Source organism: Halorhodospira sp. 9621, assembly GCF_022228055.1.
GTDB classification, from domain to species: Bacteria; Pseudomonadota; Gammaproteobacteria; order Nitrococcales; family Halorhodospiraceae; genus Halorhodospira; species Halorhodospira halophila_A.
Genome location: NZ_JAJNRD010000015.1, coordinates 1 through 56,325, shown reverse-complemented (window position 1 = coordinate 56,325; position 56,325 = coordinate 1). Strand labels below are relative to the sequence as shown.

53 protein-coding genes, 1 tRNA gene and 1 pseudogene (1 of these 55 only partly in view) are annotated in these 56,325 nt (G+C 68.6%); 11 read left to right on the top strand and 44 right to left on the bottom strand.

The window, feature by feature from the left end; genetic code table 11:
• The 25 genes from fliG to LRF89_RS08385 form a co-directional block, all read right to left on the bottom strand.
• Window positions 1–919, bottom strand: partial view of a flagellar motor switch protein FliG gene (gene fliG, locus LRF89_RS08505; protein ID WP_201168699.1) — the 5' portion only. Its footprint begins 71 nt before the window's first position; only the first 919 of its 990 coding nucleotides appear in the window; the start codon lies at window positions 917–919; its stop codon lies off the left edge, out of view.
• Between the two features lie 5 nt (window positions 920–924).
• On the bottom strand, window positions 925–2,712 hold the full coding sequence (fliF, locus tag LRF89_RS08500) for a flagellar basal-body MS-ring/collar protein FliF (protein WP_201168518.1): 1,788 nt from the start codon (window positions 2,710–2,712) through the stop codon (window positions 925–927).
• A 16-nt stretch (window positions 2,713–2,728) separates the two neighbouring features.
• Complete coding sequence (fliE, locus tag LRF89_RS08495; protein ID WP_238633541.1) at window positions 2,729–3,040, bottom strand: flagellar hook-basal body complex protein FliE; 312 nt, start codon at window positions 3,038–3,040, stop codon at window positions 2,729–2,731.
• A gap of 9 nt (window positions 3,041–3,049) precedes the next feature.
• The gene (locus tag LRF89_RS08490) at window positions 3,050–4,492 is read right to left on the bottom strand and encodes a sigma-54 dependent transcriptional regulator (protein ID WP_201168524.1); all 1,443 of its coding nucleotides are present in this window, start codon (window positions 4,490–4,492) and stop codon (window positions 3,050–3,052) included.
• Between the two features lie 240 nt (window positions 4,493–4,732).
• Complete coding sequence (locus LRF89_RS08485; RefSeq protein ID WP_201243144.1) at window positions 4,733–6,133, bottom strand: sigma-54 dependent transcriptional regulator; 1,401 nt, start codon at window positions 6,131–6,133, stop codon at window positions 4,733–4,735.
• Window positions 6,134–6,234: 101 nt separating this feature from the next.
• A complete protein-coding gene (locus tag LRF89_RS08480; protein ID WP_238636905.1) occupies window positions 6,235–6,579 on the bottom strand; it encodes a flagellar protein FliT in 345 nt (114 codons plus the stop codon).
• Between the two features lie 8 nt (window positions 6,580–6,587).
• The gene (gene fliS, locus LRF89_RS08475; RefSeq protein ID WP_201168702.1) at window positions 6,588–7,010 is read right to left on the bottom strand and encodes a flagellar export chaperone FliS; all 423 of its coding nucleotides are present in this window, start codon (window positions 7,008–7,010) and stop codon (window positions 6,588–6,590) included.
• A 112-nt stretch (window positions 7,011–7,122) separates the two neighbouring features.
• On the bottom strand, window positions 7,123–8,553 hold the full coding sequence (gene fliD / locus LRF89_RS08470; RefSeq protein WP_238636904.1) for a flagellar filament capping protein FliD: 1,431 nt from the start codon (window positions 8,551–8,553) through the stop codon (window positions 7,123–7,125).
• A gap of 77 nt (window positions 8,554–8,630) precedes the next feature.
• Window positions 8,631–9,044, bottom strand: coding sequence for a flagellar protein FlaG (locus LRF89_RS08465; protein WP_201168534.1), 414 nt, complete (start codon window positions 9,042–9,044; stop codon window positions 8,631–8,633).
• A gap of 75 nt (window positions 9,045–9,119) precedes the next feature.
• Window positions 9,120–10,598, bottom strand: a complete 1,479-nt coding sequence (locus tag LRF89_RS08460) for a flagellin N-terminal helical domain-containing protein (RefSeq protein WP_201168537.1) — start codon at window positions 10,596–10,598, stop codon at window positions 9,120–9,122.
• A 328-nt stretch (window positions 10,599–10,926) separates the two neighbouring features.
• A complete protein-coding gene (locus tag LRF89_RS08455; RefSeq protein ID WP_238636903.1) occupies window positions 10,927–12,333 on the bottom strand; it encodes a flagellin N-terminal helical domain-containing protein in 1,407 nt (468 codons plus the stop codon).
• Between the two features lie 452 nt (window positions 12,334–12,785).
• Window positions 12,786–15,080 carry a TonB-dependent receptor family protein gene (locus LRF89_RS08450; RefSeq protein ID WP_238636902.1) on the bottom strand — a complete coding sequence of 765 codons (2,295 nt, stop codon included), beginning with the start codon at window positions 15,078–15,080 and terminating at the stop codon, window positions 12,786–12,788.
• 229 nt (window positions 15,081–15,309) lie between these two features.
• Complete coding sequence (flgL, locus tag LRF89_RS08445) at window positions 15,310–16,578, bottom strand: flagellar hook-associated protein FlgL (RefSeq protein WP_201168545.1); 1,269 nt, start codon at window positions 16,576–16,578, stop codon at window positions 15,310–15,312.
• 11 nt (window positions 16,579–16,589) lie between these two features.
• Window positions 16,590–18,647, bottom strand: coding sequence for a flagellar hook-associated protein FlgK (flgK, locus tag LRF89_RS08440; RefSeq protein WP_201168547.1), 2,058 nt, complete (start codon window positions 18,645–18,647; stop codon window positions 16,590–16,592).
• Window positions 18,648–18,689: 42 nt separating this feature from the next.
• Entirely contained in the window at window positions 18,690–19,676 is a 987-nt protein-coding gene (gene flgJ, locus LRF89_RS08435) for a flagellar assembly peptidoglycan hydrolase FlgJ (protein WP_201168549.1), read from the bottom strand.
• Between the two features lie 10 nt (window positions 19,677–19,686).
• On the bottom strand, window positions 19,687–20,793 hold the full coding sequence (locus tag LRF89_RS08430; protein WP_201168705.1) for a flagellar basal body P-ring protein FlgI: 1,107 nt from the start codon (window positions 20,791–20,793) through the stop codon (window positions 19,687–19,689).
• Window positions 20,794–20,848: 55 nt separating this feature from the next.
• Entirely contained in the window at window positions 20,849–21,535 is a 687-nt protein-coding gene (locus tag LRF89_RS08425) for a flagellar basal body L-ring protein FlgH (RefSeq protein ID WP_201168551.1), read from the bottom strand.
• 11 nt (window positions 21,536–21,546) lie between these two features.
• On the bottom strand, window positions 21,547–22,332 hold the full coding sequence (flgG, locus tag LRF89_RS08420) for a flagellar basal-body rod protein FlgG (RefSeq protein WP_201168553.1): 786 nt from the start codon (window positions 22,330–22,332) through the stop codon (window positions 21,547–21,549).
• Between the two features lie 53 nt (window positions 22,333–22,385).
• On the bottom strand, window positions 22,386–23,126 hold the full coding sequence (flgF, locus tag LRF89_RS08415; RefSeq protein ID WP_201168555.1) for a flagellar basal-body rod protein FlgF: 741 nt from the start codon (window positions 23,124–23,126) through the stop codon (window positions 22,386–22,388).
• A gap of 46 nt (window positions 23,127–23,172) precedes the next feature.
• The gene (flgE, locus tag LRF89_RS08410; RefSeq protein ID WP_201168558.1) at window positions 23,173–24,432 is read right to left on the bottom strand and encodes a flagellar hook protein FlgE; all 1,260 of its coding nucleotides are present in this window, start codon (window positions 24,430–24,432) and stop codon (window positions 23,173–23,175) included.
• A gap of 36 nt (window positions 24,433–24,468) precedes the next feature.
• Entirely contained in the window at window positions 24,469–25,353 is an 885-nt protein-coding gene (locus LRF89_RS08405) for a flagellar hook assembly protein FlgD (RefSeq protein ID WP_238634963.1), read from the bottom strand.
• A gap of 17 nt (window positions 25,354–25,370) precedes the next feature.
• Window positions 25,371–25,940, bottom strand: coding sequence for a flagellar basal body rod protein FlgC (gene flgC / locus LRF89_RS08400; RefSeq protein WP_201168563.1), 570 nt, complete (start codon window positions 25,938–25,940; stop codon window positions 25,371–25,373).
• Between the two features lie 6 nt (window positions 25,941–25,946).
• Entirely contained in the window at window positions 25,947–26,354 is a 408-nt protein-coding gene (gene flgB / locus LRF89_RS08395; RefSeq protein WP_201242459.1) for a flagellar basal body rod protein FlgB, read from the bottom strand.
• 141 nt (window positions 26,355–26,495) lie between these two features.
• Window positions 26,496–27,323: a CheR family methyltransferase gene (locus tag LRF89_RS08390; RefSeq protein WP_238633555.1), complete on the bottom strand. Its 828-nt coding sequence runs from the start codon at window positions 27,321–27,323 to the stop codon at window positions 26,496–26,498.
• An 18-nt stretch (window positions 27,324–27,341) separates the two neighbouring features.
• Window positions 27,342–28,277: a chemotaxis protein CheV gene (locus LRF89_RS08385; RefSeq protein WP_201168568.1), complete on the bottom strand. Its 936-nt coding sequence runs from the start codon at window positions 28,275–28,277 to the stop codon at window positions 27,342–27,344.
• 163 nt (window positions 28,278–28,440) lie between these two features.
• Between LRF89_RS08385 and flgA the strand changes: the two genes are divergently transcribed.
• The 4 genes from flgA to LRF89_RS08365 all read left to right on the top strand — a co-directional run bounded on the left by flgA (window position 28,441) and on the right by LRF89_RS08365 (window position 30,673).
• On the top strand, window positions 28,441–29,202 hold the full coding sequence (flgA, locus tag LRF89_RS08380; protein ID WP_201168570.1) for a flagellar basal body P-ring formation chaperone FlgA: 762 nt from the start codon (window positions 28,441–28,443) through the stop codon (window positions 29,200–29,202).
• A 164-nt stretch (window positions 29,203–29,366) separates the two neighbouring features.
• Window positions 29,367–29,675 carry a flagellar biosynthesis anti-sigma factor FlgM gene (gene flgM / locus LRF89_RS08375; protein ID WP_201168572.1) on the top strand — a complete coding sequence of 103 codons (309 nt, stop codon included), beginning with the start codon at window positions 29,367–29,369 and terminating at the stop codon, window positions 29,673–29,675.
• Complete coding sequence (locus LRF89_RS08370) at window positions 29,675–30,202, top strand: flagella synthesis protein FlgN (protein WP_238634965.1); 528 nt, start codon at window positions 29,675–29,677, stop codon at window positions 30,200–30,202. Before flgM ends, LRF89_RS08370 begins: the two co-directional genes overlap by 1 nt.
• A gap of 78 nt (window positions 30,203–30,280) precedes the next feature.
• Complete coding sequence (locus LRF89_RS08365) at window positions 30,281–30,673, top strand: hypothetical protein (RefSeq protein ID WP_238633559.1); 393 nt, start codon at window positions 30,281–30,283, stop codon at window positions 30,671–30,673.
• Here LRF89_RS08365 and rplS read toward each other — a convergent pair.
• From rplS to LRF89_RS08330, 7 genes are all read right to left on the bottom strand, one after another.
• Entirely contained in the window at window positions 30,666–31,019 is a 354-nt protein-coding gene (rplS, locus tag LRF89_RS08360; RefSeq protein WP_201168579.1) for a 50S ribosomal protein L19, read from the bottom strand. The two genes, LRF89_RS08365 and rplS, sit on opposite strands and share 8 nt — an antisense overlap.
• A 17-nt stretch (window positions 31,020–31,036) precedes the next feature.
• A complete protein-coding gene (gene trmD / locus LRF89_RS08355) occupies window positions 31,037–31,831 on the bottom strand; it encodes a tRNA (guanosine(37)-N1)-methyltransferase TrmD (RefSeq protein ID WP_238633560.1) in 795 nt (264 codons plus the stop codon).
• Window positions 31,809–32,321, bottom strand: a complete 513-nt coding sequence (gene rimM / locus LRF89_RS08350) for a ribosome maturation factor RimM (RefSeq protein WP_238636901.1) — start codon at window positions 32,319–32,321, stop codon at window positions 31,809–31,811. The genes trmD and rimM overlap by 23 nt, the downstream gene beginning before the upstream one ends.
• A 15-nt stretch (window positions 32,322–32,336) precedes the next feature.
• Window positions 32,337–32,597, bottom strand: coding sequence for a 30S ribosomal protein S16 (gene rpsP / locus LRF89_RS08345; RefSeq protein ID WP_201168587.1), 261 nt, complete (start codon window positions 32,595–32,597; stop codon window positions 32,337–32,339).
• Between the two features lie 134 nt (window positions 32,598–32,731).
• On the bottom strand, window positions 32,732–33,145 hold the full coding sequence (locus tag LRF89_RS08340) for a DnaJ family domain-containing protein (RefSeq protein ID WP_201168590.1): 414 nt from the start codon (window positions 33,143–33,145) through the stop codon (window positions 32,732–32,734).
• Complete coding sequence (locus tag LRF89_RS08335) at window positions 33,142–35,091, bottom strand: ATP-dependent DNA helicase (RefSeq protein ID WP_238634966.1); 1,950 nt, start codon at window positions 35,089–35,091, stop codon at window positions 33,142–33,144. The genes LRF89_RS08340 and LRF89_RS08335 overlap by 4 nt, the downstream gene beginning before the upstream one ends.
• Window positions 35,078–35,698, bottom strand: a complete 621-nt coding sequence (locus LRF89_RS08330; RefSeq protein ID WP_201168593.1) for a tetratricopeptide repeat protein — start codon at window positions 35,696–35,698, stop codon at window positions 35,078–35,080. Before LRF89_RS08330 ends, LRF89_RS08335 begins: the two co-directional genes overlap by 14 nt.
• A gap of 176 nt (window positions 35,699–35,874) precedes the next feature.
• On the opposite strand from LRF89_RS08330, the gene LRF89_RS08325 reads away from it, so the two are divergent.
• Window positions 35,875–37,194, top strand: a complete 1,320-nt coding sequence (locus tag LRF89_RS08325; RefSeq protein WP_238636900.1) for a methyl-accepting chemotaxis protein — start codon at window positions 35,875–35,877, stop codon at window positions 37,192–37,194.
• Between the two features lie 23 nt (window positions 37,195–37,217).
• The gene (locus LRF89_RS08320) at window positions 37,218–38,684 is read left to right on the top strand and encodes a methyl-accepting chemotaxis protein (RefSeq protein ID WP_238636899.1); all 1,467 of its coding nucleotides are present in this window, start codon (window positions 37,218–37,220) and stop codon (window positions 38,682–38,684) included.
• A 45-nt stretch (window positions 38,685–38,729) separates the two neighbouring features.
• Here LRF89_RS08320 and LRF89_RS08315 read toward each other — a convergent pair whose 3' ends face one another.
• From LRF89_RS08315 to LRF89_RS08295, 5 genes are read right to left on the bottom strand one after another with little or no spacing between them, the layout of a single operon-like run.
• Window positions 38,730–39,980, bottom strand: a complete 1,251-nt coding sequence (locus LRF89_RS08315; RefSeq protein WP_201168602.1) for an aminotransferase class V-fold PLP-dependent enzyme — start codon at window positions 39,978–39,980, stop codon at window positions 38,730–38,732.
• The gene (gene sufD, locus LRF89_RS08310) at window positions 39,977–41,314 is read right to left on the bottom strand and encodes a Fe-S cluster assembly protein SufD (protein WP_201168605.1); all 1,338 of its coding nucleotides are present in this window, start codon (window positions 41,312–41,314) and stop codon (window positions 39,977–39,979) included. The genes LRF89_RS08315 and sufD overlap by 4 nt, the downstream gene beginning before the upstream one ends.
• Window position 41,315: 1 nt before the next feature.
• Window positions 41,316–42,068, bottom strand: coding sequence for a Fe-S cluster assembly ATPase SufC (gene sufC, locus LRF89_RS08305; RefSeq protein ID WP_201168608.1), 753 nt, complete (start codon window positions 42,066–42,068; stop codon window positions 41,316–41,318).
• A 25-nt stretch (window positions 42,069–42,093) separates the two neighbouring features.
• Window positions 42,094–43,578 carry a Fe-S cluster assembly protein SufB gene (gene sufB, locus LRF89_RS08300; RefSeq protein ID WP_201168609.1) on the bottom strand — a complete coding sequence of 495 codons (1,485 nt, stop codon included), beginning with the start codon at window positions 43,576–43,578 and terminating at the stop codon, window positions 42,094–42,096.
• Window positions 43,579–43,599: 21 nt separating this feature from the next.
• Window positions 43,600–44,052 (bottom strand): SUF system Fe-S cluster assembly regulator, encoded by a 453-nt coding sequence (locus LRF89_RS08295; protein ID WP_201242433.1) that lies wholly within the window; start codon window positions 44,050–44,052, stop codon window positions 43,600–43,602.
• Window positions 44,053–44,219: 167 nt separating this feature from the next.
• On the opposite strand from LRF89_RS08295, the gene LRF89_RS08290 reads away from it, so the two are divergent.
• The gene (locus LRF89_RS08290) at window positions 44,220–44,486 is read left to right on the top strand and encodes a hypothetical protein (protein WP_201168611.1); all 267 of its coding nucleotides are present in this window, start codon (window positions 44,220–44,222) and stop codon (window positions 44,484–44,486) included.
• Window positions 44,487–44,499: 13 nt separating this feature from the next.
• On the opposite strand, the gene uvrB is transcribed toward LRF89_RS08290, so the two are convergent.
• Complete coding sequence (uvrB, locus tag LRF89_RS08285; protein WP_201168612.1) at window positions 44,500–46,530, bottom strand: excinuclease ABC subunit UvrB; 2,031 nt, start codon at window positions 46,528–46,530, stop codon at window positions 44,500–44,502.
• 205 nt (window positions 46,531–46,735) lie between these two features.
• Here uvrB and LRF89_RS08280 point away from each other — a divergent pair, with 205 nt between their 5' ends.
• Both LRF89_RS08280 and LRF89_RS08275 read left to right on the top strand, forming a co-directional pair.
• Window positions 46,736–47,920, top strand: a complete 1,185-nt coding sequence (locus tag LRF89_RS08280; RefSeq protein ID WP_201168613.1) for a pyridoxal phosphate-dependent aminotransferase — start codon at window positions 46,736–46,738, stop codon at window positions 47,918–47,920.
• A gap of 140 nt (window positions 47,921–48,060) precedes the next feature.
• Window positions 48,061–48,135, top strand: a tRNA-Asn gene (locus LRF89_RS08275).
• A 119-nt stretch (window positions 48,136–48,254) separates the two neighbouring features.
• Here the strand turns inward: LRF89_RS08275 and cowN are convergent.
• The 5 genes and pseudogenes from cowN to katG form a co-directional block, all read right to left on the bottom strand.
• The gene (cowN, locus tag LRF89_RS08270) at window positions 48,255–48,518 is read right to left on the bottom strand and encodes a N(2)-fixation sustaining protein CowN (protein WP_201168614.1); all 264 of its coding nucleotides are present in this window, start codon (window positions 48,516–48,518) and stop codon (window positions 48,255–48,257) included.
• A complete protein-coding gene (locus LRF89_RS13595) occupies window positions 48,511–48,681 on the bottom strand; it encodes a hypothetical protein (RefSeq protein WP_338018482.1) in 171 nt (56 codons plus the stop codon). Before LRF89_RS13595 ends, cowN begins: the two co-directional genes overlap by 8 nt.
• Before the next feature lie 27 nt (window positions 48,682–48,708).
• Window positions 48,709–48,867 (bottom strand): annotated as a pseudogene (locus LRF89_RS13590) (2Fe-2S iron-sulfur cluster-binding protein); the annotation flags it as partial.
• A 121-nt stretch (window positions 48,868–48,988) separates the two neighbouring features.
• Window positions 48,989–49,195 carry a dodecin gene (locus tag LRF89_RS08260; RefSeq protein ID WP_201168617.1) on the bottom strand — a complete coding sequence of 69 codons (207 nt, stop codon included), beginning with the start codon at window positions 49,193–49,195 and terminating at the stop codon, window positions 48,989–48,991.
• A gap of 109 nt (window positions 49,196–49,304) precedes the next feature.
• On the bottom strand, window positions 49,305–51,479 hold the full coding sequence (gene katG, locus LRF89_RS08255; RefSeq protein WP_201168620.1) for a catalase/peroxidase HPI: 2,175 nt from the start codon (window positions 51,477–51,479) through the stop codon (window positions 49,305–49,307).
• A gap of 209 nt (window positions 51,480–51,688) precedes the next feature.
• Here katG and nhaC point away from each other — a divergent pair, with 209 nt between their 5' ends.
• Window positions 51,689–53,221, top strand: a complete 1,533-nt coding sequence (nhaC, locus tag LRF89_RS08250; protein WP_238636898.1) for a Na+/H+ antiporter NhaC — start codon at window positions 51,689–51,691, stop codon at window positions 53,219–53,221.
• A gap of 187 nt (window positions 53,222–53,408) precedes the next feature.
• Window positions 53,409–55,331 carry a methyl-accepting chemotaxis protein gene (locus LRF89_RS08245; protein WP_238634968.1) on the top strand — a complete coding sequence of 641 codons (1,923 nt, stop codon included), beginning with the start codon at window positions 53,409–53,411 and terminating at the stop codon, window positions 55,329–55,331.
• 15 nt (window positions 55,332–55,346) lie between these two features.
• Here the strand turns inward: LRF89_RS08245 and LRF89_RS08240 are convergent, their stop codons facing one another.
• On the bottom strand, window positions 55,347–56,201 hold the full coding sequence (locus LRF89_RS08240; protein ID WP_238633572.1) for an SDR family NAD(P)-dependent oxidoreductase: 855 nt from the start codon (window positions 56,199–56,201) through the stop codon (window positions 55,347–55,349).
• Window positions 56,202–56,325: the final 124 nt, after the last annotated feature.

Genomic DNA, 56,325 nt, shown 5'->3' with positions numbered 1-56,325 from the left:
GGACCTCCTTCTGTGCGGCCTCGACGTCGGACAGACGCGCCGGCCCCATGGCCTCCAGGTCCTCCTGGAGCATCTCGCCGGCACGGCGCGAGAGGTTGTTCATGAACTTGGCCTGCAGGTCCTCGCTGGCGCCCTTCAGGGCCAGGGTCAGCGAGCCGGTGTCGATCTCGCGCAGGACCTGTTGCATGGAGCGGTCGTCCATCTGCTTGAGGTCCTCGAAGACGAACATCAGCTCCTGGATGCGGTCGGCGAGCTCCTCGTCGAGCTCCTTGACGTTGTCCAGAATGGCGGTCTCGGTCTGGCCGTCCATGTTGTTGAGGATGTTGGCCGCCGACTGCAGGCCGCCGATGGTCGAGGACTTCAGGCGCTGCTGACCGGAGAACTGCTTCTCCATGATCTCGTCGAGCTCCTGCAGTGCGCGGGGCTGGATGCCCTCGAGGGTGGCCACGCGCATGACGATGTCGTGGCGAACGCGCTCGGGCATCTCGGCGAGCACCAACCCCGCCTGATCCGCCTCCAGGTAGGAGAGCACGATGGCGATGATCTGCGGGTGCTCGAGGCGGATCATCTCGGCGATGGTCCGCGGATCCAGCCACTTGAGCTGATCCAGCCCGCGGGTGGTGCCGCCCATGACGATGCGGTCGATGATCGAGCCGGCCTTCTCCTCGCCCAGGGCCTTGACCAGGGTGCTGCGGATGAAGTCCGTGGAGCCGATCCCCAGCGAGGTCTGCTCGGCGGCGGTCTGGATGAACTCGTCGAGGACCTCGTCGACCTGCTCGCGGCTGACGTTGCCGATCTGCGTCATGCCCAGGCCGAGCTTCTGTACCTCGCGCGGGCCGAGGTAGCGCATGATCTCGGCGGCAGCGTCCTCGCCGAGGGTGAGCATGAGGACCGCGGCGCGGTCGGTACCCTTCATCATCGCCATCAGCCCTTGCGCTTGTCGTCTTCATCGAGCCAGGCCTTGACGGCGTTGGCCGCCAGCTCCGGTTCGTTCTCGACGAGCTCGAGCACGGCCTGGAGCTTGGCCTCGTAGGGGCGCTCGCGCATGTCGCTGAGCTGCTCGCCGCTAATCCCCGCCAGGCGCATGGCGGCTTCGCTCTCCTGCCCTCCGCCGGGACTCTCCAGGCTCTCGCCGGCCGGGCGCTCCAGCCCCTCGGTCTCGGCCCCGCCGCGCTCCTCGTCCATTTCGTCCTCGCCCCCGAGCATGCGGTTGACGATCGGGCGGATGGCGACGATGTAGATCAACAATCCGATGGCAGCAAAGACCGCCAGCCGGATCAAGTCGCGCACCCACTCCTGCTCCCAGACCTCCTCGGGCGGATCCGGCGGCTCGACGATCTCGGCGAAGGGCACGGTGGCCACGCTCACGGCATCGCCGCGATCGGCGTCGAAGCCCACCGCGTCCTGGACGAGATTCTCCAGGGTCTGGATCTCGTCGTCGGAGAGGGCCTCGCGAACCACCTCGCCGTCCTCGTTCTCGACGTAGCGGTGATCGACCAGAACCCCGACGGTCAGCCGATCGATCACGCCAATGGCCGGCTGCACCTCGCTCAGCGTCCGGCCCACCTCCCAGTTGCGGGTCTCGTCGGAGCTGAACGGCGTGCCGCCCCCGCCCTCGGGCTCCTCCCCGTCGAGGGTCCCCGGGCCGGGCGGCTGATTGGTCAGCGCACCGGGGATGCCGATGGGCCACTGCCCGCCCCCGCCGCTGCGCTCACTCATCTGCTCGCTGCGGATGGCGCTGCGCTCCGGGTCGAAGAGCTCTTCGATCTGGCGGCGCTCGTCGAAGTTGAGCCGGGCGCTGACCTGGGCGCGGACGCGGTCCGGGCCGATGATCGGCTCGACCATGTCCTCGACGCGGCGCTGGATGCGTTCCTCGAGCCGGCGGGTAAGCTCGAACTGCTGCGCCGAACGGGTCGCCTCGGTGGGCTCATCCTCGGCGGTGAGCAGACGGCCGCGGTGGTCGACCACGCTGACATTGCCGTGCTCGAGATCGGAGACGGCGCTGGCCACCAGGTGGATGATCCCCTCCACCTGGCGGTCGGGCAGCTGCCTGTCTTGGTCCAGCTCGAGGACCACCGACGCCTTGGCATCGCGGCGGTCGCGTACGAAGACCGACTCCTCGGGGTCGTCCAGGTGGACGCGGGCGCTGACCACGCCGCGCAGGGTCTCGATGGAGCGCGCCAGCTCCGTCTCCAGCGCGCGGTCGAAGCGGGCGTGCTCCATGAACTCGCTGACGCCGAACCCGGGGTCTTCCTCGAGCATCTCGTAGCCGAACCCGGTCCCGCGCGGCAGCCCCTCGGAGGCGAGGAAGATGCGCGCCCGGTGGACGGCGCCTTCCGCAACCTTGATATCCCCGGTGCGCTCGTCGAACTCGACGCGCACGCCCTGCTCCTCGAGGGCGTTGATGACCTCGGCGGCGTCGTCCGAGGAGAGATCGGCGTAGAGCGTACGCAGCTCGGCGGGCTCCTGCGCCCAGAAGAAGATCGCCACGCCCAGCCCGGCCACCGCCAGCAGCCCGGCGCCGAGACCGAGCTTGCGCAGCGGGTTGTCGCCGAGGACACGGGTCAGCTGCTCACGCCAGTCCTCAGGCACGAACCGGCCCACGCCGGCAAAGCCACCCGCCTCGGCTCCGGCACCGCCCTGGCCGCCGCTGTCCAGCGGCGACGGCGGCGAGGAGCCGCTCGATTCGGTCATGGCCTGGCTATCCGCCATGGCGACCCCTCACGCGTTACACCTGCATGTTGGCGATTTCCTGGTAGGCCTCCAGGAGCTGGTTGCGGACCTCCTTCATGGCCTCGAAGGAGACATCGGCCTTCTGCACAGACATCATGACGTCGGTGAGCTGAACGTCCTCGCCATTCATGAACGCGTCGGTCATCCCCTTGGCGTCCACCTGCTGGTCATTGACCTGCTCCACCGCCTGGCGCAGGAGGTCCGAGAACTCCTCCACCGGCGGCGCGTCCTGCTCCGGCTGCTGCACCGGCTGCCCGCCGATGGCGCGCATCTCCGCGAGGGCCTGCTCGATACGAAAATCCGACATGGCGCGACCTCAGTTGCCGTAGGCGTAGAGCATCCCGGAGCGCTCCGGGATCTCGACACCCTCCTGGCGCATGCGCGCCAGCTTGTACCGCAGGGTGCGGCTGCTGATCCCCAGCCGCGCCGCGGCCTCCTTGCGGTTGCCGCCGACCCGATCGAGCGTCTCGAGGATACGGCGGTACTCGCGGCTCTTGAGATCCTCCTCGAGGGTCGCTGCGGCGTCCTGGCCGGCAGCGGCCTCCGGCCGCACCGCCGGACCGGGGGTGCCCTCCGCCGCGGCGACCCCGGCGACCGGAGCGCTCGCGCCCGCCGACTCCCCGGTGCTCGGAGCGTCGGCGCCAGCGCTGACGGTGACGGGCTCGAAACGGATCGCCTCGGCATCGATGGCGCTGCCCTCGGCGAGGATCAGCGCGCGCTGGACGACGTTCTCGAGCTCGCGGACATTGCCCGGCCACGGGTGCTGGATGAGCAGCCGTTCCGCCTCGGGGGTAAAGTCTGCGCCGCAGCCGCCGCCAAGCTGGGCGTACTTCTGGGCGAAGGAGCGAGCGAGCGGGATGATGTCGGCGGCGCGCTCGCGCAGGGGCGGCAGATGGATCGGGAAGACGTGCAGACGATAGAAGAGGTCCTCGCGGAAGCGCCCGTTGCGCACCGCCTCGCGCAGATCGCGGTTGCTGCTGGCGAGCACGCGGACGTCGAGCGGGATCGGCGTCTGCCCGCAGAGGCGCTCGATCTCCTTCTCCTGCAGGGCCCGGAGCAGCTTGGCCTGGAGCCCCGGCTCGATCTCCGAGACCTCGTCGAGCAGCAGCGTGCCGCCCTGCGCCTGCTCGAACTTGCCGGCGTGGGCCCGGTTGGCCCCGGTGAAAGCGCCCTTCTCGAAGCCGAAGAGCAGGGCCTCGAGCATGTTCTCGGGGATCGCCGCGCAGTTGACGGCGATGAAGGGGCCATCGGCACGGGGCGAGCGCTCGTGGATGTAGCGGGCGAAGATCTCCTTGCCGGTCCCGGACTCGCCGGTCAGCAGGACGGTGACGTCCTTGCCGGCGACCCGCTGGGCAAGCGCCATCAGCTGACGGCTGCTGCGATCCTCGGCCACCAGCTCGGGACCGGCGTCGGTGACCCGGGCCACGGCGGCAGCCAGCTCGCCGGCCGGGGCCTCCTCGGCGACGTAGTCCGCCGCCCCGTCGCGCATGGCGGCGACGGCGCCGCTGACCTCGGCGCGGGCGGAGATGACGATCACCGGCGGAGCCATGGGGTGCCGGGTAAGCACCCGCCAGTTGTCCCCGTCACCGGCGTCCTCGAAGCAGACGACGGCAGCGATCCCGCCCTGCTCCAGGAGTTCGTGGGCGGAGCCGGTGTCTTCCGCCTCGGCGGTCACGAACCCGGCGTCGTCCAGGCGGCGCCGCTGCTCGCTGCGGCGGCCCGGCTCGCGGGCCACCACGAGCACGCGTTGCTGACCCATATGGATTGTCCCCCTCAGCGCAAATCCGCGCCGCGGTGGTACCCCGCGGCGGCCCCTTTTGAAGCAAGGGGCGTGCCAGGGGTGGGGTGGTGCGCTAAACGCCGGATTCCACGCGGCCGGCGAGGCGCTGCCACCGCCGCGGGCGGAACCGGCAGTCAAAGTTCTGTCGACCGGCAAGACCGGCAACCGCTTGCCGCTTGACGGTCGGTACTTGCCGACCGGCGGCCCAAGCGTGCCGGCTCAGGCGGGGCGCTCGACGTCGAGCCGGCGCAGCTTCTCGACCAGCGTGGTACGGCGCAACCCGAGCAGCCGGGCAGCCCGACCGACGACCCCATTCGTGGCCTCCAGGGCCTGGCGGATCAGCTCCTGCTCCACCTCGGTCAGGTGGCCCTTGAGATCGATGCCCTCGGACCAGTCCACCGCCGGCAGCGGCACCCCGGCCTGTCCGTTGACGGGCTCCGGCGCGCCCGCCGGCGCGCCGCCATCCTCCAGCTCCTCGCGGGCCGCCTCCCGGATCTTCCGGGGCAGGTCTTCGACCCCCACCTCGCCGTAGGGGCAAAGGATGGCCAGACGCTCGACCACGTTGGCCAGCTCACGCACGTTGCCCGGCCAGTGGTAGGCCGACAGGCAGGACATGGCCGCCGGGCTGACCCGCACCGAACCCCGCCCCTCGTCCTCGATACGCCGGATGATCTCCTCGACGAGCACCGGGATATCCCCGGGGCGCTCGCGCAGGGCCGGGATCTCGATGGGGAAGACGTTGAGCCGGTAGAACAGATCCTCGCGGAAGCTGCCGTCCCGGATCCCCGTGTCGAGGTTGCGGTGGGTGGCGGCGATGACCCGAACGTCGGCGTGGATGGGCTTGTTGGAGCCGACCCGCTCGAACGTCCGCTCCTGGAGCACGCGCAGCAGCTTGACCTGCATGTGCATGCTCATGTCCCCGATCTCGTCGAGGAAGACCGTGCCGCCCTGGGCCATCTCGAAACGGCCCTGCCGGGCGCTGATGGCGCCGGTAAACGCACCCTTCTCGTGCCCGAAGAGCTCGCTCTCGAGCAGGTCGGCGGGGATGGCCCCGCAGTTGATCGGCACAAAGGGTCTGGCCCGACGGGAGGAGCGCGCGTGGATGTTGCGCGCCACCACCTCCTTGCCGGTGCCCGACTCACCGAGGATCAGCACGCTGGCGTCGGTGTCGGCCACCTGCTCGATGAGGCTGGTAACCCGCTGCACACCGCGGCTCTCGCCGGCCAGCCGCGGCGCCCGCCCGGCGGCACCGTGCTCGCGGTGGCGGACGTTGTGGCTCAGGGCCTGACGCAGGGCGGCGGTGAGCTGGCCCTGACGCAGCGGCAGATCGAGCACCCCGAGGACACCGTGCTGCGGATCACCGCCACGGCGCCGCGCATCGGCATCCGGCGCAATGAGAAAGACGGGCAGCTCGGGCCGGCTATCGACGAGCCGCTGCAGGCAGGCGCGCTCCTGTCCGTCGATGCCCACCAGCGCCGCGGCCAGCCCAGGGTGGCGGGTAGCGGCGCCGCCGGCATCGCCGGCCTCGGCGGGGATGGGTTCGTGTTCAAGGAATTGCAGCACCGTCTCGACACCCGACCGGCGCTCCGCGTCGCTGTCGACCACCAGGACCTGAACCAACGCTCCCCTCCGATGACGGATCGCCTGTCTGCGAGGGGGCGAGTTTACGCCGGGTTAACTAGGCCGTCAAAAAAACGACACAGCCGCCGGCAAGGTGTTTCCTAGCCGGAACAGCGCGAGTAGGCGTCGTGGACCTCGCGGTGGTGCTGCTCGTCGCGCGAGGCGGCGCCGAGGCGATCGCGCTCGGCCTCCATCAGCGCCCGGACCGCGCGGTCGCACTCGAGCGATTGGGCCAGCGCGCGGCGAGCCAGGTCAGCGCCGGGGTGGTCCGGGTCTTCGGGCAACCCGCGGGCATGCGCCTCGCGCAGTCCATTGCGCTCCATGACCCCGTCCCAGTCCCCGGCCTCTGCGCAACGGCGCATCTGCCGGGACAGCTCCAGCAGGCGTCGGGCCGAGGCGGCCACCGCCGCCCGCCCGTCGCCGCCCTTGGCGCTGCCGCCGCCCACGCGCCCCCCTACTGGCCGCGGGCGGCGGCCGCCTCGGCAGCGTCGCGGGTACGCACCTCCGGCGGGATAGCGTCCCAGGCGCTCTTGATCTCGCGCATCAACGAGGCGACCTCATCAAGGTGCTGGACCTCGTTCTGGGCGTTCGCCTCCACCAGGCGGCGCTGCATGTAGGTGTAGAGCTCCTCGAGGTTGCCGGCGATCTCGGCACCGCGCTCGTGGTCGAGCCCGGAACGCAGGCCGTCCAGGATGGAGATGGACTTGCTGATCAGCTCGCCCTTGAGGGCGATCTCCTGGCGCTCCATGGCGCCGCGGGCCTGGGCGACTCGGTCGAGGAACCCGTCCATGAGCAACTGCACCAACCGGTAAGGGTCGGCGTAGGCCGTGCTGGAGTAGGTCCCGACTTGTTGGTATTGGTTTATGCCGCGATGCATGCTCATATCCCGTTCCTACTCTTGGGGGTAGTTGGTTCGCGCTCTATCCTTTTAGCGGCTGCTACCCATGATCCTTGAGGGCGGAACCTCCGTTCCGGAAGCTTCTGACCGCTTAATCCCGACTGTTCATGGCCGCCAGGCGCTGCTCGAGGAACTCCGAGGTCTGATTGAGTTCAGCGACCCGCGAGTCCATCCGCGAGAACTGGCTGCGCAGCTGCTCCTCGCGCCGCTCCATGCGCCGGTCGAGGCGCTCGCGATCGTCGGCGATACCGTCGAGGCGGCGCTCGACCCCCTCGGTGCGCATGTCGATCACGCTGTCGCGGCCGAGGGCGTTGTCGAGCACCCCCTCCAACCGCGACATCACCCCGCTTTCCGGGTCAGTCATCATGCGCGTGACCAGCTCCGAGTGCTTGCCAACCATCTGTTGCAGGCGCTCGCCATCGAGTTCCAGGGTGCCGTCCCGGTTGGTGCGCACACCGAGATCCCCCAACGATGAAATCGGCGCCCCGTCCAGGGCCTCCACTGGCTCGTTGAGGGACCGGCTCAGCTGCGAGAGGAGGTTGCGCAGGGTATGGTCCCCCTGCAGCGGGCCGGCCTTCTCGGTCTCGGGGTCGTAGTCCGAGAGCTGGTTGAGCTGCGCCCGGACCTGATTGAACGAGTCGACCAGACGCTGGATATTCTCTTCGGCCAGCCCGGTCTGCTGTTCGATGGAGATGCGGCTGCGCCCCTCGTCCTGGAGGCTGATGGTGGCGCCCTCGATGGCCCCCTCGATGCGGTTCTCAGGGCGGGTGACGCGCATGCCGTCGATGGTGACTACGGCGTCGCTGGCCGGGCGGATCTCCTGAAAGGCGCCGGCGGGCTCGCCGGTCTGGGGATCGGCGACGTTGTACTGCAGGGCGGAGAGATCGCCCTCGTCCGCTTCCGGATCCTGCTCGGCGCGGATCTGGGTAATGGCATTGGTCTGACCGGTCTGCTCGGTAGCCAGGGCCAGCCGCGGCCCGGCGCCATCATCGACCACCGAGGCGCGCACGCCCTCGGCCTGGGCATTGATGGCGTCGCGGATGCCGAGCAGGGTGGCCGACTCCTCGTCGATGGTGACCGCCTGCTCGTTGCCCTGGCCGTCGGTGATCATCAGCCGGCCGGTGCCGACCGGATCGGCGCTGTCCTCGAACACGCCGCTGGCCGTGGCGATGCGCTGGGTCCGCGCCAGCTGCTCCACCTCCACGTCGTACTGGCCCGGGCGCGCCTCCTCGCTGGCCGAGACCCCGGCCACACTGGTGTTGCTCGATTCCGCATCGATGCCGGAGTAAGCGCCGGGATCGCCCAGCCCCTGGACGGCCTCCTGGAGTTCGCCGATGACCCCTCGCATCTGCCCCAGGGCCTCGAGCTTCTCCTGCAGTTCTTCCTCGCGCCGGCCCAGGCGCTGCTCCGTGGGTGCCCGCTCGGCCTGGACCAGGTCTTGGACCATCTTGTTAGTGTCGATGCCGGAGCCGACGTCCATCTGGCTCGGCATGTTCGGCATCTGATCCAGCGGTGAGACCATATCGGGTCACCTCTCGAGGTATCGCTAGCGGGCCTGCCCGGTGGACCCTTCCGGCGGCGGATGCGTTCCGGCCACGCTCAGGCCTCCCCGTTGAAGAGCAGCCCCTGAACCTCGCGCATGCGCGCAGCGATGGCCAGCATCTCTTCCGGGGGGATCTGACGGACCACGTCGTCGGTGCCGCGGACGTAGACAGTGACCACCGTCTTGCCGGTGTTGTCGTCGACCCGGAACTCCAGGTCCCGGCCGACGCGCTGCATGAATTGCTCCATGCGCTCCACCGCCCGGGCAAGCGCCTGGGGATCCTCCGCCTTGAAGTGATCCAGCGGCTCGAGCTCGGACAACGGCACGCGGGAGCGCTCTTCCGTCTCGGCGGCGGGGACCGGTGCTGCCGTGTCCTGCTCGGGGGCAAGGCGCCCCCCGTCCCCCTGCTCGGTTGGCCGCGACCAGTTGATGCTGCTGGTCACGGAACTCACCTTGTGCATTTCACTCATACAGCCTCCCGACCGGCCCTGCTACCAGGCCCCTGGGCCGGGTTCCGGAAGGCTCCCCGGAGGTCCCGGCCGTCGTTACTGCTGCAACAGCTGTGCCACTTGCTGCGGGATCTCGTTGGCCTGACCCAGCACCGAGGTCCCCGCCTGTTGCAGGATCTGCGTCCTTGTCATCTCGGCCGTCTCCTCGGCGAAGTCGGCATCCAGGATCCGCGAGCGGGATGCGCTCAGGTTCTCCGAGGAGATGTTCAGGTTGTTGATGGTGGCGTCAAAACGGCTCTGGATCGCGCCCAGATCGGCCCGGGTGTTGTTGATCTGCTGCAGGGCGAAGTCCACCGCCACGATGGTATCGGAAGCGGTCTCGCGGGTGCGCACATCAACCGGGTCGACCCCGCCGATGGTGTACGCCTCCGCCTGCAGGTCCTCGTAGTCATCGCCGGGCTGCCAGTTCTTCAGGCCGATCTGCCCCAGGTCTGCATCGTCGTCGCCATCCACCGGTTCGACCCGCAGCTCGCCGCCGATCTCGGTGGAGAGGGTGATGCCGCGCTCGACGATGAGCCCGGTGCTCTCCTCGTCGGCGCGATCCAGCCCCTGGCCGATCTCGGTCCCACCAACACCGATGGCATCTTCGGCGTCGTCCGAGAAGTACTCGAGCTCGAAGTCGCTGTTGGAGACGAAGGACCAGCCGTTTTCCCCGTTCTCCAGGCGCACCCCGGTCTCCGAGGCCCGGTCGTTAACCCGGGCGGCCAGTTCGCCGATGTCCGTGACGCTCTCGTCAAGCTCGATGGCGTGGTCGTTGATACGCAGCTGACCGCGCTCGCCCTCACCCAAGCCGTCAAACTCTACCGCCTGGGTCTCGGCCCGGTCGGCGCGCATGGCGGACACGCCGGTTTCGGCCTGGCGCTCGTTGATCTCGCGCGCCACGTCGTTGAGCCCGCGCGCATCGCCCAGGTCGATCTCGTGACCGTTGACCTGCAGCCCGCCCGGGAGCTCCACACCGGGACCACCGGCGGCCTGATGCACCGCCCGCCCCTCGGCCACATTGGCGCCCAGGTTCTCGGCGCGGACGTCCACGCCGCCGGCGTTAATGGTCTGGCCGCGGTTCGGCCCGACCTGGAAGACCAGCTCGCGCAGGGTGCCGTTGAGCACGTTCTGCTGGTTGAACTGGGTTGTCTCGGCGATCCGGCCGATCTCCTGCACGGCGGCCTGCACCTCGCGGTCGAGCGCGGCGCGATCCGACGGCGAGTTGGTGTCGTTCGCCGCCTGCACCGCCAGCTCGCGGACCCGCTGGAGCAGGTTGCTCATCTCTTCCATGGCGCCTTCCGCGGTCTGGGCGAACGAGATGCCGTCGTTCGCATTGCGGGCGGCCTGATCCATGCCGTTGATCTGGCCGGTGAAGCGCTCGCTGATCGCCAGCCCAGCCGCATCGTCCCGGGCGCTGTTGATGCGCAGCCCCGAGGAGAGCCGCTCCAGGGCCACCTCCTGATCGCCCCGGGAAGAATTCAAGTGCCGTTGCGCGTTCAGCGATGCAACGTTGGTGTTGATCACCTGTGCCATGACCCGTCTCCTCACGTCTGACGCCGTTACGGCGCCGTTTCGCTGACCCCAGCACGAGCGAACCTGTTCGCTTGGGCTCGCGTCTCGCGCTCTTGCCCAAACGTATCGGCGCTCCCTGGCAAAGCTTTAACGGTTCCGTTGTCCACCAACGGTCACCGCCGGGGTCGGCCCGCGTGGGTTCAGGTCATGGCCCGGGGTCTCACCTCCTTCTCTTTATCCGCGTCCGTTCACGGAAGAATCCCGAATCTGCTGCGGGTCATGGCACCGGTCTCGGGGTCAGCGAGCCGGTGGCGGAGCCCGGGGGGTCAGCCGGGCTCCGCCTCGGGTCTTACTGCAGCAGGGTCAGGACGTTCTGCGGGGCCTCGTTGGCCTGGGCCAGGACCGAGGTACCGGCCTGCTGCAGCACCTGGGCGCGGGTCATGGCGGCGGTCTCGGCCGCGAAGTCCGCATCCAGGATCCGGGAACGGGAAGCTTCCATGTTCTCGGAGACGTTCTGCAGATTGCTGGTGGTGGCCTCGAAGCGGTTCTGCACCGCACCCAGGTCGGCCCGGGCGTCGTTGATCTGCCCCAGGGCGAAGTCCACCGTACGGATGGCGTCATCGGCGTCGGTCCGGGTGGCCACGCTCAGCGCATCCGGCCCGCTGACCCGGTGACGGCTCATCTCCATTTGCTCGTCGGACATCCCGAGCGCCCCGAGGGTGTCGGCGTCACCATTGACGTCGATCCGCTGGCCCAGGTCGGTGGAGAGTTGGATGCCGCGCTCGAAGCGCATCCCACTCTCCTCGCCTTCGAGCCCGAGATCGCCGATGGGGCTGTCGTCACCCGGCTCGATGCGGAAATCGGACTCGGAGACGAAGCGCACTTGGTCGCCGTCCATCTCGGCACGGACGCCGGTGTCGCCGGAGGCGGCGTTCACCTCGTCGACGAACTCGCCGACGCCGGCATCCTCACCGATGCTGATGGTGGTGCCGTTGATCTCCAGGCTGGCGCCACCGTCATTGTTGAAGTCGAACGACTCGGTGGTGGCCCGGTCAGCGCGGAACGCCGTCACACCGGTGGCACGGGACTGGGCGTTGATGGCGTCCATGGCGTCGGAGACGTTGCGCGAGCCACTGACGTCAATATCCAGCCCGTTGATGTTGATCGAGCCATCCAGGTCCAGATCGCCGTAGTTGCCTTCCTCATCGAGAACGCGCTGCACCGCCTGCCCCTCGCCGATCTCGGCGCCGAGGTTGTGGCCACGCACATCGACACCGCTGGTGTTGATGCTCTGGGCCCGGTTGGCACCCACCTGGAAGACCAGCTCGTCGAGCGACCCGTCCAGGATGTTCTGGTTGTTGAACTGGGTGCTGGAGGCGATCCGGTCGATCTCCTGCACCGCCTGCTGCACCTCGGCCTCCAGGGCCTGGCGGTCCTCGGCGGTGTTGGTGTCGTTGGCCGACTGCACCGCCAGCTCACGAACCCGCTGCAGGAGGTTGCCCATCTCCTCCATGGCGCCCTCGGCGGTCTGGGCGTAGGAGATGCCGTCGTTGGCGTTGCGCTCCGCCTGGTTCATGCCACCGATCTGCGAGGTGAAGCGCTCGCTGATCGCCAGGCCGGCGGCGTCGTCGGCCGCGGAGTTGATCCGCTTGCCCGAGGAGAGCCGCTCCAGGGCCTGCTGCTGCTCGCCCTGACTGGCGCTCAGATGCCGCTGACCGGTGAGGGACGCAATGTTGGTGTTGATGACCTGTGCCATTGCCTTTGCTCCTTGTGCTCCGCTGTTTGGAAGGCCCCGGCGGCGAGCTCTTGCCGCCTGCCGGTACCCAGTCTTTCGCCTTCACTTACCGTATCGGCGATCGGCGGCAAGGCTTTACCCCTTTGGCGGCAAAAATTTTCCATACGCGGCAATCCGGTGGCACAGAGCGGCAAGCAGGGGCCACATCCTCGTATCTGACTGTTTGGGCAGGGTATTCAGGGGCAGCATGTTGCCACGACAGGCAACCGAGAGCACCACGGAGGGTGACCCGACGGCGGCGGGCGGCAAGCGCAGCGGCAAGAGCGGGTCGCGCCGCGACCCGTGAGGCGGGCAAAAAAGTGCCGGGGAGGATGCCCTCCCCGGCAATCAGGCGCCGATCGTTCGGCTGGAGGAAGCCGCCAAGGCGGCAGGCATGAGCACCCCCTAAGCTACGGGTGACCCGTGACGTGGGATCAGAAGTCGACGCGCATCCCCGCCCAGTAGGTCCGCGGCGCGCCGGGCCGTGCCCCCGCCGGGCGGTGGTGGGCGACGTAGGTCTCGTCGGTGAGGTTCTCGATGCTCCCGAGCAACCGCACATTGTCCATCAGCTGATAGTGGGCGGAGAGATCGAACAGCCAGCGGGAGTCGATCTTCAGATCGTCGTAGTCCCGATCCGCCAGCGCGCGGGTCTCGGAGACGTAGTTGGCGTTCAGGTTGACGCGCCAGTCAGCCTGGCCCACGCCGGCACTGAGGTTCAGCTGGTGCTCGGGGATCTCCGGCAGGCGGTCACCCTTGCGGGCGTTGGCCAGCTGATTGGGGCCATCGTCGATGTCTTGACGAAACTCGCTGTCGGTGAAGGTGTAGCTGACGCTGACCGGGAGCTGGACGGGCAGGTCCTGGCTCTGACCCAGATCGTGCATCCACAGCGCCTCCAGGCCCCAGACGTGAACCTCGCCAGCCGAGACCAGTTCATCATCGGTCTGGCAGGCCCCGCCGACGTTGGTGCACTCGTAATTGATGTTGGAGTAGTCGTTGAAGAAGCCGATGACCTCCGCCTGGGTATACATGTCGCTGAACCGGAAACCGGCCTCGTAGTTGACGCTGCGCTCCTCATCGGCCTGCGGGTCGGCACCCGACGGCGCGAACCCGCGGTGGACCCCGCCCAGGACGCTCCACTGATCATCGATGGCGTAGGTGGCGCCCATGCCAGGGACCCAAACCCGATAGGTGTTGGAGTAGGAACCGTCCGCATCGAGGTTGGCGGTGGTGCGCCCCGGACCATCCCACTGCTTGCGATCCACATCGATGTTCTCGTAACGCACACCAGGAACCAGGGTCCACGAACCGCGCTCCATGGTGTTCTGCACGTGGAACGCATAGGCCTCGGCGGAGGTGACCCGATTGGTGGTCTCACCCGGTTCCTCGTGTTCGTCGAGAACCATCATGCCGTTCTGCATCTCGAACGAGTCCTGCCACTGCTCGCGGTCCTCCTCGTCCTCGTGGTAGCGGAAGCCCACCTCCATGTCGTGATCCCAGCCGAAGGCCTGGAAGAGGTGGCCGGCCTGCACCTGGATGCCCTGGGCGTAATACTCGCGATTGTTGGCGCGGACGTTGCCGCGGGCGTCGTCGTCAATGCTAAGCCCCGCGTCATAGGCGGTGTCGAAGCCACCGAGGATCCAGGCCAGTTCGTCTTCGTGGTCGCCCGGGTCGCGGAGGATGTCGGAGATGCCCGTAAAATCACCGCTACCGCCATCCACCTCATGCAGCTTGTACCAGTTGCGCACGGTATCGGTGCGGTAGAGCGTGGTGGTGACGTCGGTATCCACCGTGGGCTGGAAGTAATGGCGGACCTGGTAGAGGTCGTTCTCGGTGTTGATCTCGTCGAGCTGCGAGCCCGCGTAGCGCCGGTGTGGGTTGTCGTCGAAGTCGTCGGGGAGCAGGCCCAGGTAGGTGTCGTGGACGGTCCGCCGATCGCGCGCGTATTTGAACTCCACCTCCTGGTAGACCTCGGCGGTGGGGTCGCTGGCCCACATCCCCTTGGCGACGAAGTTGTTGCGGTCGAAGCCGGTGTTCGGCACCGGATTGTTGGGCTTGTTGGACTGATCCCCGGAGAGCGGATGGTCGAGTTCCTTGAAGCCGTCGCTCTGCTCCGTGTAGCTCTCCAGCAGCCAGCCGAACTGCCCCTCGCGGCCGCCGATGTGGGCGTGGGCGCGCCGCCCGTTGTCCGAGCCCAGGCGCCCCTCCACCTTGCCGGAGCGCTCCTGGGGGATCGGCGTGGAGGTCATGTTCAGGGCGCCGCCGACGGTGTAGGGGCCGTGCTTGATGGCGCTCGAGCCCTTGCGCACCTCGACGTTGTCCATGCGCCCCATGGGCGGAAAATAGTAGGCCGCCGGTGCGGCGTAGGGCGCCGGCGAAGCCGTCAGCACCCCGTCCTCCATGACCGTGATGCGCGCGTTCCGCTCCGGGTTCACGCCGCGCATGCTGATGTGCGGGAACTGGCCGTAGCCCTCCTCCTCCGCGACATTGACCCCGGGGATCTGGCGCAGGATGCGGTGCGGATCGGTGTACCCCTGCCGATCGATATCCTCCCGGCTGAGCACCTGCGCCGAGCCGGCGGTATCCTGCACCCGGTCCGGGCCACCGGTGATCATGATGCGATCGAGCAGGCGGGTCTCCGCATCGCCGGATTCCGCGTGCGCCGCGCTCAGGGCGCCCCCTGCCAGGACCGCAGCAGCCGCAACCCCCCAAGGCCTTACTGTCTGACTCATAATCCCCTCGTTCTGTTATCCGTGCCGATGTGCGCAATACGTATACTAGTGATAACGATTCGCGTTTCCAAGAGACGGCCATGCCGCCGGCAGGCCTTTCCCATCGGCGTTTTCGATAACCGGAACCCCAAGGGATTGACTTTGCGCAAACCCGGGCGGCCACGGCACCCCTCGGACCGGCACCAGCGCGGCACGCCGGCCCGGCCAGGCAACGCATTGGCGGGAGAGACTAGATGTAGTCGAACAGGGAGAGGTTCTGCACGCGGCCGAAGGTGGATTGGGCCGCCTCGAGCCCGGTGAGCTCCTGGTTGAAGCGGCCGGTGGCCTCGGCGTAATCCAGGTCGCGCTCGTCGGAGGTGGCCTGCTTGAGGTCGATGATCGCCGCCTCGTTGCTGGCCTTCTCGCTATCGAGGGTGGACAGGCGGGCGCCGATCTCCGCCCGCACCCGGAAGGTGTTCTCCATGGCCAGGTCCAGATCGCCCAGGGCGCGGTCGGCGGCGTTGCGGAAGTCGGGCCCCTCACCCTCCTTAAGGGCGCCGATGAGCTCATTGACGGTGGCGAAGATCGACTGGGATCGGCTACCGGTGACCGTGAACCGGTCGCCGTCCTCGAACCCCCCCTGGCCCGGATCGGGGTTGCCCTCGATCTTCACCCGGACGCCGTCGTCCACCTCGATGGTCGCCCCCGGCTCATACAGCGGGGCGTCCTCCACCGCCGGCGGCCCGCCGTTCTCGCCGTTCACCCACTCCCAGGCGTTCTCGTCCTCGGGGTTGTGGGTGCGTTGGATGGCGTAGCGGGTGTTTCCGTCCGCGTCCTCGGCGAAGCGCACGCGGTACTGCTCGGCATCCAGGCCCCGGACCTTGCCGTCGACCACGCTGACCACGCCGGTGCCGCGGTTCTCCTCGCCCTGGAAGGCCTGGTACTGGCCGTTGCCGTCGGGGACCTTCATGAAGGCGTCGAAGCCGGAGTGATCCACGCCGATCTGGCGTCCGGGCCCGATGCGCACCTCGCGGCTGTTCTGGTCGCCGTGGTAGGTCACGTGGCCATCGGTGCCCATATTGAACGGCTGGGTGCGGGTGCGCGAGCCGGAGAAGAGATACTCCCCATTGCCGTCGCGGCTGTTGCCGAGTTCCACCAGCTGCTTGTAGCGCTCCTCGATCTCCGCGGCGATGTAGCTGCGGGTGTCGGCGTCCTGGCTGCCGTTGGCCGCCTGGACGGTGAGTTCGCGGATGCGCTGGAGCTCGTTGCCGGCCTGCTCCAGGGCGGACTCGGACATGGACAGCCGGGTCCGCGCCAGATCGCCGTTGCGGTTGAACCGCTCCACCGACTCGGTGGCCCGTTTGAGATCCAGGGTGCGCGCAGCCGAGGTGGGATCATCCGACGGCCGCAGCACCCGGCGCCCGCTGGAGAGCTGGGTCTGCGTGTCGTTGATCTCGCTCTGCTGGCCGGTCATGTTCTGAACGGCCGTGTTCTGCATGTGGCTCGTGGATACGCGCACGGCTCACCCCCTTAGCGACGCACCGCGTTGAGCATCTCCTGGAAGACCTCGTCGGCACTGGTGATGATCTGGGCGGCGGCCTGGTAGGCCTGCTGATACTCCATCATGTTGGCCGCCTCCTCATCCAGGTTGACGCCGGAGAGCTCCTCCCACTGCTCCTTGGCCTGGTTGAGCAGGGCCTCCTGGGCATCGCGATTGGTCTGCACCCGCTGGCTGAAGCCGCCGAGCTCGCCGACCATGGCGCTGTAGGCCTCCTGGAAGGTGCTGTTGCCGTTGTCCATGACGGTCTCTTCCATCAGCTCGGCCATGCGCAGGGCGTTGGTGTTGTCGCCCACGCCCTCGTAGTTGCCATAGAGCCCGAAGCGATCCCCGTCATCCGGCACGCCGGAGATGCGCACCGAGACATCCAGCGCCGCCAGCGTCTCGGCCTGGGCGCTGCCGGCCGGCTCCACGTCCTCGGCCAGGTTCACCACCTGGCCGCGCTCGATGTCCTCGGGGGCGTAGTCGAAGGTGCCCGCCGTCTCGCCACCGATGGTCACGGTGAACGTGCCGTCATCGGCGTAGGTCATCTCGACTCCCTGCTGCAGGGCACCCCCCTCCTCCAGGGCTGCCATGACGCCTTCGGCCCGCCCGACATCCGGCGGACCGATCTGCGCGCGCCCGGTGTTCTCGGTCTGACCGTCGGCGCGCGGCGCCTCGCCGGTGACCACCGGTGCGGCCGCCGCCACCTGGGTCGGCCGCGCGAGCCGGCCCTCGATCCCCTGAGCCGCGTCCCGGGTGGGCTGGATCAGGAAGCGGTCGCCCTCCTCGACGGCGCCGTCGCCGGACTCCGGCGGATAGAGGATCAGCCCGTCGAAGCGGTAGCCGCCGTCCGCGTCGGGCTGGATGTCGGCATCCCCGCCCTGGCCGAGGGTACGCACCTCGTTGGCGTCCTGAGTGGCCACCTGCCACTGCCCGTCAACGAGGCGCACCTGGTAGTTCTCGCGGCGCAGCTCACCGATACGCTCCTCGTCGACGATCACCTGCGGCTGGCCCTCGCCGGCGTTGCCGCGGTGGGCGGAGACCCCGGCCTCTCGGGCGTAGTCGAAGAAGTCGTCACCGGCCTCGGGGTAACCGCTGTCGAACTGGATGCCGCTGCGGTGCTGCTCGTTCATGGCCCCGGCCAGGGAGGTGGCCACCCGGCCGATCTCATCGCGGGTCTCGTCCAGCACACCGTTGCGGAACTCCAGCAGCCCGCCCAGCGAACCGCCCTGAACGGCGTCGGTGATCTGAACGGCGCGATCGCCCCGGCGGACAGCCAGCTCCGGGCGCTCCGGCTCGAAGGCGTTGCGCGTGACTTCCAGGGTGTTGGCGCGGTCGCCGGTGACCAGCGGCTGGCCATTGCCAATGCCCACGTTCAGCGACCGGTCGTCCTGCTCGGTCACCCGGACCGTGACGTGCTCGGAGAGCTCGCGGATCTTCTCGTCGCGCTGGTCGAGCAGGTCGTTGGGCGGGCGCTGCGGGTTGGTCCAGCGGCTGCGGATCTCGCCATTGAGCTCGGCGATGGACTCGGCCAGGCCGTTGACCTTGTCGGTCTCGGCCCGCACCCGCTTGTTGACGTCCTCTTCCAGGGTCAGCAGTCGGTTGTCCAGGGTCTGGAAGCGATCGGCCAGGGCCTGCCCCTGGGTGAGCAGCTGCTGCCGGGCAACGGTGTTCGAGGGGTCGTTGGCCACCTCCTCGACGGCGTCGAAGAACTGACGCAGCGCCGGGCTCAGCCCGGCGTCCTGGTCGGCAACCAGGTTGTCGATGCGCCCGGTCATCTCCGCGAGTCGATCCAGGCGCTCATATTCAGCGTGGTTGTTGCGCAGGGCGTCGACGCGGTGATCCTCGGTCAGGCGCTGGATGGTCTGCACCTGCGTGCCGGTGCCGACGGCCCCGCGGGAGTGGTAGTGCGGGATGCTCGTATCCTGCTCCACCCGTTGGCGGCTGTAGCCGTCGGTGTTGACGTTGGAGATGTTGTGCGACGTGGTCGCCAGCCCGCGCTGGGATGCGCGCAGCCCGGAGATGCCCGTCTGCAACAGATCAACCATAGACTCCGCCTCGCTGGGGCCCGCAGGCCCACCCTGCCCTGTCTAACCTCTCGGCACGGAATCGGAAATCTTGAGGGTCTCACCGCCGATCCGCACCCCCTGCCCGTCGTCACCAAGCTCCATGATCCGCTGCAGCTTCTCCGCGTACTGCGGATCGGTGGCGTACCCAGCCCGCTGGAGGGCCTCGACATACCGCTCCGGATCGTCGCCGACCTCCAGGGCCTCACGGTAGCGCGGGTTGCGCTCGAGGAAGTCGGCGTAATCGGCAAAGCTCTCGGCCACCGAGTCGTAAGCGCGGAAGTCGGCCATCTCGCGCTGCGGGATACCATCCCGGTACTCCAGGGTGGGCACGCGCACGGCATCGCCCTGCCAGTCCGCGGAGTGGGCCTTGATATTGAACAGATTGTTGGCGCTGCGCCCGTCCCCGTCGGCCACCATGTGCTGGCCCCACCCGGTCTCCAGAGCAGCCTGGGCCACCAGGGCCACCGCTGGCACCCCGAGGCGCTCGGCGGTCTCCCTGGCCGCCGGGGTGATGTCCTCGACGAAGTCCTGCGGGCTCGACCAGCCGGCCCCCTTGCCGCCGAGGCCGCCACTGCGGCCTTGCGCGCCGTCGCCCGCGTCCGCCGCCGCGAGCTCCCCGGCATCGGGCTGCACCGGCACCGCCGAGTGGCGGTAGTCCGAGATCTCCTGCGGCAGCCCCTGCATCCGGTCGGTCTCGAAGCCCGCATTCTCGCGCAGCTGTTCTTCGATCATCGGGGCCAGCCCCAAGCCCTCGCCGTCACGGGACATCTGCACCGCCATCTGCCGGTCGAAGAGGTCGCGGTACGTCTCCTCGGCGTTGCCGCCGAAGATCTCATCGCCCGGGGTGGCCTGGCGCATCTGGCCGAGCATCATCTCGACGAACACCGCCTCGAACTGCCGCGCCACCTCGGCGAGGTCCTCCTCGCTGGGGTTGCGCGTCATCGAGCGCAGCTGCTGCAGACCCTGGGGCTCGAGGGCGTTACCGAGGGCACCGCTGCTGTTGTGCATGGTCGCCTCCCTAGATGATGGTCAGCTCGGCACGCAGCGCACCGGCGCGCTTGAGGGCCTCGAGGATAGCCACCAGGTCGCCGGGGGCGGCGCCCACGGCGTTGATGGCGTCGACGATCTCGTTGAGATCGGCGCCGGCTTCGAAGACGAAGGCCGGATTCTCACCCTCGAGGCCCTCCATGTCCTCGTCGGGGACGATCAGCGGCTCATCCAACCCGAAGGGGTCGTCGGCCACCTGTTCCGGGCCGCCGGCGCCAATGGCCACGGTCATGTTGCCGTGGCTGACCGCCGCCGGGCGGACGCGGACATTGGAGCCCATGACGATGGTCCCGGTGCGGGCGTTGACGATGACCTCCGCCGGCGCCTCACCGGGCTCGACACGCAGCTCCTCGAGGAAGGAGATGAAGCTCACCCGCTGATCCGAATCCCGCGGCGCGCGGACCCGCACCGAGCCGGCATCACGGGCACGGGCGGTGTTCGGCCCGAGGTTGTGGTTGATCACCTCGGCGGTACGGCGGGCGGTGGTGAAATCCGGCTCGTGGAGGTTGAGCACCACCTCGTCGCGATCCTGGAAACCGGTCTCGATGCGCCGCTCGACCATAGCGCCGTTGGGGATGGAGCCGCCAAGCTGGTTGTCCACGGGGATCTCGGTGTCCTCGGCGCCGAAGCCGCCGATGACCACACGCCCCTGGGCCACCGCGTAGACCTCGCCGTCGGCGGCACGCAGCGGCGTCATCAGCAGCTCGCCGCCCTGCAGGCTGTCGGCATCGCCCAGCGACGAGACACTGACATCGATCTGCTGCCCGGGACGGGTGAAGGCCGGCAGCTCGGCGGTGATCATCACCGCCGCGGTGTTGTCCGCGTCCGGATCCACATCGTGGGGGATGTTGACGCCCTGGCTGGCGAGCATAGAGCGCACGCTCTGCTCGGTGAACGGCGTGTCGTCGCCGGTCCCGTCCAGACCCACCACCAAGCCGTAGCCAACCAGCTGGTTGCTGCGCACCCCGGCCACCGAGGCGATGTCCTTGATCCGCTCGGCCGCTGAGACACTCGCCGCGAGCATCACCAGGAGCACCCCCGCGGCGACCTGGATCCAGCGTGTGTCGATCCTGCGCATTCTCATCACCTTGCGTCCTCCCGAGCGCGCCGTCCATCGCGGCGGCACCCGCCGTTCAGTAGCGCCTCATCAGAAAACGCGTCAGCCACCCCGGTTGGGCGGAGTCGCTGAGCGCCTCTTCGCCGGTGTAACCGACCTGCATGTTCGCCACCCGGTTGGACGAGACCTCGTTGTTGGCCCCCACGTCGTCGGTGCGCACGATCCCGGAGATGCGCAGCGTCTCCTGGCCCTGACTGACCCGTACGTTCTTCTCGCCGCGGATGACCAGATGTCCGTTGGGGGTGGTGTCCACCACCACGGCATTGATCGTGCCGGTGAGGTTCGTCTCCTGGTCCGCGCTCCCGCCGCCCTCGAAGCTGGCCTCGCCCTCCTGCTCGAAGGCGAAGGGGCGGCCGAAGATCTCCAGGTCCTCGCCGCCGATCTGCGGCGCCGGGATATCCGCCTCCTGCTGGCGCGCCATCTCGGAGTTGATCGAGCGATCGCCGGCGGTCTCCTCCTCGATGACCACGGTGATCAGATCCCCGGTGCGCCGCGCGCTGCGGTCCTCGAACAGCCGCATGCTGCGCTGTTCATCAAAGACCGAGCCGGTCCGCTCGTCCGGGTCATCGGGGATGTCGACCCGCGGCGCGGTGATCGGCGACGGATCCGGCGCCTCCTGCGGCATCGGGGTACACGCCGCTGCCGCCACCCCGGCCACCATGGCCGCGGCACAGCCGCGTACCCACCGATGCCAGCGCATCATCTCAGCCGCCCTCAGACGTTCTGGTTGAGGAACTGGAGCATCTCATCGGTGGTCGAGATGGCCCGGGTGTTGGTCTCGAAGCCGCGCTGGTTCTCGATCATGTTCACCAGCTCCTCGGCGATGTTCACGTTGGAGGTCTCCAGGGCCCCCTGCATGACGTTGCCCAGGGCCCCCTCCCCCGGGGCACCCACCTCGGGGGCGCCGCTCGAGGCGGTCTCAAGGAACATGTTCTCGCCCACCGGCTCGAGGCCGGAGGGGTTGATGAAGTCGGCGAGCTCGATCTGGCCGATCTCCTCGGGCTCCTCGTCGCCGGGGATCTTGGCGCTGACCGTACCGTCGCTGCCGATGCTGATGGTCTCGGCCTCCTCGGGGACCTGGATGGCCGGCTCGAGCAGGTAACCGCCGGAGGTGACGATCTCACCGTTCTCGTTGAGCTGGAAGGCGCCGTCCCGGGTATAACCCACCTGCCCGTCGGGACGGAGGATCTGGAAGAAGCCCTTGCCCTCGATGGCGACATCAAGACTCCGCTCGGTCTGCTGCACATTGCCCTGGGAGTGGATCTTCTCCGTACCCATGACCCGCGAGCCGGTGCCGAGCATCAGCCCCGAGGGCAGCAGGTTGTCCTGGCTGGCTCGGGAGCCGGGCTGGCGGACGGTCTGATAGAACAGGTCCTCGAAGTTGGCCCGGTCCTTCTTGAAACCGTTGGTGTTCACGTTGGCCAGGTTGTTCGACGTCACCTGCATACTCTTCTGCTGGGCGTCGAGTCCGGTCTTGGCTACCCAGAGGGCGGGATCCATGGCGTCACCTCATTGTTGTTCGTTTGTCACGGCAGTGGACAGCTCGCGCCACCTCAGCCCGGGTGGTTGAGCAGCTGGGCGCTGGTCTGCTCGTTCTCCTCGGCGGCGGTCAGCATCTTGATGTGCGTCTCGAACTGCCGCGCGTGATCGATCATGTTCACCAGCGATTCCGCCATGTTCACGTTGCTGCCCTCGAGCGCGCCGCCGCGGACCTTCACTTGCGCGTCGTCAGCGGCCGGTTCGCCCTCGGCGTGGCGGATCAGCCCGTCCTCGCCCTTGACCAGCTGCGTCGGGTCCGGATTGACCAGGCGCAGCCGGTCTAGCTCGATGGGCGCCCCGGCTCCGTCCTGCGGGGTGGCCGTGATCACCCCGTCGTCGGCGATGTCCACCTTGGTGTCCGGCGGGATCGAGATGGGCCCGGCCTCGCCCATGACCAGGTGGCCATCGCCGGTGGTCAGCAGCCCCTCGGGCGTCGTCTGGAAATCGCCGCGCCGGGTGTACGCCTCGTCGCCGTCCGGGGCCTGGACCACGAACCAGCCCTCGTCCTGGATGGCCACATCCAGGTCGCGCCCGGTGGTCTCGATCGGCCCCGGGTTGAAGTCGGTCCCGGCACGCAGCTCCTCGGCGTAGGCCCGGGTGGCGAAGCCGGGCCCGTAGACCGGCGCCTGGTAGAAGCTGTCCAGGTCGGCGCGGAAGCCCGGGGTGCTGGCGTTGGCCAGGTTCTGGTTGTTGTGGTGCTGCGCCTCCAGGGAGTGCTTCGCCCCGGTCATGGCCACATACAGTTGACGATCCATACGCCTCTACCCGTTCTGCCCCGCCGCGGCGGGAGGGGACACCCCGTTAGCGGATGTTGAGGATCTCCTGAGTCACCTGATCCTGGGTGCTGACCATCTGCGCATTGGCGGAGAAGTTGCGCTGCGCGGTGATCATGTTCACCAGCTGATCGGAGACCTCCACGTTGGACTGCTCCAGGGCGCCGTTCTCGATGCGGCCAAACTGGCCCTGACCGGCCACGCCGATCAGCGGATCCCCGGCATCGCGGGTCGCCTGCCAGGAGGTCTCGCCCACGGACTGCAGGTTCTCCTCCGACGGGAAGCTGGTCAGCGCCACCTGACCGACGGCCTGGGCCTCGCCGTTGCTGTAGCGGGCCAGGATGGTGCCATCGCCCTCGACGTTGATGTTCTCGAACTCGCCGGCGGTGTAGCCGTCCTGGGAGACGTTGGTGACGTTGAACGGCCGAGCGAACTGGGTCATCTCGCCGAAGTCGATGTCGATGTCCAGGTCGTCCACCTCGGCGAGCAGCGGGATCTCCTCGAGGCTGGCGATCCGCCCTTCATCATCGCCCTCGGCATCGACCAGCGAACCGGAGGTGTCGAAGGTGAGACGGTGCGGGCCGAAGAAATCCTCACCCTCGGCACCCGCCGCATCGTAGTCCACCCCGTCGATCTGGGTGTAGACATCCCACTCGTTGTTGCCCGCCTTGCGGAAGTAGAAGGTCGCGTCCCGGGCCGAGCCCTGGGAGTCGTAGAGGGTGGTCGTCGTCGACTCGGTGAAAGTCTCGCTGTCGTCCGGATCGAACGCCACACCCTCATCGATCACCTCGGCATCGGCGCTGAGGTTGGCGGCGATCTCGACGTTCTCGCTGGCACGCGCCGGGATCCCGTCGGTGGGCAGCTGAAGCTGGTCGCGACCGTCGCCGATGCGGCTGCCGTCCTCGTCGGTCTGGAAGCCGGTCAGGCGCTTGCCGGTGTTGTTGACGATGTAGCCGTCGCGATCCACCTCGAACTGACCGGCCCGGGTGTAGCTGACCTCGCCGTCGTCCTCAAGGCGGAAGAAGCCGCGCCCCTCGATACCCAGATCCAGGCTGCGCTCGGTGAACTCGAAGGACCCCTGGCTGAACATCTGGCCGACGTTGGCCAGCCGCGACCCCTGCCCCACGGCCAGCTGCGGGATGCCCATCGGGCCCATGGCGAAGAGGTCGTTGAACTCCGCCCGCGACTCCTTGAAGCCCGTAGTGCCGGCGTTGGCCAGGTTGTTGCTGGTGGTCTCCAGGTCCTTGGAGGCGGAGTTGATCCCGGTTAGCGAGATGTTGAATGACATGGCTGATCTCCTCGATCCCCGCTGCTCTTGTTCGTCTTATCGGATGCGCTTGACGTCGGATAGCGACATCTCACCGAGCCCGGCCACGCTGAGCTCCGGCGGCCGGCCGTCCATCCCCACCGAGACACTGGTCACCGGCGCACCCACCAGGGTGGGCACCGGCTCGCGCTCATCACCGTCCTCAACGTAGGCGTTGACCTGGTACGTGCCCTGGGGCATGCGCTGGCCGTCGTTGTCGGTACCGTCCCAGGTGAAGGGGTGTTCGCCCTCTTCCATCTCGCCAAGCTGCTCACGATGGACCCGCTCTCCGGCCTCGTTCTCGATCTCGACGGTCAGATTGGGGGCCGAGCGCTCGAGCTGGAGCAGCGCCTCCATCTCCCCATCCTCGGGCAGATAGGCCTCGCGGCTCTCGGTGACCACCTCACGGCCGACCAGCTGCGAGGCGCGCAGCGACTGATCCGAGCGCATGTGCTCGAAGAACTCGCGGAAGTCCGACTGCAGCTGCTCGATCCCCGAGGCCGTGGTGAACTGGGCGATCTGCCCCATCATCTGCTCGGTGTCCTGCGGGTCGGTCGGATCCTGGTTCTCGAGCTGGACCATCATCAGCTCCAGGAAGTCCTCGTGGCCGATGCTCTGCGGGTCGCCGTCGTCCTTCTCGTCGGGGATGCTGCGCAGATCCTCGGGCAGCGCCTCATAGCCCGACCGGGCGACCGAACCGGACGGCTCGCCGCGCGAACCGCCGGCGGGGCCACTGCCCACGGGCTTCTCGGCCGCCTTCTGCGCCGCCTGCACACCCTCGGCGACGCCCTGCGTGGCCCCGCCGCCCGGCTTACCGGATCCGCCGTCACCGGCGTTCGGCGGTTTGGGGGCCTTCTGGCCGCCACCGGCGGCCCCGCCCATCAGTTGGCTCGGATCGAGCATGGTCGCTCCTCCCGGATTCAGCGGCCGAGGCGCAGGGTCTCGAGCATGAGATCCCGCGAGGTGTTCATGACTTCGACGTTGTTCTGGAACGACCGCGAGGCGGAGATCATGTTGGTCATCTCCTCGACGGAGTTCACGTTGGAGCGGTAGACGTAGCCGTCGTCATCCGCCTGCGGATGGTGCGGCTTGTACAGCGGCTCAATCTCGGCGTCGCTCTCCACCACACCCGGCATGAAGACCGGCACGCTGGGCGACGGGCTGGCCCAAGGGTCGCCGGCCGCCGGCACACCGGCGGGCTCGCCGCCAAAGAACTGACGCTGGAAGCTCACCGGGCTGACCCGATCCACCGGCCCGCCGGATTCGGCCCAGCCGGGGGTTTGCGCCGGCTGCGGTCCGCCGCCCTGCGGATAGCCGCCCTGGGCCTGGTGGAGCGCCGCGGCGAAAACCGGCTGCCGGGCGCGGTACGCCTCCTCGGGGCTGGAGGCGACCGTCTCGGCGTTGGCCAGGTTGCTGGCCACGGTGTTCAGGCGCAGCTGCTGGGCGTTCATCCCGGTGCCGGCGACGTCGATGGCGTGCATCAAGGACATGTTCGCTTACTCCCCTCGGATGGCGCCGGTGAGCTTCTGGATCCGGCCGTTGAGGAAGTCCACGGCGGCCTGGTAGTTCACGGCGTTCTCGGCGAACTTGGCCTGCTCGACGTGCATCTCGACGGTGTTGCCGTCGAGCGAGGCGGCGTGGGGCTCCCGGTATAAAGATTTCGGATCGCCTGCCGCCATGGTGGATGAAGGCGGCGGTTGCACGTGCTGCGCATGCGTCGCCTGCAACGGCTGGGGCTGCGGTTCGCTGGCCTGGCGCATGGCCTCGCGGAAATCCATATCACGCGCCTTGTAGCCGGGCGTGTCCGCGTTGGCGATGTTCGAGGCGAGCAGCTCGTGCCGCTCGCCGCGCAGGCGCATGGCCTGCTCGGGTACCGAGAAGGCCTGATCGAAGCCGATCCGCATGGCGGACTCCCGTGGTGTTCGTTCACGGGACCTTTATGCAGATCGCGTGCCAGGCACGCGGGGTTGGCGGATCAACGACTAAGCCGGAAGAAGGCGGCAACGGGCGGCAAGCGCTTGCCGCCCGGCGGCAGGGTCTGTCCGTCAGCCGCGGCGCCGGTAGACCACACCGCCATCGAGGCGGACCAGCTCGAACTCGTCGGAATGCCGGGCGAGGGACTCCGACGCCCCGACGATCAGGTACCCGCCCGGGCGGGTCACCTCGGCGATGCGCTGGACGATATCCCGCCGCGAGTCCCAGCCGAAGTAGATGAGCACGTTGCGGCAGTAAACGATGTCGAATCGACCCAGACCGGCGTAGCTCTCCAGCAGGTTGTGGACGCGGAAGCTGGTCCGCCGGCGCACGGCGGGCTTGACCTCCCAGGTGTTCTCGCCGACGGCATCGAAGAACCGCTGCTGGCGTTCCGGCGCCAGCCCGCGGCGCGCCACGTTGGCGGTATAACGCCCCCGCCGCGCCTCCTCGACCATCGCGGTGGAGATGTCGGTCCCGAGGATCTCGGCCTCCATACGCCCGCCGCTGTCGTTGTACTCGTCGACGGTCATGCTGATCGAGTACGCCTCCTGCCCGGAGGAGCAGGCCGCGGACCAGATGCGCACCGGCCAGACGCGGCGGCGCTCCATCTCGGGGAGCAGGTGCCGACGCAGGACGTCGAAGGGGAAGCGGTCGCGGAACCACTGGGTCTCGTTGGTGGTCATCGCCTCGATAACCCGCCCCTTGAGATCGGCGGTGGGGCGCTGCTCGAGCCGCTGGACAAGGGTGGCCAGATCCGGGATGCGCTCGGCCTCGAGCAGCGGCCCGAGCCGGCTGGCCACCAGGTACTGCTTGCTCGGCCCAAGGACGATCCCGCAGGCGCGCTCCAGGAACCGTGCGAACGCCTGGTACTCCTCTTCACCCACGGAAAGCGCGGCCAAACCGTCCTCCTTGCATGCTCATCCCCCTCGCTCGGCCAGCCGGGCGCCGACCCGCTCGGCCAACTCCCGGGAGTGGAACTTGGCCAGGAACTCGTCGGCCCCCACGCGACGCACCATCTCGGTGTTGAAGACACCGCTGAGCGAGGAGTGGAGCAGGACGTGGACCCCGGCAAGCCCCGGATCCTGCCGGATCGATCGGGTCAGGGTGTAGCCGTCGAGCACCGGCATCTCGATGTCCGAGACCACCATCAGCAGATCGTCGAGCCCGGAGGGATCCTGATCCTTCCAGGTGCGCAGCTGCTCCAGCGCCTCGCGGCCGTTGTTCTTGGTGACCACGCGCACACCGATCTCCTCGAGCGTGCGCTTGATCTGCCCCCGGGCGACCGCCGAGTCGTCCACCACCAGGACCTTGTAAGCCTCGGAGCCCTCGGCGTGATCCACGCCACCGCCCTCGGTGACCTCCGGATCGGCGCCGCCGGCACGCTGAACCTCGGCGAGGACCTTCTCGACGTCGACGATCTGGATCATCTGCCCGTCGTAGCGCGCCACGGCGGTCAGGTAGCTGCCGGCGCTGCCCCCGCTCGGCGGCGGCAGCACGTCCTGCCAGTTGATGTTGACGATCCGGTCCACCCCGCCGACCAGGAACCCCTGGACCTGACGGTTGTACTCGGTGACGATGATGTAGTTGCCTTCTTCCTTGGTGATGGCGCCGTTGCCGGTGGCGTAGCTCAGATCGAGCACCGAGAGGGTGTGGCCGCGGACGTAGGCGATGCCGAGGGAGGCCGGATGGGCATGCGGCACGTAACTGAGCTCCGGGGCCGGTATGACCTCGCGGACCTTGAACACGTTGATCCCGTAGCGCTGCCGCCCCTCGAAACGGAACAGCAGCAGCTCCATGCGGTTATGGCCAGCCAGCTGGGTCCGCTGGTCGACGGAGCTCATGATTCCGGCCATCGCTGACGGCTCCCTTATCGGCGTACGTCCCGGGGGCTGGCCCCCGCCCGTTGGCGTCATGTTAATCCGGTAGCCGGATCAGGGAAAGCGGCCGACGCCGCGGCACACCCTTTGCATATTTCTCCGGAGGATCACCAACCGAATGGAGGTTGCGCGCGGACCGATGAGCAGACCCGCCGGCGCCACCCCCGCCCGCAGGGTCGGGCGCAGTGCGCGACCGTCGCCCGCCTGGCGCCTGGCCGTCGTATTGTTGGCGCTGACGGTCCTGGCCCCGGCGGCGGCGCAGGCCAGCACCCAGTCGCCGGAGGCCATCCGTGAGACGGCGGAGGTGTTCCTGCGCGAGGCGCTGGCCGGCGAGTACGACGAGGTGGAGGTCGAGGCCCGCGGGGTGGACGGCCGGTTGAAACTGCGTGCGTGTGACGGCGAGCTGGAGGGGTTCATCCCCCGCGGGCGCAGCCCCCACCAAGCCGGTACCGTGGGGGTGCGCTGCAGCGGAGAGGCACCCTGGACCGTTTACGTGCGCATGGAAACCACCTTGAAGACGGAGATGGTGGTGGCCGCACGCAGCTTGCGCCGCGGACAGCGGCTCGCGGCGGCGGATCTGCGCACCGCTACGCGGGATGCGCGCCGGGTCCGCGGCGAGTTCTACCGCGACGCCGGCGATCTGGTCGGCCAGGAGGTACGCCGGAGCCTGCGCGAGGGGGTGGCCGTGACCGGCAACCACGTGCAGCCCCCGACGCTGGTCGAGCGCAACGACCGGGTCACCATCGCCGCCGGCCGGGGCGATGCCATCCAGATCAGCAGCCGTGGCCGCGCCCTGGAGCACGGCCAGAAAGGCGACCGGATCCGGGTGGAGAACCTGGACTCCGGACGGGAGATCCAGGCACGGGTCGTCGGCGAGGGCCAGGTCCGGGTCGGCGATTAGGCCGCAGGCGGCGGGAGTTGCCGTCAGTGGCAACCTGGGTCACAGTAACCGGAACCAGGACTCAAGTTCCTGCCCGGGCCGCCGATAGATACGGATAGCACGGGTCCATGCAGGCCAGGGAGCGGCGCTGCAGCCCGCATAGGAAAGGTTTTGAGGAGAGCCCGATGTCCAATCCGATCGAAGGAGGGGGTCCGCGCCCCGTCGGACCCGCGACCGCCCAGCCGGGCAAGGGCCCGAAGAGCGGCGGCGCCGACGAGGCGTCGAACGCCCCGCCCCGGGGCGCAGGCGGCGCCGACGAGGCCGAGACCTCGGAACGACTGCAGACGGTCCGCGAACGCATCGACCAAACCCCGGAAGTCGACCGGGATCGGGTCGAAGCCATCAAGGAGCGGATCGCCAACGGCGACTACCCGGTGGACGCCGAGAAAGTCGCCAAGAAGTTCGCTGAGCTTGAGGCGCTGGTCGAGTCGTGATGACGCCGGCGGAGCACGGCCGCTCTGACCGCTTTCCGCGCCAGACGCTGGACGCGGAGCTGGCGCAGCGCCTGGCCGTGCGCGTCGAGCGCTGCCAGGCGCGCGCCGGGGAACTCGCCGCCACCCTCGAGGCCGAGGCCCGGCAACTGATCGACCGGGACCTGAACGGCTTCGACGAGCTCCTGCGCCGCAAGGGCGCCCAGGTCGAGGCCCTGGAAGAGGCCGAGCAGCAGCTGCGGCGGGTTCTCACCGAAGCCGGCTATCCGCCGGGGACCGCTGGCGTGCGGGCGGTGTTGCGTACTGCACCGGAGTCGCTGCGCTCCGCCTGGGGCGAGCTGGAGCAGTTGCTGCGCACCATCCAGGCCCGCAACGAGGCCAATGGCCGCCTCATCCACCGCAACCTCGACCATACCCGGCGCCTGCTCGACCTGGCCACCGGCGCCCACGAGCGGGCCGATGAACTCACCTACGGCACCCACGGCGGCTACACCGCCAGCGACCGCTCCCGGCGCATCACGCGCGCCTGACAATACCCGCTCCGGCAACCTCCGAACCGGGCCGCGGCCCGCGTGCTATCTTCAGGGGATGGAACGACGGAGGCAGCCATGACCGAGATCGACCCTGCCACGGCCAGCCACGAAGCGATCCGCCCCCACCACGCCGAGCACGCTGCCGAGCAGCGTCGCCAGGAGGCCCTGCGCCCGGAACGGGACGGGGAGACAACGGGGACGGAACGGATCCGGGAGGAGCGCACCGAGGCGGCCGGCAACCGGGATGCGGAGTCGGTGCGCGCCAGCGACCCGGTGGCGGTCAACGCCTCGGGGCCGGATTCGGCCACCGGCGAGGTGCCACGAGATCGGGAGGAAGCCCGCGCCCTGGCCGAGGAGACCCGGGAACGGATCCTGGACAATCCGGAGCGGGCGGCGGAGTCCGTGCGCGATACCGCCCACGAGCCCGCCGCCAGCCGGATGAGCCGGGCAATCGAAGCCCTTAGTTGATCTTCTCCTTGATGCGCGCCGCCTTGCCGCTGAGCTCGCGCAGGTGGTAGAGCTTGGCCTGGCGCACGTCGCCGCGGCGCTTGACCTTGATGCTCTCGATCTGCGGGCTGTAGGTCTGGAAGACCCGCTCGACGCCCTCGCCGTGGGAGGTCTTGCGCAGGGTGAACGAGGAGTTCAGGCCGCGCTTGCGCTTGGCGATGACGACACCCTCGAAGGGCTGGACGCGCTCGCGACCGCCCTCACGCACCCACACCTGCACCAGCACGGTGTCGCCCGGGGCGAACTCCGGCACCGTGTGCTTGCACGCCTCGATCTGCTCGCGCTCCAGTTCGTCGATGACGTTCATGACGATTCCCCTCGGTTCTACGTTTCTTCGTGATCGTTGCCGGCCCGCGCCCCTGCGCGGTGCTCGACGATGAATTCATCCAGCAAGCGGCGCTGCCGCTCGTCCAGCTCCCGCCCGGCGAGCAGATCCGGGCGACGCAGCCACGTCCGCCCCAGGGCCTGCTTGAGCCGCCAGGTATCCACCGCCCCGTGATCCCCGGAGCGCAGCACCTCCGGCACCCCCTGCCCTTCGTAGACCTCCGGGCGGGTGTAGTGCGGATGGTCGAGCAGCCCGGTGGCGAAGGAGTCCTCGGCCGCCGAGTCCTCGTGCCCGAGCGCCCCCGGGACCAGCCGCGTAGTGGCGTCGATGGCGACCATGGCGGCGAGCTCGCCGCCGCTGAGTACGTAGTCGCCGATGGACAGCTCCTCGTCCACCTCGGCCTCGAGCAGCCGCTCGTCGATGCCCTCGTAGCGGCCACAGAGGTAGATCACCCGCTCGCGGGCCGCCAGGCGCGCCACCCCGTCCTGATCCAGCCGCGCCCCCTGGGGGCTGAGGTGAATCACCCGGGCCGGGCGCGGATCCGCTGCCCGAGCCGCTTGGATGGCCCGGCGCAGCGGCTCGACCTTCATCACCATGCCGGGACCACCGCCGTAGGGCCGGTCGTCCACGGTGGCGTGCCGATCGGTTGCGTAGTCCCGCGGGTTCCACGCAGCCAGCTCGATCAGGCCCCGCTCGGCCGCCCGGCCGACCACCCCGAACCGGGCCACCTGCTCGACCATCTCCGGGAAGACGGTGACGACGTCGATGCGCCTAGAATTCGGGGTCCCAGTCAACCTCGATGACGCCTTCCTGCTGATCGACCCGCTGAACGACGTGGTCGAGGGTAAACGGGATCAGCCGCTCTCGCTCGCCGCGCACGACCATGACGTCGTTGGCGCCGGTCTCGAACAGGTGGCTGACAGCCCCCAGCTCGACGCCGTCGACGGTGCGCACCGCCAGCCCCTGCAGATCGACCCAGTAGTATTCGCCGGGATCCGGCTCCGGCAGCAGCTCCCGCGCTACCGCGATGTCGCTGCCAACCCACTGCCGCGCTTCGTCGCGATCATCGATGCCGGCGACCCGGGCGATCAGGCCTTTGCCCTGCTCCTGCCCCGCCTCGAGCCGAACAGCCCGCCAGCCGTCGGCGGTGGCCAGCTTCCAGTCGGCGTAAGCGAACAGGTTGGTTTTCGGCTGGGTGTAGGAGTAGACCTTGACCCACCCCGCCACACCGAACAGCCCGACGATCCGGCCGACGACGACCCGCCTGGGCTCACGATCCGGCATGGACCGCGGACCGGCTTACTGAGCCGGTTGCTCGGCGCGCTCGGCCTGCCGGATCAGCTGAGCCGCACGCTCCGTCGGCTGCGCACCCTTGGCGATCCACGCCTTCGAGCGCTCGACGTCCAGCTTCAGCGGCGCCTCCTGCCCCGAGGCCACGGGGTTGAAGTAGCCCAGGCGCTCGATGAAGGCGCCGTCCCGCGGCTTTTTCGCCTCGGTAACTACGATGTGGTAGAAGGGCCGCTTCTTCGCGCCCGCCCTTGCCAGTCGAATGGTAACCATATGCGCCCTTGCGATTCCCGTTACGTTGAGTCATCGGCCCCGCGGCGGGGCTTCTGATACGTACTTGAGTAAACCGGGCATTGTACTCGCTTTGTCACTGAAGGGAAGGGTCTGCACGGAGAAAAGCGCCTCGCTCAGTCGGCGCCGTCCTCCGGATCGGCGTTGCTGAAACGCCTCAGCAACCGATCCCGGTAGCCCTGCTCGGCGACGTACAGGGCATCGGCGTCGTGGCCGCTGCGCTCGAGCCGGGCGCGCAGCAGCGACAGCCGCCGCTCGGCCTGGCTGCGCTGCTCCGCCGCCTCGGCGGAGGCATCGGCGTAGAGGGCGTCGATGAGGTCCTCGAGGCTGCGGATCTCCTGGCGCTCGGCCAACTCCGGTGGGATGCAGTTGGCGTTCTTGAGCACCCGGTAGGCGGTGCGCAGATGCTCGGGGATCATGGAGTCGTCATCGAGCTCCAGCGGCTGCCCGGCGCCGGGCAGGTCCTGGAGCTCGCCCTGCTCCACGGCCTCTTCCAGTCGGCGTTCGGCAATCCGGTCGATGAGGCTCATAACACGCCCTCCCAGAAGGCCTTCACATCCTCGACACGGCGGGTCAGCGGCATCGCCGGCAGGCTGTTGCGGAACAGTCGGCCGTAGGGTTTGCCGAGCAGGCGCGGGTCCGCAATCATCAGCACGCCGCGGTCGGCGTCGTCGCGGATCAGGCGCCCGGCCCCCTGTTTCAGGGCGATGACCGCCTCGGGTAAGAGGATATCGCGAAACGCCACCCCGCCGGCATCCTCTACCGCGCGCTGCCGGGCGGCGGTCACCGGATCTCCCGGGGCGGCGAACGGCAGGCGGTCGATGATCACCGCCGAGAGCGCCGCCCCGCGGATGTCCACCCCCTGCCAGAAGCTCGCCGTACCCAGCAGGACGGCGTCGCCGGCTTGGGCGAAGGCCTCCAGCAGCCGCCCCTGCGGGGCATCGCCCTGGACCAGCAGCGGTCGCCTCAGGGCCGTCTCCAGCTGCTCGCGGGCCAGGCGCAGCGCCCGATGACTGGTGAACAGCAGGAAAACCCCGCCCGGCGTGCAGTCGATCACCTCGCGGGCCCGCGCCACCACCGCCTGATCGTACCCCGCCTGGTTGGGCAACGGGAGCCCGCTGGGGCAGTAGAGCAGGGACTGGCCGGCGTAGTCGAACGGACTGGGCAGCTGCTCGGTGCGCACCGTATCGGCCAGCCCGAGGCGGCCCCGGAACGCAGCGAAGGAGCTACCCACCGCCAGCGTGGCCGAGAGCAGAACCCAGGCATCGGCCTCCCGCTCCATGTGCCGGCGAAAACTGCCGCCCACATCCAGGGGTGTCCGGTGCAGGGCGAAACCCCGCCCGCGGGTCTCGTACCACTGGACCTCGCCCTCCGCGGGGGCGAGGAAGCAGCCGAGGGCCTCCTCCAGCTCACCGGCGCGCCGGTGGCACGCCTCCAGCTCGGGGCCACGCTCGGCCACCAGAGCGAGGGCTTGCTGCAGGCCAGCCGCTGCCCCGCGCAGGGCTTCGGCCGCCTCGGCGCCCCCCGATTCGGCCACCGTGTACCAGGCATCCCGCTGCTCCCCCCCTTCCAGGGCCAGGCGCAGCCCGGCGACCGCCGCCTCCAGGGTATCGATGGCCGCGCGCAAATCCGGCATGTCGCCAGCTTCGCGCCGGTCGGCGATACGCACATCGCGAACCAGATCGCGGATCGCCCGCGCCGAGACCGAGTGACCGAAGAAACGCGCGGCCGTGTCCGGGAGCAGGTGGGCCTCGTCGAGGATCACCGCTTCCGCCTCGGGCAGCACGGCCCCGTAGCCGGCATCCTTCACCGCCCAGTCGGCCAGCAGCAGGTGGTGGTTGACCACCAGCACGTCGGCCTCGTGGGCACGCCGGCGAGCCTCGTAGAAGAAGCACGTGTCGTAGGCCGGGCAACCCTGACCGAGACAGCGCTCGGGCGTGGCGGTGATGCGCTCGGCCACCCCCTCGACGCCCTGCGGCGCCTCGGCCAGGTCGCCGCTGTCCGTCGCCCGCGCCCACTCCGCCGCCGTCTGGATGGCCGCGACCTCGTCGGGGGCGGTGAACGGCCCTTCCTCCACGGCCCGCTGCAGCCGGTAACGGCACAGGTAGTTGGCCCGCCCCTTGAGCAGGGCGGTGCGCATCGGCTGCGGGGATGCGCCCTGCAGCGCCGCCCGCACCCGGGGCAGATCGCGGTGGTAGAGCTGATCCTGCAGGGTCCGGGTGCCGGTGGAGATGATCACCCGGCGGCCGTCGAGGAGCGTGGGCACCAGGTAGGCGTAGGTCTTGCCGATACCGGTGCCCGCCTCGGCCACCAGCACCTCGCCGTCGGCTAGCGTGTCGGCCACCGCGGCGCCAAGCTGCAGCTGCCCCGGGCGCGCGGCGAACCCTTCGATGGCCCGGCTGACCGCCCCGCCGACATCGAGTTCGGCGACCACGGCCCGGGCGAAGGCTCCCCCGGGCGGCCTAGAATCGGCCAAGGCCACCGTCTCCGGTATCACCGAAACTTCGCGCCGAGGAGGCCGCGTCCCGGGCGCCGCCCCGGTCACCGCGCTCCATGCGCGCCGCCGCCACCAGCCACCACGCCTCGCGCATCACGGCGAGGTCGTCGCCGCCGGTGTCTACGGCGCGCAGGGCCAGCTCCTCGGCCCGCTGGTGGTGCCCCTGCTGGTAGCGCACCGCCGCCAGGTTCTGCCACAGCACCGCCCGCTCCGGCGCCTGGTCCAGGGCCTGCTCCAGGTGCTGTACCGCCCGGTCGTAGTCGCGCCTCTCGTAGGCCTCCCGCGCCTGCTGCGCCAGCGCCGCGATCTCATCGGCACCGCCCCGGGTCTCCTGCCGGGCGTCGGACTGTGGCTGCGACCACCAGCCCCCCTGTTCCTGCTCCGGCTCCTGCTGCGGCTGCGGCTGCGACCACCAGCCACCCTGCTCCTGCTGTGCCTCATCCCGGTCGTCCTGCCGGGGCGCTTCGGCCTGCGTGCGCGCGTCGCCACCGCCATCGGCAATGCCGTCATCAGGAGGCACATAGCAGGCCAGCGGCGCCAGGCAGACCAGTGCCGGCAGCGCGGAGAGCTTCCGCCATCGCATCATTCGGGGGCCTCGTTACAGAACCGGGCTTTGCTGCCGCCAAGGATACCAGAGCCGGGCGGAACCCGGCGCGACGCTTTACGGCCGGACAGCCGCCACGCTATAAGGGGCACGCGCGGGCACCGCGGCCCGTTGGCGGGATCCGCAGCCGCACGGCACCCACAGCCAGGAAAGAACGCATGGCCACGCCCCCGGAACACGCACACCCCGACGCCCGCGCGGTCACCCGCTCGCGCCAGGAGGTCGCCGAGCAGGTGGCCGAGCGCAGTTCGGCGATCGGCATTGAGGCGGTGCAGATCACCGAGGTCCTCAACGCCCTGGCCGCCGCCTTCGAGCGGCAGAATGAGTCGTTCAGCGACCTGCGCACCAACGCCCGCAGCATGGCCCGCAGCAACGAGGTGGTCCACCAGGCCGTCGACCGCGCCCAGCAGGTGGCCACCGAGGCCGGCAGCAACGTGGAGCACTCACGGGCCCGGATCCAGAAGGCGCTGGAGGAGATCCGCGAGCTGGCCGAGTCGGTGACGCGGGTGGAACGCCAGCTCGGTGCCCTCAACGAGGCGCTGCAGGGCGTTTCGAAGGTCTCCAGCGAGATCGCCACCATCGCCAAGCAGACCAACCTGCTCGCGCTCAACGCCACCATCGAGGCCAACCGGGCCGGCGAGGTCGGCCGCGGCTTCGCCGTGGTGGCCGAGCACGTCAAGGCGCTGGCCAAGCAGACCGCCGACGCCACCGATGACATCCACACCATCCTCGACGAGCTGACCCACATCATCGACCGCCTGGTCCAGAAAGGCGGCGAAAGCACGCTGCAGGCCGAGGCGGTGCGCGACGGCACCGAGGCGATCCAGGAGATCATGGAGACCGCCGGCAGCGCCATGGCCGATATCGACACCGACTCGGGCCGCGTCCGCGAGTCGGTGCATACCATCGACCACTACTGCCGGCGCACCGTCGAGGGGCTCGAAGAGCTGGCCGACACCGTGCGCCGGGCCACCGACACGCTGCAGGCCGCCGACCAGCGCGCCGAGAAGATCAGTCGCCACGCCCACGAGCTGATCCGGCGCACCGCCGTCGACGGGGTGGAGACCCGGGACACGCGGCTGATCCGGCGGATCCGCCGGATCGCCGCCGAACTGGGCGAGACGCTGCCGGCCGAGGCCGGCGCCGAGCAGATCGCCGCCCAGGCGCGCTCCGCCCTCGAGCAGCTCGTCGAGGGAGAAACCGGCGTACGCGCCGCCCTGATCTGCGACGCCGAGGGGCACTGCCTGGCGGCCACCGTGCCGCCGGGCGGCGCGACCGGCCTGCGCGATGCTCTGCAGGGACAGCGGCTCGACGACCGCCCCACCCGCTCGGCCCTGCGCAGCCGCGAGCCGTACCTGCTGCAGACCTACCGGCTGCAGTACGGCGGCGCGGGGCCGGTGGTCCAGGAGATCAGCGCACCGGTGCAGGCCGGGGGGCAGGTCCGGGCCTGCCTGCGGGTGATCTACGGCGGCGAGTGAACGATAGCGACGGAGCAGCGGGTATGGCGTTCATCGATTTCTTGAGGGGCCGTGGCTTCCTACCGGGGCGCTCCGGCGCTCCCCGGGCGGATACCGGACGGGACGCCCGGGAGCACGCCCTGGCGCAGGCCATCCGCGGCGTCTCGGAGGAGACCAGCCAGCTGGGCCTGGAGGTCTCCGACGTGCACGGCAACGTGGACGACACCGCCGCGCAGATGGAGCGCGAGGCGCGGTTGTTCCAGGAGCTGCGCGAGTCGTGCCAGCGCCTGTCCGAGGCGAACAAGGTCGTCGACGCGGCGGCCCGTAACGCCCAGCACGTCTCCGGTGCAGCGCGGGCCGACATGCGCCGCTCCGAAGACCGCATCCGCGATGCTCTGCAGCGGATCGCCGGGCTGAGCACCTCGGTGCGCGAGATCGAGAGCGACCTGGAGCATCTCAACGAGGCGATGCAGCGGGTCACCAAGGTGGCGCGGGGGATCGGCGCCATCGCCAAGCAGACCAACCTGCTCGCCCTCAATGCGTCCATCGAGGCAGCCCGTGCCGGCGATGCCGGCCAGGGGTTCGCCGTGGTGGCCGAGCAGGTCAAGTCCCTGGCCGCCCAGACCAGCGAGGCCACCGGGGACATGGACCGCACCCTGCAGAACCTCACCGAGCAGACCCAGGAGCTGATCGCCATCGGCCACCACAGCACGCGCCGGGCGCAGCGGGTGGAGCAGACCACGGGGCAGATGCAGAGCCTGTTCGAGCAGCTCGAGCAGTCCATGGCGTCGGTGGATGCCGAATCGGCGCGGATCGCCGAGGCGGTCCAGGAGATCGACACGCAGAGCGAGCACACCATCGAGCGCTTCGACCACAACACCGCCGAGCTGGAGGCCTCCCACTCTGACCTCGAGCGCGGCCGGGCCCAGATCGACCGCTTCCTCGCTTTCACCGAGGAGCTGATGAACCTGGCCAACGCCTCGGACGTCGAGACCGAGGACACCCCATACATCGTCCGGGTCATGGAGGTCGCGCGGCAGGTGTCGGAGCGCTTCGAGGCGGCCATCCGCGAAGGCGAGATCAGCGAGGCGGACCTCTTCGACCGCGACTACCGCGAGGTCCCGGGGACCGACCCACAGCAGTATGAGACGCGGTTCGTGGCCTTCACCGATCGGGTCCTGCCCGAGCTCCAGGAGCCGCCACTGGAGGATGCGCACATCTCCGGGTGTTTCGTCATCGACAACCGGGGCTACATCCCCACCCACAATCGCCACGTCTCGCACCCGCAGCGTCCCGACGACCCACAGTGGAACGCCCGCCACGCCCGGCAGCGGCGTATCTGGGAGGACCGCACCGCACAGTCGGCGGCGCGCAACGAGAAACCCTTCCTGCTGCAGACCTACCGGCGGGACATGGGCGGCGGCCGCTTCGAGTTGATCCGCGACGTCTCCGCCCCGATCCAGGTCCGGGGCAAACACTGGGGGGCGGTGCGGATGCTCTACGAGCCATAGCCGCCACCGGCCGGGGCGCCGGCGCCACCGCCCCGGCCGCGTCGGTCAGCCGAACAGGCGGCGGACCTTCTCCAGGGCCACCACCAGGCTCTCCACCTCGTCGTGGGTGTTGTAGACGCCGAACGACGCCCGTGCCGTGGCCGGCACGCCGTAGCGCTCCATCAGCGGCTGGGCGCAGTGGTGACCGGCGCGGATGGCGATCCCCTGCTCGTCGAGGAGCATGGCCACGTCGTTGGGGTGCGTCCCCTCCATGATGAAGGAGACGGCCCCGGCCCGACGCTGCGGCCGGCCGATGAGCTGCACCCCCGGCACCGCGGCGATGGCCTCGGCCGCGTGGCCGACCAGTTCTTCCTCCCGAGCGGCGATCCGTTCGCGGCCGATGGCCTCGATATAGCGCAGTGCCTCGCCCAGGCCGATGGCGCCGGCGATATTCGGCGTCCCCGCCTCGAAGCGCGCCGGCGGCTCGGCGTACTCGGTGCCCTCGAAGGAGACGTGGCGGATCATGTCGCCTCCGCCCTGATACGGCACCATCCCGGCCAGGTGCTCATAGCGGCCCCACAGGACGCCGATGCCGGTAGGCCCGTAGGCCTTGTGGCCCGAGAAGGCGTAGAAGTCGACCCCCAGCTCCTGGACGTCCACCGGCAGATGGGGAGCGGCCTGCGCCCCGTCCAGGAGCACGGGCACCCCTTCGGCCCGGGCCATGGCGGCGATCTCCGCCACCGGGTTGACGGTACCGAGGGCGTTGGAGACGTGGACCACGCTGACCAGCCGGGTGCGCTCATGGATCATGCCGCGCACCGTTTCCAGATCCACGTCGCCGTTGTCGTCGATGGGCACCACCCGCAGGGTGGCACCGGTCCGCTCGCAGACCAGCTGCCAGGGAACGATGTTCGAGTGGTGCTCCATGTGGGTGACGAGGATCTCATCCCCCGGCCCGACCCGGGGCGCGACGAAGCTGTGCGCCACCAGATTGATCGCCTCGGTGACCCCGCGCAGGAAGATGACCTCCCGCTCGCTGGGGGCGTTGAGGAAGCGCTGGGCCTCGGTCCGCGCCCCCTCGAAGGCCGTGGTCGCCTCCTGGGAGAGGGTGTGCACCCCGCGATGGACGTTGGCGTAGTAGTGCTGATAGCAGCCGAGTTCGGCATCGATCACCGACTGCGGCTTCTGCGCACTGGCGGCGCTGTCGAGGTAGATCAGCGGCCGTCCGTTGACCTCGCGGCGGAGCACGGGGAAGTCGGCGCGCAGCCGGTCCACATCCACCGCCCCCGGGCGGGTCGCCTCCTCGACCATGCTCATGCCTCAAAACCCTCCAGTTGCTCGCCGCCCGGCAGGAACCGGCGCAGGAGCGCACGCTCGTACGCGGCGGCCTGCGGGCAACGCACGGTCTCCACCACCTCGGCGACGAAGGCGTAGGTCAGCAGGCTCTTGGCCACGACGGGATCGATGCCGCGGGCGCGCATGTAGAACAGCGCCTGCTCATCGAGCTCGCCCACCGTGGAGCCGTGGGTGCAGCGCACGTCGTCGGCGAAGATCTCCAGGCGCGGATTGGAGTGGGCCAGCGCCCGCGGGCTGAGGATCAGGTTGCGGTTCTCCTGCTCGGCGTCGGTCTTCTGCGCCCCCGGATGGACCTTGATCAGGCCGTCGAAGACGGTCTCCGAGCGCCCGTCGAGCACGCCCTTGAAGACCTGGCGACTGCGCGTGTGCTCGGCGTCGTGGTGGACCCAGGTGTGGTGGTCGACGAAGCGCTGGCCGTCGCTGAGGTGGATGCCGGTGAGATCCCCCTCGCCGTTATCGCCTTGTACGGTCGCCTCGATGTCCACACGCACCTTGTCGCCGCCCCAGACAAAGGAGTGGGCGCCGACCCGGGCATCGCGGGCAGCGGTGCCGCTGACCGCCCCCAGCTGGCAGCCGGCGTCGCCCTCCTCGCTGATCCGGGTCAGATCCACCTGGGCGCCGGCATCGGCGATGAGCTCGGTGACCGGACAGCTGAGGTAGGCCGCCTGCGGATCACCGCTATGGTACTCCACCACACGCAGGTGGCTGGCCTCCTCGCCGTGGACGATCACACGCGGGTAGACGGCGTGGCCGGCAGTGGCAGCGCTGGTGTAGCAGACGATAAGCAGCGGCGCCTCGACCATCGCCCCGCGGGCCACCTGCACGGCCACTCCCTCGCCCATCAAAGCGGTGTTCAGGGCGATGAACGGGCTGTTGGCCGGGTCGGCGTGGGCGGCCAGATGCGTCTGCAGCCAGGCGGGTTCCTCGGCCAGCGCCTCGCTCAGGGGGCGCACCGAGACCCCGGCGGGCAGCTTGGCGTAATCCGAACGCGCCGGATCCAGCTGCCCATCAACGAAGACCAGCCGGGGCCCATCGCCGGGCGGGAGAAGTTGATCAAGCCGCCCGGTCAGGCCGTCGTCTACCTCGCCCGGGCCCTGCGGCGGGCGAAAGTCGCTGCGCAGCACCGGGGTCAGGTCGATGTGCTTCCACGCCTCCCAGCGCCGGGTCGGGAAGCCGTGGGCGTCGAAGGTGGCCATGGCCGCGCGACGACGCTCGGCCAGCCAGGCCGGCCCCGGGTCGGCGAGGTCGTCGAAGACCGCGCGCGGGTGACTCTTGAGCTCTTCCACCGCTCCCATGTCAGGCAGCCTCCTCGTCCTCGAACAGGGCGTAGCCGGTGCGCTCCAGCTCCTCGGCCAGCTCCTTGCCGCCGGAGCGCACGATGCGCCCGTTGACCATGACGTGCACGTAGTCCGGCACGATGTAGCTGAGCAGGCGCTGGTAGTGGGTGATGATCAAAAACGAGCGCTGCGGGTCGCGCATGCTGTTCACGCCGTCGGCCACAGCGCGCAGGGCGTCGATGTCCAGCCCGGAATCGGTCTCGTCGAGGATACACAGCCGCGGCTCGAGCATGGCCATGTGGAAGATCTCGTTGCGCTTCTTCTCGCCGCCGGAGAAGCCGGCGTTGACCGGTCGGTTGAGAAGCGACTCGTCAAGCTTGACCCATTGCGCCCGCTCGCGGGCCATCTTGAGGAAGCTGACCGGGTCGATCTCGCCCTCACCCCGGGCCTCACGGGCGGCGTTGACCGCCGCCTTGAGGAAGTAGCTGTTGCTCACCCCGGGGATCTCCACCGGGTACTGGAAGCCGAGAAAGACCCCGGCCCGGGCCCGCTCCTCGGGCTCCATCTCGAACAGATCCTGCCCCTCGAAGGTCACCGCGCCGTCGGTGACCTCGTAGCTCTCATCGCCGGCGAGCACCTTGGACAGGGTGCTCTTGCCCGAACCGTTGGGCCCCATGATGGCGTGCACCTCGCCGGGGCCCATCTCGAAGTCGATGCCCTTGAGGATCTCCGTCGTCTCGACGCTGGCGTGGAGGTTGTTGATCTTCAGCATGGTCCGCTTCTCCTGGGAATCTGTCTTATCCGACGCTGTCCTCGAGGGTGACCTCGAGCAGCTTCTGCGCCTCGACGGCGAACTCCATGGGCAGCTCCTGGAAGACCTCCTTGCAGAAGCCGTTGACGATCATGGAGACCGCGTCCTCCTCGCTGATGCCACGCTGCTTGCAGTAGAAGATCTGGTCATCGCCGATCTTCGAGGTGGTGGCCTCGTGCTCGAGCTGCGCGGTGGGGTTCTGGATGTCGATGTACGGGAACGTGTGGGCGCCGCAGTGGGAACTCATGAGCATGGAGTCGCACTGCGAGTAGTTGCGGGCATTGCCCGCCGTCGGCAGCACCTTGACCAGGCCACGATAGCTCTGCTGGCCGTAGTCCGCCGAGATCCCCTTGGAGATGATGTGGCTGCGGGTGTTGTTGCCGATGTGGATCATCTTGGTGCCGGTATCCGCCTGCTGACGGCCACGGGTCACCGCCACCGAGTAGAACTCGCCGATGGAGTCGTCGCCCTTGAGCACGCAGCTCGGATACTTCCAGGTGATCGCCGAACCGGTCTCCACCTGGGTCCAGGAGATCTTCGAGCGCTTACCGGCGCACAGGCCGCGCTTGGTCACGAAGTTGTAGACGCCGCCGACGCCGTTCTCGTCGCCGGGGTACCAGTTCTGAACCGTGGAGTATTTGATCTGCGCATCGTCGTGGGCGTAAAGCTCGACCACGGCGGCGTGCAGCTGGTTCTCGTCACGCTGCGGCGCGGTGCAGCCCTCCAGGTAGGAGACCGAACTGCCTTTCTCGGCAATGATCAGGGTCCGCTCGAACTGCCCGGTATGCCCGGCGTTGATGCGGAAGTAGGTGGACAGCTCCATGGGGCACTCCACGCCCTCGGGGATGTAGACGAAAGAGCCGTCCGAGAAGACCGCCGAGTTCAACGCGGCAAAGAAGTTGTCCTTGCGCGGCACGACGCTGCCGATGTACTGCCGCACCAGCTCCGGATACTCGTGCAGCGCTTCGGAGATCGAGCAGAAGATGACCCCGTGCTTGGCCAGCTCGTCCTTGAAAGTGGTGGTCACGGAGACGGAGTCGAAGACCGCATCCACCGCCACGTTGGAGCGCCGGGCGCCCTCGGCAGGCTCGCCCTCCTCCTGCACGCCCGCGAGCATCTTTTGCTCGTGCAGCGGAATGCCGAGCTTCTCGTAGGTCTCGAGCAGCTTCGGGTCGACCTCGTCGAGGCTCTTCGGCCCCTGCTTGGGGGCGGCGTAGTAGGAGATGGCCTGGAAGTCGATGGGCGGGAACTGCACGTTCTGCCACTGCGGCACGGCCATCTCCAGCCAGCCGCGGTAGGCTTCGAGCCGCCACTCGAGCATCCACTCCGGCTCGCCCTTCTTCTCGGAGATGAACCGGATGGTCTCCTCGTTGAGCCCCGGTGGTGCAAACTCCTGCTCGATATCGGTGAAGAAGCCGGCCTCGTAGCCCCGGCTGGTGAACCGTTCAATGGTTTCGTTGCTGCTCGACATGTCGCCCAAGCCTCCGGCTGCTCAGTGGCCAATAACCTGTTGACGGGGGTAGATCCCCACCGGCGCGCTGGCCGGCTCGCCCATCTCCGCCAGACTCACCGCCGCCAGGGCCTGCCGGACCACGGAGCTGATCCGCGACCAGGTGGCGCTGGCATTGCAGTCCTCGACGTGCGTGCAATTATCGGTCCCGCTCTCGACGCACTCGGTGAAGGCGATCGGCCCCTCGAGGGCCTCGATGACCTCGGCCACCGAGATCTGCTCGGGGGGCCGGGCCAGGCCGTAGCCGCCCTTGGCGCCGCGGTAGGAGCACAGCAGCCCGGCATGCACCAGCTGCTTCATGACCTTGCTAACCATCGGTTGCGGCAGGCCGTGGGCGCCCGCCAGCTGCGCGGCGTTGACCCGTTCTCCCGGCCGGCGTGCCATGGCCGAGAGGATGACAACGCCGTAATCGGTCTCGCGGTTGATTCGGAGCATGATCTCTGACTTCGCTCAATCCGTACTCAAAGGGTACATATTCCCGAACCCGAAGGGAAGACTCTTTAGAAGTCTTATAGTTCTAGGCGTGCGCCCCTCCTGGATCCCCGCGGCGGCGCCGATCCATGGCAGGATGGGGGCGACTTGCCCGATCAGGAGAGCAGCTGTTGAATCCCCGGCCGCACAAACCGCGACTGCGCACAACCTACCGGCTGATCATCGAGGAGCGTGACAACGGCTGGGAGGTAGTCTTCTACAACGAACAGGGCGGCGTGCAGCACATCGGCAACTCGCAGACCGAGATCGCGGCGCTGCGCTCGGCCTACTTCATCGCCCGTTACTACCACTACGAGCACGACGTGCTCATGCGCACCCGGCACGGCGACAAACGCCTGGATATCGAGACCCTGATGCAGAACCGCCGTCCGAGCTGAACCGCAGGCCCGCTCAGGAAGCGGCGGCCGTGGCGTCGCCGCCGCCGAGGGCCTGCTCCTCGATACGGCGGATCTCGTCCCGCACCTGCGCGGCCGCCTCGAACTCGAGATCCCTGGCGTGCTCATGCATCCGCTTCTCCAGCTCACGGATCCGCCGTACCGCCTCCGCCGGCGACAGCCCGGCGTACGCGCCGGCCTCTTCGGCCACTCCGGCCGCCCGTTGCGGCGCGCCCGGCGCCGGCACCCCGCCGCGCTCCATGATGTCGGGCACCTCTTTGCGGATGCCCTGCGGGGTGATGCCGTGGGCCTCGTTGTGGGCGATCTGCTTGGCCCGCCGACGCTCGGTCTCGTCGATGGCGCGGCGCATGGAGTCGGTCACCTGATCGGCGTAGAGGATCGCGCGGCCGCTGATGTTGCGAGCCGCCCGGCCGATGGTCTGAATCAGTGAACGGGTCGAGCGCAGGAACCCCTCCTTGTCGGCATCGAGGATCGCCACCAGCGAGACCTCGGGGATATCGAGCCCCTCGCGCAGCAGGTTGATGCCGACCAGGCAGTCGAAATGACCCAGGCGCAGGTCACGGATAATCTCGGTGCGCTCAACGGTGTCCACGTCGGAGTGCAGATAGCGCACGCGGATCCCGTTCTCCTCCAGGTACTCGGTCAGGTCCTCGGCCATGCGCTTGGTCAGCGTGGTGACCAGCACGCGCTCATCACGCTCGGCGCGGGCGCGGATCTCGCCATAGACATCATCGACCTGCGCGGTGGCCGGGCGCACCTCCACCTCGGGATCGACCAGCCCGGTGGGGCGAACCACCTGCTCGACCACCTGCCCGGCGTGCTCCTCCTCGAACGGGCCGGGCGTTGCCGAGACGAAGACCGTCTGCGGAGCCAGGCGCCGGAACTCCTCGAACTTCAGCGGCCGATTATCCAGCGCCGAGGGCAGGCGGAAGCCGTAGTCGACCAGCGTCTGCTTGCGCGAACGGTCGCCCTTGTACATGCCGCCGATCTGCGGAACGGTGACGTGGCACTCATCGATGAACAGCACCGCCTCCGGCGGGATGTAATCGAACAGGGTCGGCGGCGGCTCACCGGCCGCCCGCCCGGAGAGGTAGCGCGAGTAGTTCTCGATGCCATTGCAATAGCCGAGCTCGAGCATCATCTCCATGTCGAAGCGGGTCCGCTCCTCGAGCCGCTGCGCCTCCACCAGCTTGTCGGCGGCGCGCAGCTCGCTGAGGCGCTCGCGCAGCTCCTCCTTGATCTGCTCGACGGCCCGGTGCAGCTGCTCCTTCGGGGTCACGTAGTGGGTCTTCGGATAGATGGTCACCCGCGGCACCCGGCGCAGGAGCTCGCCGGTGAGCGGGTCGAACCAGCTGATCTCCTCGATTTCATCGTCGAAGAGCTGCACCCGGACCGCCTCTTCCGGGGACTCGGCCGGGAAGATGTCGATCACCTCGCCGCGGGCGCGGTAGGTCCCGCGGGTGAGTTCGGTGTCGTTGCGGGTGTACTGCAGCTCGGCGAGCCGGCGCAGGATCGCCCGCTGGTCGATGCGCTCGCCGCGGACCAGGTGCAGGAGCATCGACATGTACGCCTGCGGGTCACCGAGGCCGTAGATGGACGATACCGAGGCGACGATGACCGTATCCTGGTGCTCGAGGAGCGCCTTGGTGGCGGACAGGCGCATCTGCTCGATGTGCTCGTTCACCGAGGCATCCTTCTCGATGAAGGTATCCGACGACGGCACGTACGCCTCGGGCTGGTAGTAGTCGTAGTAGGAGACGAAGTACTCGACCCGGTTCTCCGGCAGGAACTCGCGCATCTCGCCATAGAGCTGGGCGGCCAGGGTCTTGTTGGGAGCGAGCAGGATCGCCGGGCGCTGCAGCCGCTCAATGACGTTGGCGATGGTGAACGTCTTGCCGGAACCGGTGACCCCGAGCAGGGTCTGATCCGAGAGCCCCGACTCGATCCCCTCGACGAGCTCCTCGATGGCCTGGGGCTGATCACCCGCCGGCTGAAACCGGGCGTTGAGCTTGAAACGTTCCGTCATCGAACCCCCGCATTCATCTTGGGCGCACCCTGACCCGGCGCCCTGCACACAGCGTCTACCCGCTCGACCAACGACACCACCTGCCGGACCCTGCCCACTGAACCCCGAAGCCTCAACCCCGCCCCACGCGCACTGAACCGTGAACACCCGACCCGAAAACCCTTATCATACGCACCGAGCCCAACTTTCAACGCGGAGCCAGACCATGGACCTTCAGCTTGCCGATCGCGTCCAGCGCATCAAGCCATCGCCGACGCTCGCCGTCACCGCCCGCGCCGCCGAGCTGCGCGCCGCCGGCCACGACGTCATCGGCCTCGGCGCCGGCGAACCGGACTTCGACACCCCCCCGCACATCATCGAGGCCGCCGTCCGGGCCGCCCAACAGGGGCAGACCCGCTACACCGCCGTGGACGGTACTGCCGAGCTCAAGCAGGCGGTCATCGACAAGCTCGAGCGCGACAACCGCCTGAACTACGAGCCCAGCCAGATCCTCGTCTCCAGCGGTGCCAAGCAGTCCCTGTTCAACGCCATGGCGGCGGTGCTCAACGAGGGCGACGAAGTGGTCATCCCAGCGCCCTACTGGGTCTCGTACCCGGACATGGCCCTGGTCTTCGGTGCTCAGCCGGTGTTCGTGGCCGCCGGTGCCGAGAGCCGCTTCAAGATCACCCCCGAGCAGCTCGAGCAGGCCCTGACCCGCAAGACCCGCATGGTCATCCTCAACAGCCCGTCCAACCCCACCGGCACCGCCTACACCCGTGACGAACTGGCGGCGCTGGGCGCCGTGCTCGAGCAGCACCCCCAGGTGGTGGTGGTCAGCGATGACATCTACGAGCACATCCTCTGGCGCGATGAACCCTTCACCAACATCGCCATGGCCGCCCCGCAGCTGGTCGACCGGACCATCGTGGTCAACGGCGTCTCCAAGGCGTACGCCATGACCGGGTGGCGGATCGGCTACGCGGCCGGCCCAGCCCCGCTGATCGGCGCCATGAAGAAGGTGCAGTCGCAGAGCACCTCCAACCCGGCTTCCATCTCCCAGGCCGGCGCGCTGGCCGCGCTCAACGGCGATCAGGGCTGCATCCAGCCCATGCTGGAGCAGTTCAAGGCCCGCCACGACTTCGTCGTCGAGCGGCTGAACGCCATGCCGGGGGTCAGCTGCACACCCTGCGACGGCACCTTCTACTGCTTCCCGCACATGGAGGAGGCGATGAACCGGGTCGGCGCCAAGGACGATGTGGCCTTCGCCGAGCAGCTGATCAACGACGCCGGCGTCGCCCTGGTCCCGGGTTCCGCCTTCGGTCTCCCCGGGTACGCGCGCATCTCCTATGCTACAAGTATGGAGAACCTGGAGCGCGCCATGGACCGGCTGCAGCAGGCCCTGGGCGGCTGATCGGCCCCGCTCCTCGCCCCCGCGATGGCCCCGGGCGATCGCGGGGGCGGCAGGACGGGCACGGAAAACCCCATAGAGGCTTGACCAACGCAGTGGAGGATCGGCAGAATACGCAGCGCATCGTGAGGTGACACCACGCTTCCCCGGTAGCTCAGCGGTAGAGCAAGTGACTGTTAATCACTGGGTCGGCGGTTCGAATCCGTCCCGGGGAGCCATCCACCACCCCTTCCTGTCGGCCACCCGACTCCGCGGGCGCAAGGTGATAACCCTGTATCACCGGGAGGCCGGGCGACCCCTCACCGGTATGAGAGGCCGCCACCCCCAAGTCCGGATCTCAGCAGCATTCCCGCTCGATGGCGGAGAGCATGCTCAGACCCGCATCATCGCCGCGCTGAACGAATAACTCCCGGATCACGTTAATCTGCGCGTGGACCATCAGGCGCGTATCCGGCTCTGAACCATCCCGGCCGCCCAGCTCACGCTCCAGATACCGCCGCACTCGGCTATTCTCCGGCTCCTCTGCGATGTGGCGGTCAACGCACTGGAGCAGGCGCTGGATGGCCCGCTCACAATCCAGACCGGGGCTGAGCTCAGACATCGCCGTACTCGATCACCAGGTCCTCGTCACGCACCACCATCTGGCACATCAGACGCCAGTTGGTGGGCAGATCATCGACGCGCATGCGATCGATCTCCGCTTGGGTGACCTTGCCCAGCTCAAGCAGGACCCGCTCCTCGCGGTCCGTCAGTGGACCCGCCATTGTCCCTTTTGCGACACCGTAATGGACATAAACCAGACAACTGCCACACTCGCCGTCCTGGCAATCGAAAGAGATCGGGATGTGGTTCCGGCGGGCCAGTTTCAGGACCGGCTCCGTATGACTGCCTGCCACCGCCTCTACGGTTTGCTCCCCGTGGTCTGGATGCCGAAAGGTCACGCTGGGCATAGCTCCACTCCTGCCTTGCCAAATGGGTTATGGATCGATCGAAGCACCACCCATCCAGCAACTTTCGGGCCATGGCGCGACCGCCCTCCACGGGCCCAGAGGTCATGCGGCAGAGGCGAACCTATTCCAGGGTGAAGCCGACCTTGATCGTCACCTGCCAGTGACTCACTCGCCCGTCCTCGATATGGCCTCGGGTATCCACCACCTGGAACCAGCGCAGGTGGCGAAGGCTCTCGCCGGCACGTGCGATGGCGTTGTTGACGGCCTCCTCGATCCCGTCGGGCGACGAACCAGTCAGTTCGACGATCTTGTAGACGTGGTCACTCATCCGTGATGCTCCTGATGACTGGGAAGTGGGCAGCGGCCGATGCCCGGCTCCGCTCTGGCGGGGCCGGGCATGCCCTTTCACCCCGGCCCGGACCGGGGTGAAACCGCGGTTACGCCTCCAGGTCGTATCGGTCGGCGTTCATGACCTTGGTCCAGGCCGCGACGAAATCGTGGACGAACTTCTCCTGGTTGTCGTCCTGGGCATAAACCTCGGCGTAGGAGCGCAGGATCGAGTTGGAGCCGAAGACCAGGTCCACCCGGGTCGCCGTCCACTTCACTGCATCGCTGCTGCGCTCACGGATCTCGTAGCGGTTCTTGCCCACCGGCTTCCAGGTGTAGGCCATGTCGGTGAGGTTGACGAAGAAGTCGTTCGTCAGCTGCCCCTCACGGTCCGTGAGCACGCCATCCTTCGCACCGCCGTGGTTGGTGCCGAGCACCCGCATGCCGCCGACGAGGACAGTCATCTCCGGCGCCGTCAGACCCATCAGCTGCGTGCGGTCGAGCATCATCTCCTCGGGCTGGACCGCGTAGTCCTTCTTGAGCCAGTTGCGGTAACCGTCGGCGAGCGGCTCGAGGTACTGGAAGGAGTCGACATCGGTCATCTCCTGGCTGGCATCGCCGCGCCCCGGGGCGAAGGGCACCGTGATCTCGTGGCCGGCCGCCCGGGCCGCCTGCTCAATGCCCACGTTGCCAGCGAGTACGATGGTATCGGCCACGCTGGCCCCGGTCTCGGCAGCGATGCCCTCAAGAACGCCAAGCACCTTCGCCAGACGCTGGGGCTCGTTGCCCTCCCAGTCCTTCTGCGGGGCAAGCCGGATACGGGCGCCGTTGGCACCACCCCGGTAGTCGGAGCCGCGGAAGGTCCGGGCGCTGTCCCAGGCGGTGGCGACCATCTCGCCGATGCTCAGGCCGCTATCGGCGATCTTCGCCTTGACCTCATTCACATCGTAGTCCGTCCGGCCGGCCGGCACGGGGTCCTGCCAGATCAGATCCTCGGTCGGTGCCTCCGGTCCGATGTAGCGCGTCCGCGGCCCCAGATCCCGATGGGTGAGCTTGAACCAGGCCCGGGCGAAGACCTCGTCGAAGTAGGCGGGGTCGTTGTAAAAGCGCTCGGAGATCTTGCGATACGCCGGATCCATCTTCATGGCCATGTCCGCATCGGTCATGATCGGGTTCAGGCGGATCGACGGATCCTCGACGTCGACCGGCTTGTCCTCCTCCTTGATGTCCACCGGCTCCCACTGCCACGCGCCGGCGGGGCTCTTGGTCAACTCCCACTCGTAGTTGAGCAGCAGGTGGAAGTAGCCGTTATCCCAGCGCGTGGGATAGGTCGTCCAGGCGCCCTCGATCCCGCTGGAGACCGTGTCGCGCCCGATGCCCCGGGAGACCTTGTTGTTCCAGCCAAGGCCCTGTTCGTCGACATCGGCGGACTCCGGGTCCGGACCGAGATGCTCCACGTTGCCGTTGCCGTGACACTTGCCCACCGTGTGCCCGCCGGCGGTCAGGGCGACGGTCTCCTCGTCGTTCATGGCCATGCGCTCGAAGGTGATGCGCACGTCTTCGGCGGTCCGCAGCGGATCCGGGTTGCCGTCCACGCCCTCGGGGTTGACGTAGATCAGGCCCATCATCACCGCCGCCAGCGGGTTCTCCAGCGACTCACGGTCGTCACCATAGCGGCTGTCCTCGGCATCACTCGGCGCCAGCCACTCCTTCTCCGAGCCCCAGTAGATGTCCTTCTCCGGGTGCCAGATGTCCTCGCGCCCGAGGGAGAACCCGTAGGTCTTCAGGCCCATGGACTCGTAGGCCACGTTGCCGGCAAGGATGATCAGGTCGGCCCAGCTGAGCCGGTTGCCGTACTTCTTCTTGATCGGCCAGAGCAGACGCCGCGCCTTGTCCAGGTTGACGTTGTCCGGCCAGCTGTTGATGGGGGCAAACCGCTGGTTGCCGGTGCCGCCGCCGCCCCGGCCGTCCGCCACCCGATAGGTGCCGGCGGCGTGCCAGGCCATGCGGATCATCAGCCCGCCGTAATGGCCCCAGTCCGCCGGCCACCACTCCTGACTGTCGGTCATGAGTTGGTGGAGATCCCGCTTGACCGCGTCGAGATCGAGCTTCTTGACCTCCTCACGATAGTTGAAGCCCGGGCCCATCGGATCGGGTTTGTGGTCGTGCTGGTGCAGGATGTCGAGGTTCAGGGCGTTGGGCCACATGTCCATGTTGGACTCGCCCACCTGGGTCATCGCGCCGTGCATCACCGGGCAGCCGCCGGTCTTCTGCTGATCGGTCATTGTTATCTCCGTTGCTTCCTGCGGATTGCCGTTTTGAACGATTCCATTTTGCGCTTGTGCGCAGTCTCACTCAAGACGGCTCCCTGATCGAATGTAGCAATCACAGTGTTCCTGTCACCCGCTGGGGCTACCCGGCGGATCAACGCACCGCTTGCAATGACATCCATCATCGCGATAATGCCGGCTTCCTTGGCAACCCTGGAGTCTGCATGAGCGACACCAACGAGAACGGTGCGCGGGAGCCGGAGATCCCGCTTCCGAGCGTGACCACGGCCCTGCTCCCCATCGCCTTCACCATGGGCCTGATGGTCTTTCAGATCCTCGCCTTCGATGACTTCGTCCCCCACGTACCACTGGCCCTGGGCATCGCCTTCACCGGCCTGCTCGGCTGGTACCACGGCATCCGCTGGTGGCGGATGGAGAACGGCCTCTACCACGTCGTCCATATCGGTCTTCAGTCGGTGGCCATCCTGATCACAGTGGGCATGATCATCGGCACCTGGATCCTCTCGGGGACCGTGCCGCTGCTGATCTACTACGGCCTGCTGCTGATCACCCCGGAACTGTTCCTGCTCGCCGCCATGATCCTCACCGCCGTGGTCTCCATGGCCGTGGGCACCTCCTGGGGCACGGTCGGCACCGTGGGTCTGGCCCTGGTGGGCGTCGGCGAGGGGCTGGGCATTCCCATGGCCCTGACCGGCGGCGCCATCGTCTCGGGCGCCTTCTTCGGCGATAAGATGTCGCCGCTGTCCGACACCACCAATCTCGCCCCGGCCGTCACTGGCACCAACCTGTTCAGCCACATCCGCAACATGATGGCCACCTCCGTGCCGGCGCTGATTGTTGCCGGCACCGCGTACTGGGCCATCGGCTTTGGCTACGCGGACACCGGCCTGGAGAGCGGACGCATCGAGACCATCCTCGAGGGCCTGGAGGCGCAGTTCACGCTGCATCCGGTGCTGCTGCTGCCGGCGGTTCTGGTCATGGCCCTGGCGCTGCTGCGTTTCCCGGTGCTGCCCACGCTCTTTGCCGGTGCCATCGCCGGCGCGGTCATGGCGGTCCTCGTCCAGGGCACGGACCTGACCACCGCGATCATGGCGATGCAGGACGGCTTCGTCAGCGAGACCGGCGTCGAGTCGGTGGACGACCTGCTCTCCACCGGTGGCATCCAGTCGATGATGTGGACCATCTCGCTGGTGCTCATCGCCCTGGCCTTCGGCGGGATCCTGGAGCAGACGCGCAGCGTCGAGTCCATCCTCAACGCCATCATCCAGCGCATCCGAGGCCGCTTCTCGCTGTTCGCCGCCAGCACCGGCAGCGCCGCCGGCACCAACCTCATCTCCGGCGATCCCTACCTGTCCATCGCGCTACCGGGCCGGATGTACGCCCCGGTCTATCGGGGACAGGGACAATCGACCCTGAACCTGTCGCGTTCGGTGGAGGAAGGCGGGACCATGATCAACCCGCTGATCCCTTGGGGCGCGGGTGGTGCCTTCACCGCCGGTGCGCTGGGCATCCCGACGCTGGTCTACGCCCCCTTTGCCATCGTCTGCTGGCTGTCGCCGCTGATCGGCCTGCTCTTTGCTGCGACCGGGTGGTTCATGCCACGCGCCACCGAGGAAGAGCAGCAGCGCTGGCAGGACAACCATGAATCCATCATGGTCCAGGGCGGCGTGGTCAACTCCGCCGATCTCGACCCCGAGGAGCTGGAGCGGGCCTTCGACCGCTACCGGCGGCGCTGACTAGGGCACGGCAATGCCGCTGGGTTGGCCCAGCCACCCCGGCGGCATTGCCCGATGCCTAGCCGACCGATTTGCGCCTCCGATCCGGCGTAGGCACCATTGGGCGGTCGCCTGCTCAAGCCATCCAACGCGTCTTTCCAGTTAACGAAAAACCAACAGACCGCCTGCAACGGGGAAGCGAATCCTCATGCTCAGTGCCGTCCGTCTCACCCCGAAGCTGCTCCTCCTCTTTGGCGTCCCCACTCTGCTGGCCTTTGTCATCGTCGGCGGGATCGCCACCCACCAGGCCAACGACCGCTTCAGCACCGAGATCACCGACTCGACTCAGGAGCTGAGCGAGGCCGGTGCCGAGGCCATCAGCCAGTGGCTCGACACGCACACGGCCTACGTCTCCGCCCTGGCGCACAGCGAGGCGCTCGCCTCCGGCAACCCCGATCGGATCGGTGACTTCCTCGCCGGCCAGGGCGAGCACATGAGCGACGAATACGAAGTGCTGATCTTCGTCGACACCGAGGGGACGGCTACCTACCACCACGGCGGCGAGCAGACGGATCTCTCCGGGCGCGACTACTGGCAGACCATCGTCGAAGAGGAGCGGGAGACGCTGGTCATCTCCGATCCGGTCCACTCCGCCAGTACTGGCAATCCGATCACCGTCATCGCCCGGGCGGTTACCGATGCCGGGGGGGATGTCATCGGCCTGGTGGCGGTGACCGTCACCCTCGACACCCTGGCCGATGTGGTGGCATCGACTACGGATCGCGCTGGCGCCCTCGCCTGGGCCTTGAGCGCCGACGGCCTCACCGTCGCCCACCCGGACGAGGACGTGCGCATGGAAGAGAACGCGCTGGAGTCCGGGGATACCGACTACCAGGCGATCGCCCAGCGCATGGTCGACGGTGAGCGAGGCGTAGGCACCTTCAGCGGGGCCGACGACACCGCCTACACAGCGGCCTTTGCCCCGGTCTCCGGACTCTCCGGCTGGTCGCTGGGGATCGCCGTGCCAGAATCAGAACTGATGGCCGCTGCCCGCGATCTGCAGCAGAACCTGCTGATCGTCTTCGCCGCGGCGGTGGTGCTGCTTGGCGGGATCATCGTCCTGGTGGCCCGGCGCATCGCGCAGCCGATCGCCGCCACCGGCCGGGCACTGGGCGAGATCGCCAGCGGCGAAGCCGACCTCACCCGCCGCCTGGAGGTCCATTCCCGGGATGAGGTGGGCGAACTGGCCACCAACTTCAACGCCTTCATCGACCGGCTCCAGGGGTTGATCGGCTCGGTCGCCGACGCCTCAACCCAGCTCTCCGCCTCCGCCGAGGAGCTGTCGGCCTCGGTGCGCGAGACCAGCGGCCAGCTGCGCGAGCAGCAGTCCGAGACCGAGCAGGTGGCCACCTCCATGAACGAGATGGCGGCCACCATCCAGCAGGTCGCCGAAAACGCCTCGGACGCCTCCGAAGCGGCCCGCCGGTCCGATCAGGCCGCCCAGTCGGGCTCGGAGGTCGTGCAGGAGAACGCCGACGAGATCCGTCAGGTGGCACAGCAGGCCGAGACCGCCGCCGGCGTCGTCCAGCAGCTCAATGAAGACGCCGAGCGGGTTACCAAGGTGCTCGACGTGATCCACGAGATCACCGAGCAGACCAACCTGCTTGCCCTCAACGCCGCCATCGAGGCAGCGCGCGCCGGGGAGAACGGCCGCGGGTTCTCGGTCGTCGCCGAGGAGGTGCGCAAGCTGGCCACCCGCACCCAGACCTCCACCGAGGAGATCCGCGAGATCCTCGATACCCTGCGCGGGCGCATCGAAGAGGCGGCCCAGGCCATGGAGAACGGCCGCAGCAGCTCTGGCCAGGCAGTAACCATTGCCTCGCGCGCGTCGGAGTCGCTGGGTGCGATCACCGAGTCCGTAGGGACCATCAACGACATGAACACCCAGATCGCCAGCGCTGCGGAGGAGCAGTCGGCGGCCTCCGAGGAGATCAACCGCTCGCTGACCCAGATCAAGGCGACCATCGACGCCACCGCAAGCGGCGCCTCCCAGGTCGCATCGGCCAGCGAGGAAGTCGCCCGGCTGGCCGCCGACCTGCAGGACCGCGTGGGGCAGTTCCGCGTCCGCTGACCGGGGCTGCCCCGATCAGCCGCCGCGGCGCAGGGCGGGCACCGCCGTCAGGGCGCGGAGCAGCGTGACCAGGGGCGAGCGGTACTGCAGGGTGCGCCCGGTGCCGGTGACCCCGCGGATTCGGGGCACCAGGACATCGGCCACCCGTTCCGGGGGCTCGGCCAGGCGATCAATAATCGGCCGGGCGCTTTCGGGCAAATCGGCGAGCAGCAGCTCGGTGCGCACCAGCCCGGGACGCAGCTCGTGGACGCCCACCCCGCGCTCGCCGGCGGCCTGCAGCTCGCGACGCAGCTGACGGGAGAGCTCCGCCACCGCCAGCTTGCTGACCCGATGCGGGATGGAGGTCCGCGAGAAACGCGCCCCCAGCCCCGAGAACCCGAAGTTGAACAGGTGGTAGCACGGCTGCTGCGCCGCCGGTTGGGCCTGCATGCGCCGCAGCGCCGCCGCACAAAGCTGCATGGAGCCGGTGAGGTTGGTCGCGCAGGTGCCAGCAATGTCCGCCGTATCCAGCCCGGTCAGCGGCCGCTTGAAGCGCCCGGCGGTACCGGCGTTATTCACCCAGCGGTGGATGGTCCCCAGTCGCTCGACGGCGAAATCCGCCAGCCGCTCGGCCTCCCCGGGGTCGGCGACGTCGGCGGCGAGGACGTGTAGACGCTCCCCGGCCCCCGTGGCGGCGGCCAGCTCGGTCCGCGCCGCATCCAGCCGCGCCGGATCCCGGGCGCAGACGACCACGGTATCCCCGGCGGCGAGGAAACGCTGCGCCATGGCCAGGCCCAGGCCGCGGCTGCCGCCGGTGAGCACCACCCCGAGCGGCGGCCCGGCGGCCGCGGAGGCGGGGTGGTTGTGCGGGGATGCGGAGGGCTCGCTCATAATCGCTGCAAGCTAGCCGGCAGCCGCCCCCCCCGGGACCCCCCCCGGGCGCGGGCCCCCCCCCCCCCCCGCACCCCCGCCCCCCCGGGGGCCCCCCCCAACCGGGGCGCCCCCCCCGCCCGCG

Coding starts and splice junctions, on each gene's coding strand:
- fliF (WP_201168518.1), bottom strand. CDS start 2,712: ATGGCGGATAGCCAGGCCATGACCGAATCGAGCGGCTCCTCGCCGCCG.
- fliE (WP_238633541.1), bottom strand. CDS start 3,040: ATGTCGGATTTTCGTATCGAGCAGGCCCTCGCGGAGATGCGCGCCATC.
- LRF89_RS08490 (WP_201168524.1), bottom strand. CDS start 4,492: ATGGGTCAGCAACGCGTGCTCGTGGTGGCCCGCGAGCCGGGCCGCCGC.
- fliS (WP_201168702.1), bottom strand. CDS start 7,010: ATGCATCGCGGCATAAACCAATACCAACAAGTCGGGACCTACTCCAGC.
- fliD (WP_238636904.1), bottom strand. CDS start 8,553: ATGGTCTCACCGCTGGATCAGATGCCGAACATGCCGAGCCAGATGGAC.
- LRF89_RS08465 (WP_201168534.1), bottom strand. CDS start 9,044: ATGAGTGAAATGCACAAGGTGAGTTCCGTGACCAGCAGCATCAACTGG.
- LRF89_RS08460 (WP_201168537.1), bottom strand. CDS start 10,598: ATGGCACAGGTGATCAACACCAACGTTGCATCGCTGAACGCGCAACGG.
- LRF89_RS08455 (WP_238636903.1), bottom strand. CDS start 12,333: ATGGCACAGGTCATCAACACCAACATTGCGTCCCTCACCGGTCAGCGG.
- LRF89_RS08450 (WP_238636902.1), bottom strand. CDS start 15,080: ATGAGTCAGACAGTAAGGCCTTGGGGGGTTGCGGCTGCTGCGGTCCTG.
- flgK (WP_201168547.1), bottom strand. CDS start 18,647: ATGGTTGATCTGTTGCAGACGGGCATCTCCGGGCTGCGCGCATCCCAG.
- flgJ (WP_201168549.1), bottom strand. CDS start 19,676: ATGCACAACAGCAGCGGTGCCCTCGGTAACGCCCTCGAGCCCCAGGGT.
- LRF89_RS08430 (WP_201168705.1), bottom strand. CDS start 20,793: ATGCGCAGGATCGACACACGCTGGATCCAGGTCGCCGCGGGGGTGCTC.
- LRF89_RS08425 (WP_201168551.1), bottom strand. CDS start 21,535: ATGATGCGCTGGCATCGGTGGGTACGCGGCTGTGCCGCGGCCATGGTG.
- flgG (WP_201168553.1), bottom strand. CDS start 22,332: ATGGATCCCGCCCTCTGGGTAGCCAAGACCGGACTCGACGCCCAGCAG.
- flgF (WP_201168555.1), bottom strand. CDS start 23,126: ATGGATCGTCAACTGTATGTGGCCATGACCGGGGCGAAGCACTCCCTG.
- flgE (WP_201168558.1), bottom strand. CDS start 24,432: ATGTCATTCAACATCTCGCTAACCGGGATCAACTCCGCCTCCAAGGAC.
- LRF89_RS08405 (WP_238634963.1), bottom strand. CDS start 25,353: ATGCTCGATCCGAGCCAACTGATGGGCGGGGCCGCCGGTGGCGGCCAG.
- flgC (WP_201168563.1), bottom strand. CDS start 25,940: ATGTCCTTGATGCACGCCATCGACGTCGCCGGCACCGGGATGAACGCC.
- flgB (WP_201242459.1), bottom strand. CDS start 26,354: ATGCGGATCGGCTTCGATCAGGCCTTCTCGGTACCCGAGCAGGCCATG.
- LRF89_RS08385 (WP_201168568.1), bottom strand. CDS start 28,277: ATGGCCGGAATCATGAGCTCCGTCGACCAGCGGACCCAGCTGGCTGGC.
- flgA (WP_201168570.1), top strand. CDS start 28,441: ATGAGCAGACCCGCCGGCGCCACCCCCGCCCGCAGGGTCGGGCGCAGT.
- flgM (WP_201168572.1), top strand. CDS start 29,367: ATGTCCAATCCGATCGAAGGAGGGGGTCCGCGCCCCGTCGGACCCGCG.
- LRF89_RS08370 (WP_238634965.1), top strand. CDS start 29,675: ATGACGCCGGCGGAGCACGGCCGCTCTGACCGCTTTCCGCGCCAGACG.
- LRF89_RS08365 (WP_238633559.1), top strand. CDS start 30,281: ATGACCGAGATCGACCCTGCCACGGCCAGCCACGAAGCGATCCGCCCC.
- rplS (WP_201168579.1), bottom strand. CDS start 31,019: ATGAACGTCATCGACGAACTGGAGCGCGAGCAGATCGAGGCGTGCAAG.
- rimM (WP_238636901.1), bottom strand. CDS start 32,321: ATGCCGGATCGTGAGCCCAGGCGGGTCGTCGTCGGCCGGATCGTCGGG.
- rpsP (WP_201168587.1), bottom strand. CDS start 32,597: ATGGTTACCATTCGACTGGCAAGGGCGGGCGCGAAGAAGCGGCCCTTC.
- LRF89_RS08340 (WP_201168590.1), bottom strand. CDS start 33,145: ATGAGCCTCATCGACCGGATTGCCGAACGCCGACTGGAAGAGGCCGTG.
- LRF89_RS08330 (WP_201168593.1), bottom strand. CDS start 35,698: ATGATGCGATGGCGGAAGCTCTCCGCGCTGCCGGCACTGGTCTGCCTG.
- LRF89_RS08325 (WP_238636900.1), top strand. CDS start 35,875: ATGGCCACGCCCCCGGAACACGCACACCCCGACGCCCGCGCGGTCACC.
- LRF89_RS08320 (WP_238636899.1), top strand. CDS start 37,218: ATGGCGTTCATCGATTTCTTGAGGGGCCGTGGCTTCCTACCGGGGCGC.
- LRF89_RS08315 (WP_201168602.1), bottom strand. CDS start 39,980: ATGAGCATGGTCGAGGAGGCGACCCGCCCGGGGGCGGTGGATGTGGAC.
- sufD (WP_201168605.1), bottom strand. CDS start 41,314: ATGGGAGCGGTGGAAGAGCTCAAGAGTCACCCGCGCGCGGTCTTCGAC.
- sufC (WP_201168608.1), bottom strand. CDS start 42,068: ATGCTGAAGATCAACAACCTCCACGCCAGCGTCGAGACGACGGAGATC.
- sufB (WP_201168609.1), bottom strand. CDS start 43,578: ATGTCGAGCAGCAACGAAACCATTGAACGGTTCACCAGCCGGGGCTAC.
- LRF89_RS08295 (WP_201242433.1), bottom strand. CDS start 44,052: ATGCTCCGAATCAACCGCGAGACCGATTACGGCGTTGTCATCCTCTCG.
- uvrB (WP_201168612.1), bottom strand. CDS start 46,530: ATGACGGAACGTTTCAAGCTCAACGCCCGGTTTCAGCCGGCGGGTGAT.
- LRF89_RS08280 (WP_201168613.1), top strand. CDS start 46,736: ATGGACCTTCAGCTTGCCGATCGCGTCCAGCGCATCAAGCCATCGCCG.
- cowN (WP_201168614.1), bottom strand. CDS start 48,518: ATGTCTGAGCTCAGCCCCGGTCTGGATTGTGAGCGGGCCATCCAGCGC.
- LRF89_RS13595 (WP_338018482.1), bottom strand. CDS start 48,681: ATGGCGGGTCCACTGACGGACCGCGAGGAGCGGGTCCTGCTTGAGCTG.
- LRF89_RS08260 (WP_201168617.1), bottom strand. CDS start 49,195: ATGAGTGACCACGTCTACAAGATCGTCGAACTGACTGGTTCGTCGCCC.
- katG (WP_201168620.1), bottom strand. CDS start 51,479: ATGACCGATCAGCAGAAGACCGGCGGCTGCCCGGTGATGCACGGCGCG.
- nhaC (WP_238636898.1), top strand. CDS start 51,689: ATGAGCGACACCAACGAGAACGGTGCGCGGGAGCCGGAGATCCCGCTT.
- LRF89_RS08245 (WP_238634968.1), top strand. CDS start 53,409: ATGCTCAGTGCCGTCCGTCTCACCCCGAAGCTGCTCCTCCTCTTTGGC.
- LRF89_RS08240 (WP_238633572.1), bottom strand. CDS start 56,201: ATGAGCGAGCCCTCCGCATCCCCGCACAACCACCCCGCCTCCGCGGCC.